The sequence below is a fragment of the Actinomyces gerencseriae DSM 6844 genome (genome assembly GCF_000429265.1).
Taxonomy (GTDB): domain Bacteria; phylum Actinomycetota; class Actinomycetes; order Actinomycetales; family Actinomycetaceae; genus Actinomyces; species Actinomyces gerencseriae.
Genome location: NZ_KE386872.1, coordinates 57,672 through 115,342, shown reverse-complemented (window position 1 = coordinate 115,342; position 57,671 = coordinate 57,672). Strand labels below are relative to the sequence as shown.

General features: G+C 71.2%; 44 protein-coding genes and 1 pseudogene (1 of these 45 only partly in view). 25 read left to right on the top strand and 20 right to left on the bottom strand.

Annotated features, from left to right (window positions below; translation table 11 throughout):
• The 10 genes from G448_RS0112145 to G448_RS0112095 all read left to right on the top strand — a co-directional run.
• Positions 1 to 752 carry the 3' portion of an aspartate/ornithine carbamoyltransferase family protein gene (locus G448_RS0112145; RefSeq protein ID WP_026408198.1) on the top strand. It extends 244 nt beyond the left edge of the window, so only the last 752 of its 996 coding nucleotides appear in the window; its start codon lies beyond the left edge, outside the window; it ends in the stop codon at positions 750 to 752.
• 98 nt (positions 753 to 850) lie between these two features.
• Positions 851 to 1,261 carry a DUF3830 family protein gene (locus G448_RS0112140; protein WP_026408197.1) on the top strand — a complete coding sequence of 137 codons (411 nt, stop codon included), beginning with the start codon at positions 851 to 853 and terminating at the stop codon, positions 1,259 to 1,261.
• A gap of 80 nt (positions 1,262 to 1,341) precedes the next feature.
• Positions 1,342 to 2,163 (top strand): transketolase, encoded by an 822-nt coding sequence (locus tag G448_RS0112135; protein ID WP_026408196.1) that lies wholly within the window; start codon positions 1,342 to 1,344, stop codon positions 2,161 to 2,163.
• Positions 2,160 to 3,107 (top strand): transketolase family protein, encoded by a 948-nt coding sequence (locus tag G448_RS0112130; protein WP_026408195.1) that lies wholly within the window; start codon positions 2,160 to 2,162, stop codon positions 3,105 to 3,107. The genes G448_RS0112135 and G448_RS0112130 overlap by 4 nt, the downstream gene beginning before the upstream one ends.
• A gap of 78 nt (positions 3,108 to 3,185) precedes the next feature.
• A complete protein-coding gene (locus tag G448_RS0112125) occupies positions 3,186 to 4,106 on the top strand; it encodes a sugar phosphate isomerase/epimerase family protein (RefSeq protein ID WP_026408194.1) in 921 nt (306 codons plus the stop codon).
• Positions 4,107 to 4,166: 60 nt separating this feature from the next.
• Positions 4,167 to 5,093: an NAD(P)-dependent oxidoreductase gene (locus G448_RS0112120; protein ID WP_026408193.1), complete on the top strand. Its 927-nt coding sequence runs from the start codon at positions 4,167 to 4,169 to the stop codon at positions 5,091 to 5,093.
• Positions 5,090 to 6,889, top strand: a complete 1,800-nt coding sequence (gcl, locus tag G448_RS0112115) for a glyoxylate carboligase (protein ID WP_026408192.1) — start codon at positions 5,090 to 5,092, stop codon at positions 6,887 to 6,889. Before G448_RS0112120 ends, gcl begins: the two co-directional genes overlap by 4 nt.
• 398 nt (positions 6,890 to 7,287) lie before the next feature.
• Positions 7,288 to 8,811 (top strand): NCS1 family nucleobase:cation symporter-1, encoded by a 1,524-nt coding sequence (locus G448_RS0112110; protein WP_026408191.1) that lies wholly within the window; start codon positions 7,288 to 7,290, stop codon positions 8,809 to 8,811.
• 228 nt (positions 8,812 to 9,039) lie between these two features.
• A complete protein-coding gene (locus G448_RS0112105; protein ID WP_245572324.1) occupies positions 9,040 to 9,867 on the top strand; it encodes a MerR family transcriptional regulator in 828 nt (275 codons plus the stop codon).
• 627 nt (positions 9,868 to 10,494) lie between these two features.
• The gene (locus tag G448_RS0112095) at positions 10,495 to 10,998 is read left to right on the top strand and encodes a hypothetical protein (protein ID WP_026408189.1); all 504 of its coding nucleotides are present in this window, start codon (positions 10,495 to 10,497) and stop codon (positions 10,996 to 10,998) included.
• Here G448_RS0112095 and G448_RS16540 read toward each other — a convergent pair.
• From G448_RS16540 to G448_RS0112080, 3 genes are all read right to left on the bottom strand, one after another.
• Complete coding sequence (locus G448_RS16540) at positions 10,995 to 12,365, bottom strand: C2 family cysteine protease (RefSeq protein WP_245572323.1); 1,371 nt, start codon at positions 12,363 to 12,365, stop codon at positions 10,995 to 10,997. The two genes, G448_RS0112095 and G448_RS16540, sit on opposite strands and share 4 nt — an antisense overlap.
• Entirely contained in the window at positions 12,362 to 12,697 is a 336-nt protein-coding gene (locus G448_RS0112085) for a hypothetical protein (protein ID WP_026408188.1), read from the bottom strand. Before G448_RS0112085 ends, G448_RS16540 begins: the two co-directional genes overlap by 4 nt.
• Before the next feature lie 253 nt (positions 12,698 to 12,950).
• Positions 12,951 to 16,502 (bottom strand): PPi-type phosphoenolpyruvate carboxykinase family protein, encoded by a 3,552-nt coding sequence (locus G448_RS0112080; protein WP_245572322.1) that lies wholly within the window; start codon positions 16,500 to 16,502, stop codon positions 12,951 to 12,953.
• Between the two features lie 421 nt (positions 16,503 to 16,923).
• On the opposite strand from G448_RS0112080, the gene G448_RS16535 reads away from it, so the two are divergent.
• The 5 genes from G448_RS16535 to rplI all read left to right on the top strand — a co-directional run bounded on the left by G448_RS16535 (position 16,924) and on the right by rplI (position 21,453).
• Positions 16,924 to 19,428 (top strand): transglycosylase domain-containing protein, encoded by a 2,505-nt coding sequence (locus tag G448_RS16535; protein ID WP_051269034.1) that lies wholly within the window; start codon positions 16,924 to 16,926, stop codon positions 19,426 to 19,428.
• A gap of 269 nt (positions 19,429 to 19,697) precedes the next feature.
• Entirely contained in the window at positions 19,698 to 19,985 is a 288-nt protein-coding gene (gene rpsF, locus G448_RS0112070; RefSeq protein WP_026408186.1) for a 30S ribosomal protein S6, read from the top strand.
• Between the two features lie 24 nt (positions 19,986 to 20,009).
• Positions 20,010 to 20,597: a single-stranded DNA-binding protein gene (locus G448_RS0112065; protein WP_026408185.1), complete on the top strand. Its 588-nt coding sequence runs from the start codon at positions 20,010 to 20,012 to the stop codon at positions 20,595 to 20,597.
• A gap of 149 nt (positions 20,598 to 20,746) precedes the next feature.
• Entirely contained in the window at positions 20,747 to 20,983 is a 237-nt protein-coding gene (gene rpsR / locus G448_RS0112060; RefSeq protein ID WP_026408184.1) for a 30S ribosomal protein S18, read from the top strand.
• A 14-nt stretch (positions 20,984 to 20,997) separates the two neighbouring features.
• A complete protein-coding gene (gene rplI, locus G448_RS0112055) occupies positions 20,998 to 21,453 on the top strand; it encodes a 50S ribosomal protein L9 (protein WP_026408183.1) in 456 nt (151 codons plus the stop codon).
• A gap of 199 nt (positions 21,454 to 21,652) precedes the next feature.
• On the opposite strand, the gene G448_RS0112050 is transcribed toward rplI, so the two are convergent.
• The 5 genes from G448_RS0112050 to G448_RS16515 form a co-directional block, all read right to left on the bottom strand.
• Positions 21,653 to 22,060, bottom strand: a complete 408-nt coding sequence (locus G448_RS0112050; RefSeq protein ID WP_026408182.1) for a hypothetical protein — start codon at positions 22,058 to 22,060, stop codon at positions 21,653 to 21,655.
• Positions 22,061 to 22,224: 164 nt separating this feature from the next.
• Positions 22,225 to 23,100: a hypothetical protein gene (locus G448_RS0112045; protein WP_026408181.1), complete on the bottom strand. Its 876-nt coding sequence runs from the start codon at positions 23,098 to 23,100 to the stop codon at positions 22,225 to 22,227.
• Complete coding sequence (locus G448_RS17165; protein ID WP_026408180.1) at positions 23,097 to 23,450, bottom strand: response regulator; 354 nt, start codon at positions 23,448 to 23,450, stop codon at positions 23,097 to 23,099. Before G448_RS17165 ends, G448_RS0112045 begins: the two co-directional genes overlap by 4 nt.
• Positions 23,451 to 23,582: 132 nt before the next feature.
• Positions 23,583 to 25,091 (bottom strand): MATE family efflux transporter, encoded by a 1,509-nt coding sequence (locus G448_RS16520; protein ID WP_051269032.1) that lies wholly within the window; start codon positions 25,089 to 25,091, stop codon positions 23,583 to 23,585.
• Positions 25,092 to 25,333: 242 nt separating this feature from the next.
• Positions 25,334 to 26,968: a glycoside hydrolase family 36 protein gene (locus G448_RS16515; RefSeq protein ID WP_051269030.1), complete on the bottom strand. Its 1,635-nt coding sequence runs from the start codon at positions 26,966 to 26,968 to the stop codon at positions 25,334 to 25,336.
• A gap of 463 nt (positions 26,969 to 27,431) precedes the next feature.
• Here G448_RS16515 and dnaB point away from each other — a divergent pair, with 463 nt between their 5' ends.
• Positions 27,432 to 28,901, top strand: coding sequence for a replicative DNA helicase (gene dnaB / locus G448_RS0112025; RefSeq protein WP_026408179.1), 1,470 nt, complete (start codon positions 27,432 to 27,434; stop codon positions 28,899 to 28,901).
• A gap of 210 nt (positions 28,902 to 29,111) precedes the next feature.
• Entirely contained in the window at positions 29,112 to 29,192 is an 81-nt protein-coding gene (locus G448_RS19290) for a Fic family protein (protein ID WP_211228020.1), read from the top strand.
• A 63-nt stretch (positions 29,193 to 29,255) separates the two neighbouring features.
• On the opposite strand, the pseudogene G448_RS19285 reads toward G448_RS19290, so the two are convergent.
• Both G448_RS19285 and G448_RS16505 read right to left on the bottom strand, forming a co-directional pair.
• Positions 29,256 to 29,576 (bottom strand): annotated as a pseudogene (locus G448_RS19285) (DUF5655 domain-containing protein); the annotation flags it as partial.
• A gap of 84 nt (positions 29,577 to 29,660) precedes the next feature.
• Entirely contained in the window at positions 29,661 to 31,220 is a 1,560-nt protein-coding gene (locus G448_RS16505) for an amino acid permease (protein ID WP_245572320.1), read from the bottom strand.
• A 175-nt stretch (positions 31,221 to 31,395) separates the two neighbouring features.
• Between G448_RS16505 and ddaH the strand changes: the two genes are divergently transcribed.
• Positions 31,396 to 32,220 (top strand): dimethylargininase, encoded by an 825-nt coding sequence (gene ddaH / locus G448_RS0112010; protein ID WP_051269028.1) that lies wholly within the window; start codon positions 31,396 to 31,398, stop codon positions 32,218 to 32,220.
• 121 nt (positions 32,221 to 32,341) lie between these two features.
• Here ddaH and G448_RS0112005 read toward each other — a convergent pair whose 3' ends face one another.
• The 4 genes from G448_RS0112005 to G448_RS16495 all read right to left on the bottom strand — a co-directional run bounded on the left by G448_RS0112005 (position 32,342) and on the right by G448_RS16495 (position 34,911).
• Entirely contained in the window at positions 32,342 to 33,106 is a 765-nt protein-coding gene (locus G448_RS0112005; RefSeq protein ID WP_245572319.1) for an ABC transporter permease, read from the bottom strand.
• Positions 33,103 to 34,029, bottom strand: coding sequence for an ATP-binding cassette domain-containing protein (locus G448_RS16500; RefSeq protein WP_051269026.1), 927 nt, complete (start codon positions 34,027 to 34,029; stop codon positions 33,103 to 33,105). Before G448_RS16500 ends, G448_RS0112005 begins: the two co-directional genes overlap by 4 nt.
• A complete protein-coding gene (locus tag G448_RS0111995) occupies positions 34,026 to 34,391 on the bottom strand; it encodes a PadR family transcriptional regulator (protein ID WP_026408176.1) in 366 nt (121 codons plus the stop codon). The genes G448_RS16500 and G448_RS0111995 overlap by 4 nt, the downstream gene beginning before the upstream one ends.
• Positions 34,392 to 34,713: 322 nt before the next feature.
• Positions 34,714 to 34,911 carry a hypothetical protein gene (locus G448_RS16495; protein WP_034495248.1) on the bottom strand — a complete coding sequence of 66 codons (198 nt, stop codon included), beginning with the start codon at positions 34,909 to 34,911 and terminating at the stop codon, positions 34,714 to 34,716.
• Between the two features lie 586 nt (positions 34,912 to 35,497).
• Here G448_RS16495 and G448_RS0111990 point away from each other — a divergent pair.
• The 7 genes from G448_RS0111990 (at position 35,498) to G448_RS0111960 (ending at position 49,274) form a co-directional block, all read left to right on the top strand.
• Complete coding sequence (locus G448_RS0111990) at positions 35,498 to 36,973, top strand: DUF3375 domain-containing protein (protein WP_026408175.1); 1,476 nt, start codon at positions 35,498 to 35,500, stop codon at positions 36,971 to 36,973.
• Positions 36,970 to 37,713 carry a DUF4194 domain-containing protein gene (locus G448_RS16490; RefSeq protein ID WP_084436730.1) on the top strand — a complete coding sequence of 248 codons (744 nt, stop codon included), beginning with the start codon at positions 36,970 to 36,972 and terminating at the stop codon, positions 37,711 to 37,713. The genes G448_RS0111990 and G448_RS16490 overlap by 4 nt, the downstream gene beginning before the upstream one ends.
• 16 nt (positions 37,714 to 37,729) lie before the next feature.
• Positions 37,730 to 41,422: an ATP-binding protein gene (locus G448_RS16485; RefSeq protein ID WP_084436728.1), complete on the top strand. Its 3,693-nt coding sequence runs from the start codon at positions 37,730 to 37,732 to the stop codon at positions 41,420 to 41,422.
• 310 nt (positions 41,423 to 41,732) lie between these two features.
• Positions 41,733 to 43,799 carry an alpha-amylase family protein gene (locus G448_RS0111975; RefSeq protein WP_026408174.1) on the top strand — a complete coding sequence of 689 codons (2,067 nt, stop codon included), beginning with the start codon at positions 41,733 to 41,735 and terminating at the stop codon, positions 43,797 to 43,799.
• A gap of 385 nt (positions 43,800 to 44,184) precedes the next feature.
• Positions 44,185 to 45,876, top strand: a complete 1,692-nt coding sequence (locus G448_RS0111970) for an L-serine ammonia-lyase (RefSeq protein WP_084436726.1) — start codon at positions 44,185 to 44,187, stop codon at positions 45,874 to 45,876.
• Positions 45,877 to 45,947: 71 nt separating this feature from the next.
• Complete coding sequence (locus G448_RS19050) at positions 45,948 to 47,171, top strand: type II toxin-antitoxin system HipA family toxin (RefSeq protein WP_026408172.1); 1,224 nt, start codon at positions 45,948 to 45,950, stop codon at positions 47,169 to 47,171.
• Between the two features lie 270 nt (positions 47,172 to 47,441).
• A complete protein-coding gene (locus tag G448_RS0111960; RefSeq protein ID WP_051269023.1) occupies positions 47,442 to 49,274 on the top strand; it encodes a glycoside hydrolase family 13 protein in 1,833 nt (610 codons plus the stop codon).
• Positions 49,275 to 50,091: 817 nt separating this feature from the next.
• On the opposite strand, the gene G448_RS16480 is transcribed toward G448_RS0111960, so the two are convergent.
• The 6 genes from G448_RS16480 to G448_RS0111930 form a co-directional block, all read right to left on the bottom strand.
• Entirely contained in the window at positions 50,092 to 51,915 is a 1,824-nt protein-coding gene (locus G448_RS16480) for a carbohydrate-binding domain-containing protein (RefSeq protein ID WP_051269021.1), read from the bottom strand.
• A 180-nt stretch (positions 51,916 to 52,095) separates the two neighbouring features.
• Positions 52,096 to 52,977, bottom strand: a complete 882-nt coding sequence (locus G448_RS0111950) for a polyphosphate polymerase domain-containing protein (RefSeq protein ID WP_026408170.1) — start codon at positions 52,975 to 52,977, stop codon at positions 52,096 to 52,098.
• 187 nt (positions 52,978 to 53,164) lie between these two features.
• Complete coding sequence (locus G448_RS0111945; protein WP_026408169.1) at positions 53,165 to 53,905, bottom strand: DUF4956 domain-containing protein; 741 nt, start codon at positions 53,903 to 53,905, stop codon at positions 53,165 to 53,167.
• A 274-nt stretch (positions 53,906 to 54,179) separates the two neighbouring features.
• Positions 54,180 to 54,998, bottom strand: coding sequence for a polyphosphate polymerase domain-containing protein (locus G448_RS0111940; RefSeq protein WP_026408168.1), 819 nt, complete (start codon positions 54,996 to 54,998; stop codon positions 54,180 to 54,182).
• Positions 54,999 to 55,188: 190 nt separating this feature from the next.
• Positions 55,189 to 56,190: a DUF4956 domain-containing protein gene (locus G448_RS16475; RefSeq protein WP_084436724.1), complete on the bottom strand. Its 1,002-nt coding sequence runs from the start codon at positions 56,188 to 56,190 to the stop codon at positions 55,189 to 55,191.
• A gap of 250 nt (positions 56,191 to 56,440) precedes the next feature.
• Positions 56,441 to 57,553 carry a PTS sugar transporter subunit IIC gene (locus G448_RS0111930; RefSeq protein WP_245572318.1) on the bottom strand — a complete coding sequence of 371 codons (1,113 nt, stop codon included), beginning with the start codon at positions 57,551 to 57,553 and terminating at the stop codon, positions 56,441 to 56,443.
• Positions 57,554 to 57,671 lie beyond the last annotated feature (118 nt).

The window sequence follows — 57,671 nt, the reverse complement described above, 5'->3', positions numbered from 1 at the left end:
GCGGCCACGTCATCGTCGAGGCCAACCCCAAGGTCACCTCCTCGGTGGCCAAGGAGGAGAGCATCGAGGACACCATGCGCTGCGTCTCGCAGTACGCCAACCTCCTCGTCATCCGCCACTACGACGCCGACGAGGCCCGGCGGGGGGCCGGGGCCGCCGAGTGCCCGGTCATCAACGGCGGCTGGGGCCACTGGGAGCACCCGACCCAGGCCCTGCTCGACCTGTACACCATGTGGCGCCGCTTCGGGCGCATCGAGGGACTCAACGTCGCCGTCGTCTCGCCGGACATGATCGAGGCCCGCACGGGGCACTCCATGGCCGCGGGCCTGGCCCGCTTCGGCGCCAACGTCACCATCTGCTCCGACTCCGACCGCCGCACCCCCGCCGAGGTCAGGGAGCGGATCCTCTCCTACGGCGATGTCGATCTCAAGGAGGAGTTCGACTTCGAGCAGGACACCTTCAACGAGTTCATCCGCACCCAGGACCTCATCTACCTGCCCGGCTGCTCCGCCCCCGCTGGCGCCAAGGCCGAGGAGTTCAAGACCCTCATGGACCGCTATCTGGTGCGCTACGAGACGCTCCAGGAGGAGGCGGACAAGGGGCACCCGATCTACGTGACGCACACCCTGCCGCGCCGCGCGGGCGAGATGGACCTGCGGATCGACAACACTCCGCACCAGCTCTACTTCCGGGCGATCCTCCAGTCCGTCTCGATCCGCATGGCCCTGGTCACCGCGATCCTCGGCCTGTGAGCCGCCGCCGGCGTCCTCCCGCGACCCGCGCATCGACCCGTCAACCCCATCGAACCGAGAAACCGACACGAGAACCGACACGAGAAAGGACTCGCATCATGCTTGAGATCAAGGCCGGCGGCTTCACCTTCCTGGCCCGCTACGAGGAGGAGGCGGCCCCCGCCACCGTCGCGGCCTTCCGCGACAAGCTCCTCCCGCTCGACTCCAAGATCATCCACGTCCGCTGGTCCGGCCAGGCCGGCTGGATCCCCATGGGCGACCTCGACCTGGGCATCGAGTCCGAGAACGGCACCTGCTACCCGCACCCCGGCGAACTCGTCATCTACCCCGGCGGCGTCTCCGAGACCGAGCTGCTCCTGGCCTACGGCTACGTCAACTTCGCCTCGAAGGCGGGCCAGCTCGCGGGGAACCACTTTGCCACCGTCGTCGAGGGCGCCGAGAACCTCCCCGCCCTCGGGGAGAAGTTCCTGTGGGACGGCGCCCAGGAGATCGCGTTCCGCGAGGTCTGAATCACGACACGTCACCACCATCCGCAGCGTCCCGCCCGACGGGCCGCCCCCTCGGGCGGGACGCGGCCAAGGAGGAAACCATGCTCAATGACTCCGAGCTCGCCGAGCTCGAGGACGTCGCGCGCCGGTGCCGGCGCGACATCGTCCGGATGACTCACAAGGCCGGCAGCGGTCACCCGGGGGGCTCGCTCTCCGCCATCGACGCGCTCGTCGTCCTCTACCTGCGGCACATGCGCGTGCGACCCGAGGACCCGCTGTGGCACGAGCGCGACATGTTCTTCCTGTCCAAGGGGCACTGCACGCCCGCCTACTACGCGGCCATGGCCGCGCGCGGCTACGTCCCGCACGAGGAGCTGCTGACCTTCAGGGCCATGGGCAGCCGCCTTCAGGGCCACCCGTCCAACACCCACCTGCCCGGCGTCGACTCCTCGTCCGGATCGCTCGGACAGGGGCTCTCGCTCGCCAACGGGGCCGCGCTCGCGGCCCGGTACGAGGGCCTGGGGGCGCGCTACTACGTCATGATCGGCGACGGCGAGAGCCAGGAGGGCCAGATCTGGGAGGCGGCCATGACGTCGGCCGCCCGGGGCCTGGACAACGTCTGCGCCATCGTCGACGTCAACGGCATCCAGCTCGACGGGCCCGTCGAGTCCGTCAAGTCCCTGGGGGACCTGCCGGCCAAGTGGCGCGCCTTCGGCTGGAACGTCATCGACATCGACGGGCACGACCTGCGCGCCATCGACGACGCGCTCACCGAGGCCGCCCGCACCAGGGGCGTCCCCACCACGATCATCTCCCGCACCGTCAAGGGCAAGGGCGTGTCCTTCATGGAGAACACCGCCAAGTACCACGGGCTCGCCCCCACGGACGAGGAGCTCACCACCGCTCTGGAGGAACTGCGATGACCCGGCTTCAAGAGCCCCGCGCGGGCTACATCGAGGGGCTGCTGGACATCGGCGCCGAGCACGACGACGTCTTCGTGCTCGACGGCGACTGCGCCAAGGCCAACTACACCGACCGCTTCGGCGAGAGGTTCCCGGACCGGTTCTTCGACCTCGGCATCGCCGAGTGCGACATCATCGGCACCGCGGCCGGCATGGCGGCGATGGGGCGGGTGCCCTTCGCCAACGCGTACGGCAACTTCCTGACCGGTCGCGGCTTCGACCAGGTGCGCGTCTCGGTGGCCTACTCCGGGCGCAACGTCAAGATCGTCGGGCACAACGCCGGCACCTCCGCCGCCCAGGAGGGGGCGACCCACCTGCCGCTGGAGGACGTCGGCATTATGCGCGCCATCCCCGAGATGACCGTCGTCGTGCCGTGCGACGCCGTCGAGATGCGCAAGGCGGTCCACGCCGTTCACGCCCTGGACGGGCCCGTGTACCTGCGCGTCGGCAAGCTGCCCGTCCCCGTGGTCACGGACGAGAGCACGCCCTTCGAGATCGGCAGGGCGGTCGGGCTGCGCGAGGGCGGGGACGTCACCCTGCTCACCACGGGCTGCATGGCCTCCGAGACGCTCCGCGCGGCCGAGCTGCTCGCGGCCGAGGGCCTCGAGGCGGACGTCCTCCACCTGCACACGATCAAGCCCCTCGACGTCGAGGCGGTCATCGCCTCGGCGACCAGGACCGGCTGCGTCGTCACCGCCGAGGAGCACTCCGTGCTGAACGGCCTGGGATCCGCCGTCGCCGAGGCCCTGGGGGAGCGCTTGCCCGTTCCCCTGGAGCGGGTCGGCACCAAGGACGTCTTCGGGGTCTCCGGAACCATGGACGAGCTCTTCGACCACTTCGGTCTGCGCGCCGCCGACATCGCCCGGGCCGCCCGCAGGGCCCTGGGCCGCCGTGACCGCGGCTGACCCGGGCCCATCGCGCTCCCGCGCCCCGCCACCCGCACAACCCACCAGGAACACACCAGGAATCTCAGGAGAGACAGTATGAAAGAGTCACTGCACGACTACATGAAGGTCGGCATCGTCCACTTCATGGCCTACCCCTTCGCCGCCAGCGGGGAGGAGCCGGTCGCGGACGCCGTCGCCGAGATCGTCGAGGACGAGTTCTTCGACGCCATCGAGGTCACCCGCATCAACGACGAGGCCGAGCGCCGGCGCGTGGCCGGCATCCTGAGCACCGCCGGCGTGGCCGTGGGCTTCGGAGGCCAGCCCTACGTCCTCAAGGGCGGGCTCAACCTCAACTCGTCGAACGAGGAGGAGCGCGCGCACGCCATCGACGTCCTCAAGAAGGGCATCGACCAGGCCTACGAGCTCGGCGCCGGCAAGTTCGGCTTCCTGTCCGGCCCCAGGCCGCCGGCGGACGAGCGGGACCGGGCCCTGGAGCTGCTGGTCGACTCCATCGTCCAGCTCGGCCGCTACGCCCGCTCCAAGGGGGACCTCGTCCTGTCCCTGGAGACCTTCGACGACTCCACCGACAAGAAGGCCCTCGTCGGCACCAACCGCATGGCCTGCGAGGTCGCCTACGAGGTGCGCAAGGCCATCCCGGACTTCGGCCTCATGGTCGACCTGTCCCACCTGCCCATGCAGGGCGAGACCCCGCGCCAGGCGCTGAGCGCCACGCGGGACTTCATCAACCACGCCCACATCGGCAACTGCGTCATCGGCGACCCGGGCCACCCCGACTACGGCGACCTCCACCCGTACTTCGGCCACCCCGACGGCGAGAACAACGTCCCCGAGGTGCGCGAGTTCCTCCGGGGCCTGCTGGACATCGGTTATCTGCGCGAGGACGCCCCCGACCGCGGCATCGTCGCCTTCGAGGTGCAGCCGCGGAACGGCCAGCGCACCGGCGCGGTCGTCGCGGACGCCAAGCGCGTGCTGCGGGAGGCCTGGCGGACGCTGTGAGTCCGCTGACGGGCGCACCGCAGGGCCGCGGAAGAGGTTGATGGAGAGGACGGAGCTGATATGAGCACTACTGAGGACGCGCGGAGCCTTCGGATCGCCCTGGTCGGGCTCGGCGCCATGGGACTGCCCATGGCGCTGAACCTCCTGGCCGCCGGCCACCGGGTGACGAGCCGGTCCCGCGATGCGGGCAGGACGGCCCGATTCGCGCGGGCCGGAGGGGTGGTGGGCGACTCCTGGGCGGAGGCCCTCGACGGCGCCGACGTCGTCATCACCGTCCTGCCCGATGGCGGCGTCGTCCGCGACCTGATCGAGCGTCCCGACGGCGTGGCCCGGTGCGTCGGGCCCGGCGCCCTCATGATCGACATGAGCACCACCTCCCCGGCCGACGCCCGGAGCGCCGGGGCCCGGTGCGCCCAGCTGGGGATCGACTTCATCGACGCCCCCGTCTCCGGCGGGGTCGCCGGGGCCGAGGCGGGGACGTTGTCGATCATGGTCGGGGGCCGGGACGCGGACCTGGAACGGGCGCGGCCGGTGCTGGAGGCCGTGGGCCGCTCGATCACGCACGTCGGGCCGCTCGGCTCCGGGCAGGTCGCCAAGGCGGCCAACCAGCTCCTGGTCGGCGCCACCCTGACCGCCCTGGGCGAGGCCGTCCTGCTCCTGGAGCGCTCGGGGGTGGACCCCGCCGTCGCCCTCGGGGCGCTCACCGGCGGCCTGGCCGGATCGCGGATCCTGGACGCCAAGGGCCCCCAGGTCGTCGCGCGTGAGCTCTCACCGACCTTCACCGCACGACTCCACGCCAAGGACATGGCCATTGTCCGGGACGCCTCCCGGGACGCCGGATGCGTCCTGCCGGTGGCCGACCGGGTCGAGGAAGTATTCGCCATCGCCGTCGCCAACAGCCTGGGCGACCTGGACCACTGCGCCGTGGTCCGCGTCGCGGAGCTGCTCAGCGGCACACATCCCACCGATTGGAGCAAGGAACCATGACACTCATGAGAGCAGTGGACGCCATCGTCCTCATTCTGGAGAAGGAAGGCGCAACCCAGGCCTTCGGTGTTCCGGGGGCCGCCATCAATCCCCTGTACTCCGCGATGAAGAACCACGGGGGGATCGGACACGTGCTCGCACGGCACGTCGAGGGCGCCTCCCACATGGCGGAGGGGTACAGCCGGGCCGGCGCCGGGAACATCGGCGTGTGCATCGGCACGTCGGGCCCCGGCGGGACCGACATGATCACCGGCATGTACTCCGCCTCGGCGGACTCCGTCCCGATCCTGTGCATCACCGGCCAGGCGACCGTGCCCATGCTCAGCAAGGAGGAGTTCCAGGGCGTCGACATCGCCTCCGTGGCTGCGCCCGTGACGAAGATGGCCGTGACCGTCCTCGAGGCCGCCCAGATCCCCGGCACCTTCGCCAAGGCCTTCCAGCTCATGCGATCCGGGCGCCGCGGCCCGGTCCTCATCGACCTGCCCTTCGACGTCCAGGTCGCGCGGATCGACTTCGACATCGACTGCTACGAGCCGCTCCCGGTCGCGGTCCCCACCATGTCCCGCGCCCAGGCCGACCGTGTCCTGGACATGCTCGACGCCGCGGAGCGCCCGCTGCTCATCGCCGGTGGCGGCGTCATCAACGCCGACGCCGCCGATGATCTCGTCGCCCTGGCCGAGTACCTGGACGTGCCGGTCGTCTCCACCCTCATGGGCTGGGGCGCCATCCCCGACGACCACCGGCTCGCCCAGGGGATGGTCGGCATCCAGACCTCGCAGCGCTACGCCAACGCCACCTTCCTGGAATCCGACCTGGTCATCGGTCTCGGCAACCGCTGGGCCGCCCGGCACACCGGGAACCTGGACGTCTACCGCGAGGGGCGCCGATTCGTCCACGTCGACATCGAGCCCACCCAGATCGGACGCGTCCTCGCCCCCGACCTGTGGTCCGTCTCCGACGCCGGAGCCGCCCTGCGAGTCCTGCTCCGGGCGGCCGAGGAGCGCTACTCCGGTCCCCTGGAGCGCTACGGCTCCTGGGTGGAGGCGTGCAACGAGCGCAAGCGCACCCTCCTGCGCAAGACCCACTTCGACGACGTGCCGCTCAAGCCGCAGCGCGTCTACGAGGAGATGTGCCGGGCCTTCGGACCGGAGACCCGCTACGTCACCACCATCGGCCTGTCCCAGATCGCGGCGGCGCAGATGCTGCACGTCTTCCGGCCTCGCCACTGGGTCAACGCCGGACAGGCCGGCCCGCTCGGGTGGACGATCCCCGCCGCGATCGGCGCGTGCGTCGCCGATCCGGGCACCCCCGTGGTGGCGCTGTCCGGCGACTACGACTTCCAGTTCCTCATCGAGGAGCTGGCGGTGGCCGCGCACTTCCGGATCCCCTACGTCCACGTCGTCGTCAACAACGCCTACCTGGGGCTGATCCGCCAGTCCCAGCGCAATTTCGACATGGACTACCAGGTCCAGCTCTCCTACGACAACATCAACGCCCCCGAGACCGACGGCTACGGCGTCGATCATGTCGGCGTCGTCAAGGGCCTGGGGTGCCACGCCATCCGCGCGCGCACTCCCGACGAGCTCGGCGCCGCGCTGGCGCGGGCGCGGGAGCTCGCCGAACGGGACCGCGTACCGGTTGTCGTCGAGGCCATCCTGGAGCGCGTGACGAACATCTCCATGGGTGTCGCGATTGATGCCGTCACCGAGTTCGAGGAGGTCGCCGAGGACCCGGTCGCCGACGCCCCGACCGCGGTCGGGCTGAGCGCCCGGGCTCCCGTCGCGGCGACCCGCTAGCGGCTCGCCGGTACCCGACGGCAGCACCGGCGTCGCCGCCCCGGGGAGGGCCCGGCCCTCCCGCTCGGGCGCGGGGTCCGGGGCCGCGACGGCCATGACGCGCCCCGGCTCCCCGTCTCGACCGCCCGATGCGGGAGCCCGGCCTCCCCGCTCCGGCCGCTCGTGAGGGGACGGCGGCGTCGGGACCGTTACTGCGCTCGCGGTCCCGCCGCCGGGGTCGCGAGGGCGGGGACGCCCGCCTGCCGCCGGTGAGGCGGCACGTCGCCGATCGCGCCTCGATGAAGAGGCGCCCGTCGTCGTCACGTTACGGGCCGGTGACGACAGCCGACCACCGCGACGGCGGTGAACGCGCCTTCCGCAGAGCCCGTGCCACCTGACAACGGTGTGAGGAGAGAAGAATGAAAGCACTGGACGTCGACCACGACGAACTGCGCCGTGGAGACACCGAGGGGCGCCTGTTCAACGATGACCTGGCCCCGGCGAGCGCGGGCGACCGCAGCTGGAACAGCTATTCGCTGTTCTCCCTGTGGATGAATGACGCGCACAACGCCTCGAACTACACATTCGCCGCCGCCCTGTTCATCGGGACGGGGGCACTCATGGGGATGACGCCGCTCGCGATCGTCATCGGCGTGCTCATCGCCACGGTGATCATCTTCGTGGCGTGCTGCGTATCGGGGCAGATGGGCTACGAGACCGGCGCGCCCTACCCCGTCATCAGCAGGGTGACGTGGGGGATCTGGGGGGCGAACTTCCCGGCGATCGTCCGCGGCATCGTCGCCATCGCCTGGTACGGCATTCAGACGTACCTCGCCTCCATCTCCCTGGAGCTGCTCCTCATGCGGGTGTTCCCCGTCGTGCAGGGATGGGACGCCTCGTTCGTCGGGCTGAGGATGTCGGGATGGCTGGCCTTCCTGATCCTGTCGATCATCCAGCTGATCATCGTGTGGCGCGGGATGGAGGCGGTCCGGCACTTCCAGGGAGCCGCGGGTCCCACCATCTGGGTCATCATGATCGGCCTGGGCCTGTGGATGCTCTCCCAGGCCGACTGGCAGTTCCACTGGACGGTCAATGCCGACGGCGCGGCGCCGCCTCTCGGCACGCAGGTGCACCAGGTGCTGGTCGCCGTGGGCCTGACGGTCGGCACGCTGGCGACCCTCATGCTCAACTTCTCCGACTTCGCCCGCTACGCGCCGAGCTCGCGCTCGATGGTCATGGGCAACCTGCTCGGCCTGCCGCTGAACTGGACCGCCTTCGCCATGACGTCGGTCCTGTGCTCGGCGGCCGCCATCGAGGCCTACGGCGTCGCCATCCACGATCCGGGCGAGCTGCTGTCCCTGGTCGACAACGACATCGTCTTCTACGTGGTGAGCCTCGGGTTCATCGTGGCCACCATCGGGGTGAATATCGTCGCCAACTTCGTCTCGGCGGCCTTCGACCTGTCCAATGTCAATCCCAAGCGGATCTCCTTCCGGGTGGGCGGGATCGTCGCCGTCGTCGCCTCGATCGTGGTGACGCCGTGGAACCTCTACGGGAGTCCGGCCGCCATCACCTACTTCCTGGGCTCCCTGGGCGCGCTTCTGGGTCCCTTCTTCGGAATCCTCGTCATCGACTACTTCTACTTCAAGCGCGCGCGCATCGACCTGCGGGACCTGTACTCGCCGGGGCGCGACGGACGGTACTACTACCAGCACGGGATCAACATGAATGCGCTCATCGCCTTCATCCCGGCGGCGATCATCGCCCTGTGCATCGCGCTCGTGCCGGTGCCGCTGCTGCAGACGCTGGCCCCGTTCTCCTGGTTCATCGCGGCACCGCTCGGGTCGCTGTGCTACTGGACGGTCATGCGCGTGCGCGGGGTCGAGGAGCGGCTGGTGCCCGAGCCCGTCGACGGCGGACAGGACGAGGCCGAGGCCGCGTAGATCGGGCGGGTCCGGCTCGCGGCTCGTGGCGGTGGTCCGCGGCCCGCGGCAACTGTTCGCGCCGTCGGGTGCGCGTGCCGCCGTCGGCGCGGACCGTTCCCTGGACCGATCTCGAGCCGGAACCGGACCGATCTCGGTGCGGAACTCGACCGATCTCGGCGAGGGGGCGCGCTTGACCCTCACGCGGCGTGAGACGTCAGGGTGGCGCGCGTGAGGGATGCTGTGCTCATGGAGCGAACGCGGAATGGGTCATGGGGCGGGGCCGAGGAGCCCTGCGAGCTGACGGTCGGGCGGACCGCCGCGCTCGTCGGCGTCAGCGTGCGCACTCTGCACCACTGGGACGAGATCGGGCTGGTCGTCCCCTCGGCCCGCTCCTGGGCCGGCTACCGGCTCTACGGGCCCGACGACGTCGCCCGGATCCACCGGGTCCTCGTCTACCGGGAGACCGGGATGACGCTGGCCGAGGTGGCCCGGGTCCTGGATGACCCGGGCGCGGACGCCGAGGCGCACCTGGTCCGCCAGCGCGAGCTGCTCCGGGCCCGCATCGCTCACCTGACCCGGATGCTCCGGGCGGTCGACACGATGATGGAGAGGAACAGCATGGGCGAGCACCTGACCCCGCAGCAGCAGGCAGAGATCCTGGGCGTCGGATGGAATCCCGCCTGGCAGGAGGAGGCGGAGGAGCGCTGGGGCGGCACCGACGAGTGGGCGCAGTCGGCCGCTCGCAAGGACGCGATGACCCGTGAGGACTGGGCGCGGGTCGCGAAGGAGGCGAGTGACCTCGAGGCCGATCTGGCGGCCGCCATGCGCGAGGGCGTCGAGCCCGGCGATGAGCGGGCCAATGCCCTGGCCGAGCGGCACCGCGCCAGCATCGACCAGTGGTTCGACACGACCTACTCCAAGCAGGTCCTCATCGCTCGCGGGTACGTCGCCGACCCGCGCTTCACCGCTCACTACGACAGGCTCGAGGTCGGCCTGGCGGCCTGGCTCAAGGGGATCATCGACGCCAACGCGGCCGCGCACGGAGTGGACCCGGGCGCCGCCGTCTGGCGCTGAAACCGGTGGGAGTTCCTCGCGTTCGGACCACCCGAGCCCGTCGGCGCCGCCTCACCACCACCGGCTGGGATGTCAGCGCCGGTCGTCGAGATCGGTCGAGTTCCGGCTCGAGATCGGTCCGGTTCCGCGTCGAGATCGGTCCGACGGCGGCGCGCTCGATCGTCGGGACCGCGAGTCGGACATTTCTGCACGAGGCTGACATTCCTGCGCGAGTCCGACGACGGCGTCGTCCGACTCGCGCAGGAAAGCCCGATTCGACGTGCTGCTTGAATGCGATCAGGGGTAGTCGTCATTGAGCTGCGGAAATTCTGGGAACAAATCGCCTGTAGGGTTTCGTGTCGGCGTGCCGGTGGGGTTGTCTCGGTTTTTCGTTCTGCGGTGGAGCGGGTGGGTTAGGATGTGGTTGTTCCTGGTTCCCGGGCGAGTGCGGAGTGGGCGATGATGGTGCGTCGAGGTGCTGGCGGTGGTCGTGGTGGTGAGGCCGGTCGGGCGGCTGGGGCTGGTGGAGCTGCCGTGGCGGTCGGGTCTGCGGTTGAGGGGTCCGAGGCTGCTGCGGATGTGATCGGTGGCAGGGGCGGTGGTGCGGGGTGTCGGCGGGGGCGTCGTGCGGTGCGGACATTCGGGGCGGTGCTGGGCGTGGTCGTCATGGCGTTGTCGAATGCGGCCATGGGATTGGTGGGGTGGCTCCTGTGGACGTACCCGCTGCCCTTCTCCGTGTCGTTGCCCGAAGGTGTCGAGAAGGGCGAGATCCTGACGCTGAATGCAACGACCGATGCGGTCTGGGTCTCTCAGTACTCGCTGGACGCGGGAATCAGCATAGGATTCAAGGATCTGCGGCTGGAGAATCGCCAGTGGGTGGGTGAGATATCCCGGGCCCGGGAGGAAGGCGGCTCCCAGGCTATCGCCTTCCATCTGGGGCAGAGCATCTACGTGGACGGTCTGGGGACCCTCACGCTGGTCGGTGTTGATCCGATTGTGGTGCCGCCCTGGCAAAGACCGCTGCCCGGAAGCGGCCCGCGGATCACCTTCAATCTCAACCCCGACCCGGGCGTGACCACCGGCCCCCGCCCCCATCACGGCACCGGAAGTCCCACCCCCGGCACTGAACCGGATCAGGAGGAAGCCGGCTAGGGCGTCTTCTGGGCGATATCCGTTTCGGGGAAGTACTTCTCATACTCCTCGCGCGTGATCCTGATCCGACCCCCGTCACCGACGTGGGTGCCGTCGGAAGTTTCGTTGTTGGCCCACGGATTGATCAGGGTGACGTATTCGTCGTCGATTTTCTCGACCGTATACGTGTGATGCTCGACGATCTTGTAATCGCCACCCTGGTCGCGGTCATCGAAGACTCCGTCATTATTCGTGTCGGCATCGATGTGATCATCGCTGACCGTGCCGCCGCCGCTCGTCGAGGCCGTGACCGGTCGCTCGTCGTTGACGGCGCCCTCGATCTGCGTCCACTCCGAGCCAGTGTACTTGTGATCGTCCCACCACGGCCAGCCGAGCCATCCCGAGCCACCATGGGTATCGATGTGCTCACCCTCCTGATTGGAGATGGTCTTCATCGCGTCCTTCGAACGCCCGCCGTCGTTCAGGTCCTTGTTACCGAAGTGCTGGCCGTAAGCGCGCTCGTAGATATTGATGATAGTCGGACCGCTCTGGTTGCCCTTGGCGTAGTAGTCGGTGACCGGGACCACGACCTCCTTGCCGTTGTCGTAGAGGGTGACCATGAAGGCGTGCTTCTCCTCATCCCACTCGATCTGGTCGCGCAGGTACTGCCGGCCCGACTCGCTCTGCGAGTAGGCCTGGAGGGTCGCCAGCAGGTAGCAGTCACCAATTTTGAACTGGTCCACGGAGCCCCAGCCGTCAGTCCCATCGGCCTGCCTCCTGATCCGTTCGATGTCCTCCTCGCTCAACTCGGTCTTCTCGCGGGTGGGGTCCTCTTTGCCCATGAGGAAGTCCCAGAACCCCCGCCCATCGGAGGCCCGCTGACCTGTCTGACCTGCCTGGGCCCCATCGTCGGAGCCTGCGTCCATGAGCGCGGCTGCGGCCTCGCGGGCGGCGAGGCCGACTGCGGCCCGGATATTCGTCGCGGCCCCGGCGATCCCGGCCAGGGCTCCCACCGCCCCGGCGACCGCCGCCGGGTCGCCCAGCGCCCCCAGCACCACGCTCGCAGCCCGACGACGCAGGTCCTCAAGGGCCGCCTGAGCCTTCTCCAGGACGTCGGCGTACGTCTCCAGCACGCCGGCGCCGGCCAGGAGACGGCTCGACATGCTCTCCAGGTCGCGCACCAGGCTCCGTGAGGCCTCCCGGCACGCGTCGGCGCTCCGCCCCTGACTCGATGAGACGGCCGCGCGCGCACCGTACGCCAGGTCGGCGCTCCAGGTCGCCGTGCGCGCGGCCGACCTCCATGAGTCCGCCAGGGCGCGCACTCCCCCGGGCGAGCCCGGCACCTCGCCGATGACCGGCCCCGCCAGGGCCTCTGCGCTCACGCTCACCGCCACGCTCCCATTCCTCCGGGGGCGCCCGTCGTCATCGACGTGACGGATCCGCCCAGGGCGCGCGCGCCGTCGGCGGCCCTCTCATCGGCACCGGTCAGCAGGGCCAGCGCCTCGCGCGCGCCGTCGGCCACCTGCCCGGCCCGGGCCGCGGCCCGCGCCGCCTCATCTGTGCGTGCCGACGCGAAGGCGGCCGTGGCCGCGGCCAGCACGGGCGAGCCCAGAACACCCGCCCCCTCCCCGTCCGCATGGGCGGAGGCGGCCTCCTGACCGCAGTCGGCGGCCAGCGCGGCCGCCTGCACGAACTCCTCGGGGATCACTTCCAGAGCCATCAGGGCAACCTCCTGCGGACGCCGCCCGGAGGGGTGGCCGGATCGGCATCGTCGTGACTGGCAGAGACAAAGGTCACATTAGCCCATCTGTGACCGGCCCGACCAGTGGCCGAACAGCACATCCACAGGGGTCCGATCGGGCGCCGCACCTCGTGGGGGAGGCAGGAACCCGCATCCTGCCTCCCCTACGTGTCGTCGCACGGCCCCGCCGTACCGGGGCGTCGTACTACCGGCCCGTCGCCGCCGGAGGATGTCAGGCGCCGTCGATCGGCGCGCCCTCCGCCAGGGTCGGCTGGAGACCGAGGGTGCCGACCAGGTGCTCGCGATAGGCCGGGGAGGCGACCTCGTCGAGTCGGGCCCGCGCCGAGGCCAGGCGGCCCTCGATGTCCAGACGTGCGCTGACCTCCTCGTTGCCCTCGGTCGTGGCGAAGCGGGTCAGGGCCACGATCGAGGCCTCGGCCTGCTTGCGGTCGCGCTCGACCTTGGCGTCGACGCGCGCCGCGTACCAGTCGGAGGCCAGGATGTTCTCGCGCTCGAAGAGGGCTCGGAACTCCGGGCTCGTCAGGTCCCAGCCCTCGCGGGAGGTGCCGTCGATCATGATCTCCAGCAGGGCCCGCAGCGGCGGCACGGCCCACTCGATGGAGCCATCGGCGCGGTAGTGCTCGGCCACGACCTTGTGCGTGGTGACGATGATGTCCACCGAGTCGGCGAAGACCGCCTCATCCTGCAGCTCGGGGCGCAGCATCTCCTCGGTGAAGACGACGTCGGGGTGCAGGAAGATCCGCCCGAAGAAGGCCGAGGCGAAGGACTGGTTCATGCGGTAGCCCAAGCGGGAGGCGTGAACGATGCGGCCCTCGTGCTCGAAGTCCTCGATGCGCTCCAGGAACCCGCCCTCGATGAGGTTGCGGGCGTCGCGCTCCTCGGAGCTCATGCGGGAGAAGACCTCCGGGATGAGCAGCGAGATGTCGTGCGCCACCTGGACCCTCGGGCCGATGTAGCCGGCCGAGGACAGCCAGCCGTCGTAGCCGCCGAGGGCGTAGGACAGCAGGGCCGCGTTGAGATCGTAGATGGCCGGCAGCGCGTTGAACGGCGCCTTGGTGAGCGCGCCCTCGCTGCCGGCGCCCGTCGTCGAGGGCGACTTGCCGGTCATGGAGGAGATGAACTCCATGAAGAGCTCGGGCAGCTCCATGTAGTGCAGCGGGTTGTAGGCGCACAGCGGCGGGACCCCGTCCTCGGGCGGGTTGTTGCGGCGCCCGGCGGCGACGACGTCGACGCTGTGGCGCAGCGGCTCGTCCAGGGGCGCGTCGCGGAAGAGATGATTGGTGAGGTCCGCCAGCGCCACGTCCTTCGGGTTGGCGATGTCGGGGCGCACCTGGAGGTAGCGGGGGTTCTTGGTGGGAGTCCCGTTCACCAGCCGCGGGTTCGCCGTCGAGACCCAGTAGGTCTCCTCCGCGGGATCCTCGGCCTCGGGCAGGGCGGCCGCCCGGTTCACGAGGTCCTGCATGGGCCGGGTGAAGCGGGACAGGCCGGGGGCGTCGGCGGCCATCGCCCGGGCGTCGTCGGGCGTGAGCGGCTGGAAGTTGGAGATGAACAGGTCCGCGTCCGGGTCCGACATGTCCGACTCGGTCTGCTTGTCGTAGCCGCGCACGATCGCGTCGTCGGGCCGCTGGAAGAGCAGGGACTCGCAGTTGGTGACGAACTTGCGCGACAGCTGCGAGTCCGGGGTGGAGACCAGGCCGCCGGGGGCCACGATCGAGGCGGTGATGTCGTCCTCGGTCTGGACCTTGGCGGCCGGGGAGAAGTCCGGGCGCAGGGACAGCAGGCGCCAGGCGCCGTCGTCCTCGAAGCCCACGCGCAGCATGTTGATCTTGATGACCTCGCCGTCCAGACGCAGGGAGTTTCCCTTGCGGCCATTGATGATGCCCACCGAGAAGTGGCTGCGCCAGTCCTCGCCCCAGCTGGGCTGGTAGTAGCGCTTGACGGTGAAGATGAGCTCCTTGATATGGGCCGGGATCGACTCCAGGAAGGCGTTGTACTCCTCGGTGTACATGGGCGACGGCGTCAGCAGCTTGATGACGCTCCCCAGCGAGCGGCGCTCGGAGAGGATCGAGCGGTGGTTGGCGCTCTTGTTGGCCGGGTCGACGAAGCGGTCGGCGTAGTTGCCGTCGAGGATCCTCTGGACGGTGTCGAAGTCCTCGTCGACGTCGCCGACGTAGGCCTCGCCGAAGACGAAGGCGTCCAGGAGGGACTTGGAGATCTCCGACTTGCCGCCGCCGGAGACGGTGGCCGGCTTGTGGGCCTGCGTGGACCAGGGGGCGGTGCCCACCAGGTGCCACTGGGTGGCGTCGCCCTCGCGGTGCTTGGCGTGGACCCGGTAGCCGCCTGGGGCCACGTAGGTGGTGCCCACCAGCAGGGGGATCGAGGCCTCCTGACCGTCGGGGCGGGTCCAGGTGATCGTCTGGCTGCGCATCGAGTAGTGGGCGCCGGCGGGCACCAGCACCACGGTCGGGTCGGCCACGGCGACGGCGGAGCCGTCCTCGCGCACCTCGAAGCGGCCGGGGTTGCGCTCGACGACGTGCTCGAGTGTCGCGCCCGCGGGCGTGTGGGCGTCGGTGTACTCCTGGCCGAGGTTGTAGCGCGGGTAGGCGATGGCGCCGCCGGAGTGCTCCTCCTCCACGCAGCCGAAGAGGTTGGCCGAGTACCCGATCTGGGTCTTGACCTCCTTCTTGCAGTAGCCGTAGTAGTTGTCCGCGATGACGGTGACGATGACGCCGCGCTCGTCGCGGGCGACCAGCTTGAAGGCCTTCCCGTCGTTGTAGGGCTCGGTCTCATCGCGCCAGCACATGCCGTCGCGGCGCTGGCGCTCGGTGGCGTCCTCCCAGGCCGGCAGCCCCAGCTCCCTCTTGGTCAGGGTGGTCAGGTGCGGGGCGAGGATGACGCAGCCGGTGTGGCCGGTCCACGACTCCGGCGCCAGGGAGGCGTCGTTCTCCGGCAGGTAGGGGTCCCCGCCATTGCCGAAGATCCCCTCGACGAAGTCCAGGTTGGACACCAGGCCGCCGGGGGCGATGAAGCGGATCTCCATGGAGCGCTCGGCGGAGAAGCCGGGGACCTCGGGCACGACGACGGGGCGCAGCAGCAGGGAGACGAAGCAGCGCGCCGGCTCGGCCTGGTTGGAGGCCCACGGCAGGGTCATGAGGTCATCGGGGGCGTCGACGGCGGCCGCCAGGATGCGGGCGAAGACGTCGCGGGGCACGGCCTTCTTGTCGTCCGGGATGGGCAGGCCCCCCTCGGCGACGTGGAAGACGCCGGCGGTGGTGCGGCGGTCGTTGCGCGGGTTGTGCAGGACGCCGGTGAGCACCTTGCGGCTCTCGACGTAGTCGGAGGTGAAGCTGGTGGCGTTCACCGGCAGGGACAGGGCGCGGGCCAGGCCCGGCTGGTCCAGCACGAAGGTCGAGGCCGGGAGCCTGGGCCGGGTGGCCGCGCCGTCGAGATAGGAGTCCAGGAAGGCCTGAATGCGGCGGTCCGCGGCGCACGGCCGGTTGGCCAGGCGTCGGGTCAGCTCGCGTTGACGGGCCAGGATCGGCGCCACGAGGCGGTCGGTCTCGCGATCGAAGTCGGAGCGGGCGGCATGATCCGGGACGGGGACGCCGAGCAGCTCCAGGCGCAGCGCGATCGCCGAGTTCGCCGAATTCGTTGAATTCGCTGAGCTCAGTGAACTCGCCGGGCCTGCGGGGCCTGCAGGGTTCGCCGAGGTGTCCGGGGTACTGGTCGGGGCGGCGGGAGAGAGTGCAGGAGAGAGTTCCATGCCGCGAAGCCTATCCGCGGGGTGCGACACGCGCTGTTCTCATCGACGGCGGGGAGTGTCGGTGAGTGTCGGTCACAAGCACGTGCTGTATACCACGGAAGAGGCGGTCGAGGTTGTTTCGGTCACTAGTCGGACGCCGGGCGCTCATGGGACGGCGGCGGCCCGCGGTACCGGCGGGCCGGTCGCCCGGGGCCCGGGTCTGACCGGAATCACGCTGTTCTGCGCGACGGCCGTTCGCCGAGGGCGCGGTCGGCCGTAGGGGCGGCGCTCGCCCGGAGGCCGGCGGTGCCGGCGTGGATCATGGCCGTCGTTCGGGTGTCTCGCAGGTTCCTCCTGCTGTTCATGGCCCGCCGAAGCCGCCATACTTGGCGACAGTCCGTGACGGCAACCTCGCCGTCGTCCGCACAGAAATGAGGACCGCGTGGCAGACTTCGCTAACAAGGGCAAGCGGCCGAGCGGCAAGAAGCTGGCTCAGGCCGCTGGTCGCTACCCCGGCCCGGGGGGCGCCCAACCGGCCATGGCCGTCGCCTCCGGCGGTGCCGTCCGCGGGGATGCCGGCGGGCGCCCCGCCGCGAAGGGCGGGGGCAGACGCCGGAACTGGATCAACTACCCGCGTGCGGGCAAGGGCCCGGTCCTCCGCTGGATCCCCGGCTGGCGCTTTTTCCTGGGCAGCTTCCTCCTGCTCATCATCGTCGCCGTGGGCGCCTTCGCCGTCGCCTACGCGATGGTCAAGGTTCCCGAGCCCAGCGAGTTCGCCCAGGCTCAGACGACCACCGTCTACTACGCCGACGGCACCACCAAGATGGGCGAGTTCGCCGACGTGGATCGCACCATCGTGGACACGAGCACCCTGCCCGACTACGTCGGCAACGCCGTCGTCGCCAGCGAGGACCGGACCTTCTACTCCAACAACGGTGTTGACCCCAAGGGGATTGCCCGCGCCTTCGTCAACAATATGCGCGGCGGGGATCGCCAGGGGGCGTCCACTCTCACCCAGCAGTACGTCAAGAACTACTACGTGGACACGACCTCCTCCTATTCCGGCAAGTTCAAGCAGGCCATTATGGCCATCAAGATCGACCGGGAGATGAACAAGAAGAAGATCCTGGGCTCCTACCTCAACACGGTCTACTTCGGCCGCGGCGCCTACGGCGTCGAGGCCGCCTCCCAGGCGTTCTTCGGGCATCCGGCCTCCGAGATGACCGTCTCCGAGGCGGCGCTGGTGGCCGGCATCCTGCCCGCGCCGAGCTCCTGGGACCCCGCCATCAGCCCCGACCAGGCCAAGGACAGGTGGCAGCGCGTGCTCGACTACATGCTCGAGGACGGCTACATCACCCAGGATCAGTACGACTCCGCGACGTACCCTCAGACCGTCGCCTCGGAGAACACTGAAACCTACGCGGGCCCCACCGGCTACCTCCTCCAGATGGTGCGCGCCGAGCTCCAGCAGGACGCCGAGTTCACCGATCAGCAGATCGACACCGGTGGTTTGAACGTCGTCACGACCATCAAGAAGGACGACCAGGACGCCGCCGTCGCCGCCGTCGACAATCTTCCCGAGGGGCACTCGGACAACCTGCGCACGGGACTGGTGTCCATCGATGCCACGAACGGAGGCGTCGTCGCTCTGTACGGCGGTCCGGACTACCTGACCAATCAGGTCAACTCCTCGACCCAGGCCGTCGCCCAGGCGGGGAGCACCTATAAGCCCTTCGCGCTCATCGCCGGCCTGGAGGGTGGGCTGACCCTGTCCAATGGCTACGAGGCCTATTCGCCGATGCAGGTGGAGGGGACCACCTTCAACAACTTTCAGAACGCGCAGTACTCCTGGATCAACCTGATCAGGGCCACGACGGACTCGGTCAACACCGCCTACGTCCAGCTCAACCGCGACGTCGGCCCCGATGCCACCAACGAGGTCGCGAAGCGGGCGGGCTATCCCGAGGAGACCGTCGGCATGGACGACTCCCTCCAGAACGTGCTCGGATCGGCGTCCCCGCACACCCTGGACATCGCCTCCGCCTACGCCACCTTCGCCTCCCAGGGGAGGAAGCGCGATACGCACATCGTCTCCTCGGTGACCAACAACGCCGGCTCGGTGTCCTACTCGCCCTCCACCGAGGGGGAGCAGGCCTTCTCCGAGGACGTCATGGCCGACGCCACCTATGCCATGCAGCAGGTGGTCAACGCCGGCTCGGGGAAGACCGCCCTCTCCCTGGGGCGCCCCGTGGCGGCCAAGACCGGTTCCTCCAGTGACAACAAGTCCGCCCAGTTCGTCGGCTACACCCCGCAGATCGCCACTGCGGTCACCCTCTACCAGACCGGCGACGACGGATCGGAGGAGTCGATCACGCCCTGGGGGGAGTACGACGAGATCACCGGATCCACCTATCCGGCCGACATCTTCACCGAGTACATGTCCACCGCTCTCAAGGATCTCCCGGTGGAGGACTTCCCGGATCGCACGAACGGCTCCTACCAGCGGGGCTCCCTCCATGGGACGGCGATGCCGGTCGAGGAGGACTACAGCACTCCCGAGCCGCGGCAGCAGGTCCCTCCGCCTGCCACGACTGTCCCGGAGCAGCCCACGACGGCGCCCGATCAGCAGGACCCGGGCCGGACCGAGCCCTCCAGCGCGCCCAGCGGACAGGGCGACCAGGGCGGTAACGGCGGCGGCAATGGCGGCGGCGATAACGGCAGCACCCCCGGCGGCGGTAACGGTGGCGGCAATGGCGGCGGCGGTAACGGTGGCGGCAATGGCGGCGGCGGCAACGGCGGCGGCGGCAACGGCGGCGGCAATGGCGGCGGCGGTAACGGTGGCGGCAATGGCGGCGGCGGTAACGGTGGCGGCGGTAACGGTGGCGGCAATGGCGGCGGCGGTGGCGGCGGTGTCGTCCCCGGCGGTCAGCAGCAGCTGCCGCGATGATGAGACGACGCGAAGGCCGTGATGACGTGAGAGAGCGGCCGGGCGGACCTCGCGGCGGCCTCTCCGCGCGGCGACTCCTGCGAGCCCCGGCCGTGGCGCACCGCACGCCGCGCCCTCGGCCCCCCGCCTTCCGGGCGGCGCGCCGTCTCCGGTAGTGTGCTGAGCCAGCCCGGCCGTCGGGCATCCGACCGACGGCTCGGCAGCACGCATCACCCTCCTGTCACGGAAAGACCGTGACCGCTTGAGTCCAGAGGAGGTGGGTACGAAGTATGCGTCATTACGAGATCATGATCATTCTCGAGCCCGAGACGGATGAGCGCACCGTCGCCCCGTCGCTCGAGAAACTGCTGCAGGTCGTCCCCAGCAGCGGGGGCGCGGTCGATAAGATCGATATCTGGGGCAAGCGTCGTCTCGCCTACGACATCAAGAAGAAGTCCGAGGGCTTCTACGTCGTCGTCGACATGACCACCACGCCCGAGATCGCCCAGGAGCTCGAACGGCAGCTCGGCCTCAACGAGTCCGTCCTGCGCACCAAGCTTCTGCGCCCCGACGCCTGAGTCCGACCGGGAACGGAGAGAAGCATGGCCGGCGAGACCACCATCACCGTCATTGGAAACCTCACCGCGGATCCCGAGCTGCGGTACACCAGCAGCGGCATTCCCGTCTGCTCGTTCAGAGTGGCCTCGACCCCGCGCGTCCGCAACCGTCAGACGGGCGAGTGGTCCGACGGCGACCCGCTCTTCCTGGGGTGCGAGGTGTGGCGCGATGCGGCCGAGAACGCGGGGGAGTCCCTCAAGAAGGGCATGCGCGTCATCGTGCAGGGCAACCTGGCCCAGCGCTCCTACCAGACCCAGGCCGGCGAGCAGCGCACCGTCTACGAGCTCAAGAACTGCGAGGTCGGGCCGTCGCTGTTCCGCGCCCGCGCCCAGGTCACGCGCAATGAGCGCGGCGGCGGTTACGGCGGAGGTCAGCAGGGCGGCTACCAGGGCGGCGCCGGCTACCAGGGCGGTGGTGCCGGCGGCTACGGCAATGGCGGCGGGCAGGGGGGCTACGCCGGCGGTGCCGGCGGCGGTCAGCAGCCCACGTACAATGCTCCGGCCGGCGGCGCCCCGGACGACCCGTGGGCCACGGGCGGGACGACCAGCTTCGGCGACGAGCCCCCGTTCTGATCCGCCGGGATTTCACCGGAATCCACGTCAGGGGCGAGACGGGGGCCATGAGGCTCCCGATCCCCGATCGCGCGGCGCGCCATCCGGGCGCCGCGCACGACATCAATCTCGTATGAGCGCCCCAGGCGCTCGAAGCAAGGAGTACCACTATGGCGAAGCCCCAGCTTCGTAAGCCGAAGAAGAAGGTCAGCCCCGTCAAGACCATCAAGGTCGGCGCTATCGACTACAAGGACACCGCCACCCTGCGGAAGTTCATCTCCGACCGCGGCAAGATCCGCGCCCGGCGCGTCACCGGCGTCTCCGTCCAGGACCAGCGCAAGATCGCCAAGGCCGTCAAGAACGCCCGTGAGATGGCGCTGCTGCCCTACTCGAGCTCGGCTCGCTGACGGGAGGAGGAACGATGACTACCAGGATCATTCTCACGCACGACGTGGCCCACCTCGGTGAGGCCGGTGACGTCGTCGAGGTCAAGGACGGCTACGCCCGCAACTACCTCGTTCCTCGCAAGCTCGCGACGCCGTGGACCAAGGGCGCCCAGCGTCAGATCGACCAGATGGCCGAGGCTCGTCGCAAGCGCGCCATCGCCTCCCTCGACCAGGCTCAGGCCGCCCGCGCCTGGCTGGTCGAGAACGTCATCACGGTCGTCGCCGCCGCCGGCGCCAACGGCCGCCTCTTCGGCGCCATCACCACCGCCGAGCTCGTCGAGACCGTCAAGAGCGCCGGTGGCCCCGCGCTGGACCGCCGTAAGATCGAGGTCGTCCCCCCGATCAAGTCGACCGGTCGCCACACCGCCTCCGTGCGCCTGCACGCCGATGTCGTGGCCCCGCTTGAGGTCAACGTCGTCGCCGATCGCTGATCGGAGTCGCCAGAGCCGCCGATGCGGGCGCGGCGGCGTCATGCCGTCGTGCCCCCTCCGTCCGCGGTCGAGCCCTGCCATGCCCTGCTGCGTCCTCTCAGCGCGGTCGTGTCTCGGGCTCCGCGGCCGTCGCGTGAGGCGACGGCCGCGGCCGACGGCGCTGCCGCGCGCCGTCGGGTGCGCCCCGCGCAGCTCGGGTTCAGGGCGGGGTGATGGGCTCGCCGTCGGGACCGAGAAGGCAGGTGTCCTCCTGGGTGACGATGGACATCAGGTTCGGTCGCTGCCGGCGGGGGAGCAGCCGAATCACTGCGCACCCCTCGGGAGCGCCGTCGAGCGCTTGGACGGCGCGGCTGACGGCGCGGCGCCGAACGTGCTCGGACATTTCCTCGGCACCGCCCCGGTCGTCCAGGAGGATGACCTCCAGGCCGCGGGTGCGGGTCCTCCGCGCGGCCCTCACGACGGCGGTGCCGGTGAAGAATCGCGCCCGGCGGTCGTCGCGCAGCTCGGCCTCGAGCATCCGCGCCGCGGTGCGCGTGACGGTCCCGCGACGCGGCGGGGGCGCGGCGTGCGCCAGCGAGTTCCGCACCGCCTCCGCCGTGGCGTCCACGACAGCTCGCGCGACATCGCGGGGTATGAGCAGGTCCCGTTCGATCGAGCCCGATGCGACGACGTCGTCCCCGATCCCCCGGAGCCGCGTCGTCAGAGTGCCGAGCAGCTCCGAGGCGGGGCATGCTGGTGCCCGCTGCGGTCCCGGGACCCCGCTCAGAGACGTCAGCGCCTCGTGGGCGCTCCGGCGCAGCCGGGGCGAGCCGTCGGCGCGGTGGGGACCGACTTCAGGACGGGCAGGACGTGGTCGTGGATGAAGTCGTCGCCCGCCCGCCGCGCTCTCGAACGGGACTCGTCGGTCCGGAGCCGGATGACGAGGTCCCGCCGTCGGGCGTCGGCCTCGTCCAGGATGCTGGTCTGGTGCAGCAACCAGGTGAGCACCCCCATGTTGCCCAGGTCGGAGGTCAGATAGATCAGAACCTCCTCGACCGGGATGCGTGACGAATACCCGGCATCGACGGGGTACGTTCCCGCGAGGGGGATGGCGAGCGCCGTCACGTGGGCGAACCGGACGCGATCCGGGAGAACGGCGGTGGCCGCCACCGCGATGGTGAGGAAGTAGTTGGTCAGCGGATTGGGCAGAGGGGCGACGTCGGAGGACTCGACGGGAGGGAGGAGCGGGAACCGGGCGGCCAGGAGCACCAGGATCGCATAGCCGACGACGAGGGCGAGGAGGCTCGTTCGCCATACCCGGTCCGCCGTCCCGGAGACCGCGGACCGCGCGCAGGGCGGTGGTGCCGTTCCGCGGGCGTTGTCCGGCCCCGATCGCCGTGGCGGGTCGACCGTTCCAATCGCCGCCGCGCATCCGGCGACCAGCGGCGGGAGCAGGAGGAAGAGCAGCATCGCCCAGAGCTCCGGCCGATCGGCCGTGCGGACCGCGGCTCGGACGGTCGGCGTGATGAAGACCCCCGCCACGAGCGCCGTCACCGCCGTCACCAGTGCGATGAGCCTGTGCAGCCGCAGGGAGTGGGGCCCGGGCGCGGGCGACGTCGGCGCCGGATCGGCCGGAACGCCCTCCGGGCGAGCCTCGACGTCGGTCATTCGTAGTAGCTGATCAGACCGTCGCGAGCGGCTTCCTTGAACAGGGCGATGCGCGAGCCGTCGTCCAGGCGGCCGGCCGCGCGGATGAGATCGGGCGCCTCCCCGGAGGTGTAGACGACGACGGGAACGGGGCGGTCCGTCAGATCGCGTATGACCTGTGCGGGGCGCGTGCCGTCGTTGAGGCGGAGGTCGAGGATCACGAGGGTGCGGCCCTCGGGCCACTGGACCTCGCTCAGGCTCCTGGACCAGCTGACTCTCCAGGGGAGTCCGGCCCTGGCGAACTCGCTCTGACAGCCCTCCGCGATGAGCCGGTGGTCGTCGATGACGACGATGGAGCACGTCGCATCCATGCTGATGGGACAAGGATTCCAAGAAACTGACTCTCCTATCGTCCCAGGACGATACTCTGCAATTCTCCTGCATCGCCTCGAAGACCGACTAGAGTCATCGCAGGCCATCGCGATCCCATCCCGATTGCGTGCTCATCCCCGCCAGGTGTCACCGCGGGCGCGCAGCCCCGTCGTCAGAGCCCGCGCTCCCATGAACACCCATGCGAACGCGCCCCACAGCCACACGAGGCCCTCCGCGCCCTCGGAGGGCCACCCCTGCGCCACGGCCACCGCGAGAGGCAGGTAGGGGACCAGCGTGACCAGCCCGGCGCCTGCCAGGTACCGGCCGTCGCCCGCGCCCATGAGGACGCCGTCGAAGAGGTAGACGGCGCCGGCCAGCGGCATCGCCGAGGCGGCCACGACCAGAGCCGGCGTCGCGGTCGCCACCACTTCGGTCTGCGAGCTGAACATGCGCGGCAGCCATGGGCTCGCCGTCGCCAGAACGATGCCGATGACGGCGCCCACCGCGACGCCCCACATCAGGCAACGGCGCAGCACCGCGTTCAGGGCGGGCCGTGCGTCGTCGCGGCGAGCGCCGACGCCCCCGTCGGGCCCCGCGCCGTCGGCCTGGTGGCGGATGATGGCGCCCCCGGCCGAGTCGGCGCCGCCCGCCGCGTCGTCGGAGCGATCGGGTGCGCCGACGACGTCGTCCGCCGCCCGGCTCGCGTCCGCCCGGCCCAGGGCGTTGCCGACCAGCGCCTGTGCCGCGATGGCCAGCGCATCCAGTGCGAAGGCGGCGAAGGTCCACAGCGAGGCGACGACCTGATGGGCCGCGAGCGCCACCTCTCCAATCGCCGTCGCCGACCACACGGTGGTCAGGATCGCCGCCCGCAGCGACAGGGTGCGCACCAGCAGTGGTGCTCCTGCGCCCAGGGAGGTCCGCAGGCCGCGGCACCGCGGGCGCAGCCCGACACCGGCCCCGCGGGCGGCCCGTACCACGGGGGTCATGAGCACCGCCGCCATGGTGCTCTGAGTGATGGCGGTCCCCAGCCCGGATCCGGCGATCCCCATGCCGATGCCGTACAGGAGCACGGCGTTGAGACCCGCATTGAGGACCGCCCCGACGCCGGCCACGACGAAGGGGGTGCGGGTGTCCAGCAGGCCCCGCAGCGTTCCGGTGGCGGCGTAGACGATGAGCATCCCGGGGATCCCGGGGGCCGAGGCCCGCAGGTAGGCGCGTGCCGCCGCGGCGACCTCGCCGCTCGCGCCCATGGCCGCGACCACCTGCGGCGCTCCCGCCGCCAGCGCCGCGGCCGCCCCGAGACCGAGGAGCGCCGCCAGCCAGGCGCCGTCGATGCCTGCGCGCAGGCCGCCGCGCCGGTCGCCGGCGCCGAAGAGACGGGCCGTGGTCGCCGTCGTGGCGTAGGCGAGGAAGACGAACAGGCCCACGATCGTCGTCAGCACCGTCGAGGCGAGCGACAGGCCCGCCAGGCTCGTGGCGCCGAGGTGGCCGACCATGGCGGAGTCGATGAGGACGAATAGGGGCTCGGCGACCAGGGCGCCGAGAGCGGGCACGGCCAGGGACAGGATCTGCCGGTTGAGACCGGGATCGTCCGCATGGGCGACTGGACGACCGGAGAGCGGGGCGGCGGAACGGGTCACGGCTTTCTGAGGTCCTCCTCGGGCTGCGGTCGGGCCAGTCTCTCACGCCGGTCCGCCGGCGCGGACCGGCGGGCCGCGGGCCAACGGGCTCACGGGCGGCGCACTGAAGCGGCGTGCTGGCGCGGGCGGGCCGCCGGGCTGCTCTTGTTCCCGGCGTCCGGGTCGATAAACGCCGGGACGCCGCGTCCTCCACTAAACGCCGGGACGCCGCGTCCTCCACTCGCCTCGACGCGCGCCCGCCGCTACTTGGCCAGGAGGCGGTCGCTGATCCGTCCGCGCGGGCTGATCCACGGCCCGAAGTCCACCCTCCTGCCGTCCACGCGGAAGACGCTGCGGCCGAGCTGCTCGGCCTCGGGGCGCCGGCCGTCGAACTCGGCGCACAGGGACGCCACGATCGACGCCTCCTCCGCGGTGAGCCAGGAGGCCGGATCCGAGCAGCCGAGCACCCCCATGACGCGCGCCAGGTCCTGGGTGACGGCGTTGGCCTCCGGACTCAGCAGGGATCCTCGGGTGCGCGCGTAGGCGACATCCGGGTCGGCGTCCACCAGGGTGCGCAACCAGGCCCGGGCGATCGAGTTGCGCAGCGCGTTGCGGACCCCGCAGCCCGAGGGATCCCGGTGCCGCTCCGCGTTGTCCCAGTAGGGGGCGGTGTCCGGACCGACCCGGATCCCGTCGACGACCCCGAGCGAGGGAGCCGGTATCCCGCCGGACGCCATGAGGTAGGCCTCCGGCGCGGCGCGCCTGGCCGCGAGCAGACCGGCGCGATAGGCCTCCTCCCGGGAGGCCCCGCCGTGCCGGCGCCCGACGACGGCGGCCGCGTTGAGGAAGTCGAGCTTGAGGTACCCGAATCCCCAGGACACGGCGCGCGACACCTGCTCGTGTATCCAGTCCAGTGCCTCGGGACTGGTGCAGTCCAGGGCCCGGTAGCACTGTCCCCAGTTGAATCCGGCCTCGACGAGGCCGCCCTCGTCGTCGTGGATGAAGAGCTCGGGGCGATCGCGCACGACCGGCGATCCGTCCACGGCGATGAGGGGGGCGAGCCACAGGCCGGGCACGAGGCCGGCGGCGCGGATCTCCTCGGCGACGGCGGCCATCCCCTCGGGGAAGTCGTCGTTCGCCTCCCAGTGGCCGACGGCCCGCTCCCATCCGTCGTCGATCTGGAGAACCGAGTAGCCGCACCGGGCGGCGGCCGGGATCTCCTCGCGGATGATCGCGGAGGTGATCTCCTCGTACCAGGAGTACCAGGACGACCACACCGGCCCGACGCCCTCCGCGGGGGCCGGGCGGCGGCCGCCCACCGACTCCCCGAGGGCGGCGGCCCAGGCGCGCATGACCTCGGTCTCGGGGCCCGCGCCCACCCACCAGGCGGTGCTGGGGACCAGGTGCGTCGGGGCCTTCGGCGCGGTCACGGCGTCGAGGTGACGGGCGCGAATCACTCGGCCGTCGACGTCGAGGACGCCCGTGCTCCCCCCGAGGGTCCCGACGAGCAGGATGTCGGGGTCCTCGGGGGCGCCGCCGTCGCCGGGGTCGAGTCCCGGGCCGTCGCCGGGGCGATCGCCGGGGCCGCCGTCGAGGACGACGGCGGTGAGCAGGTAGGAGCGGTGCGCGGCGGCCGTGTCCGTGGCCGTGTCCTCGGCGGTCGCGGTGCGGGACGGCCTGTCCCATACGCGCCAGGGGTCGCGGTCGATGCGCCACCACGCGGTCGGCGCCCAGGAGCTCCAGCCGTGCCGGTAGTACTCGGCGCGCCCGCCGGCTCCATGGGCCACGGTGAGGGCGGGGCAGGTCAGTCGCAGGCCGGCGGATCCGATTCGCCATCGCTCTCCCGCCGGCCCGGTGAGCGTCCATCGGCCGGCGTCGTCGATCAGCTCGAGCTCCATTCGTGGTCCTCCTGCGGGGCCTCGGCGCTCACTCGGCCAGGATCCTGTTGATCATGTCGATGGGGCCGGGCGGCGCAGTCGCGGGGTCGACGCTACCGCGCTCGACTCCGGGCGGCCCTCTCGCCACTCACAGACCTCAGGGTGAGGTAGAGGTTCATCCACAGGTTTACCCACTTGTCCACAGATTCCTCCGGGACGCCCAGGTTTTGTGCTGTGAATCGTGATCGCGTGTGAAGAGTCGCGCCGTTGCAGCGTTTTCTCGATGTCCCTGGAGCGCGCTCTCCGCGGACTGGTACGTCTGTGCACAAGCGGAGCGGCGCGTCGTCCACAATCGCGGAGGAGTTGTCCACAGGGAGACGCGGATTGTCCACATGTGGCAAGTGGATACCCGCTTGCGAGCGGTTGGGCGGCCCGCTAGGGTCGCGCGGGCACCCGGCCACGGGTGCACGGCAGGGAGGCGCGCATGACCGACATCGACCCCGGCTTCGACGCCGGCCGGGCGGAGGGCCCCGGCGGCGGTGGGGCCGGCGCTACCGATGGCGGCCCGGTGCGCTACGACGGCGCCTTCGATCGCGTCCCGCCCCAGGACCTCGAGGCTGAGATGGCCACGCTCGGCGGGATGCTCCTGAGCAAGGAGGCCATAGCAGACGTCATCGAGGTGCTGCGCGGCACCGAGTTCTACAAGCCGGCCCACGAATCGATCTACGACGCCATCGTCGAGGTCTACAACCGCTCCGAGCCGGCCGACCCGCTCATCGTGGCCGACGAGCTGGCCAAGCGCGGCGAGATCGACCGCGTCGGCGGCGCCCCCTACCTCGCCTCCCTCATGGCGACCGTGCCCACGGCGGCCAACGCCGCCTACTACGCGCGCATCGTGCGCGAGAAGGCCCTCATGCGGGGGCTCGTCCAGGCGGGTACGCGCATCACCCAGCTCGGCTACTCCACCGACGCGGGCGATATCGCCGAGCTCGTCACGCTCGCCGAGGCCGAGGTCTACTCCGTGGCGCACACCGAGGGGGAGAAGGAGGACTACGTCCCCGTCGGCGAGCTGCTCAACGAGGCCAACCTCGAGATCGAGGCCGGGCAGGCGCGTGAGAACGGCCAGATGACGGGCGTGCCCACGGGCTTCGTCGAGCTCGACGAGCTGACCGGCGGCCTGCACCCCGGGCAGATGATCATCGTCGCCGCGCGTCCCGCCATGGGCAAGTCGACCCTCGCCGTCGACTTCTGCCGCTCGGCCTCCATGCACTCCCGCCGCGCGGACGGCTCCTTCATCCCCAGCTGCTACTTCTCCCTCGAGATGGGCCGCATGGAGCTCATGATGCGCATCCTGGCCGCCGAGTCCGGGGTGGACATGAACAAGCTGCGCGGCGGGCGGCAGATGAGCGAGCGCGACTGGGAGGACGTGGCGCGCGCCTACAACCCGGTCAGCGAGGCGCCGCTGTTCATCGACGACTCCCCGAACCTCACCATGCCGGAGATCCGCTCCAAGGCGCTGCGCCTCAGGCAGCACAGCGACCTGGGGCTCATGGTCATCGACTACCTGCAGCTGATGACCTCGGGCAAGCGCGTGGAGTCCCGTCAGCAGGAGGTCTCCGAGTTCTCCCGGTCGCTCAAGCTGTTGGCCAAGGAGCTGGAGATCCCGGTCGTCGCCGTCGCTCAGCTCAACCGCGGCCCCGAGCAGCGCACCGGCAACAAGCCGCAGATGTCCGACCTGCGCGAGTCCGGCTCCCTGGAGCAGGACGCCGACATCATCATGCTGCTGCACCGCCCCGAGTACTACAACCAGGACGAGCGGGCCGGTGAGGCCGACATCATCGTGGCCAAGCACCGCAACGGCCAGACCCGGACGATCCCCGTCGCCTTCCAGGGGCATCTGTCGCGCTTCGCCAATATGGCGCGCGACGTCAGCGTCGAGCCGTCCTACGAATGAGCGAGCGATTGGGCGGCTCACCGGGGACCGGGAGGAGCGGACCCGCTATATCCACGAGACCCGCACCATCACGGGGGAGAATGTCGCGGTCGACGACGTGGTGGAGGCGGTCGACGGCTTCGAGCTGTTCGACGAGATGATCGACCGCCTCGGTGAGCCGATCACCGCTGAGATGATGAAGGACTATCACCGGATCCTCAAACAGACGATATTGCCGACTTCCACCACCGGTTCGAGAGCATCCACCCGTTCCAGGACGGCAACGGCGGAGTGGGGCGGAATTGCGGCTGACAGGTCCTGAGGGTGCTGTCCCGGCACCGGCGAGACGAACTCATCGAGCGGCGACTCGTATCCGGCGCGGATGAGGTCTCTGAGCCACTCGCTCTCCGCGGTTTCCAAGGTCTTGGCTACCACGTGGTGGTTCCATCTGTTCGCACTGACCTGGCTGACACGATGGAATCTCGGGTTCTCCAGGGGGTGGTCGAGCCTCACGTTCAGGAACAGGATGCCGTCGGCCGTCCTCTCATAGGCCCACGCCCACAGGAACTTCCGGTTGACGGAGAAGCTCACCTGGGCCGTGAGGTGCTTCGTGGCAGCGCCAAGAGACGTGACATAGGACTCGATCGCGGTGTACATGGCGACCGTTGCGGGTTTGCCACTGAAGTCGCCGGTCATCTTGTTCGAGGTGGTTGGCATGGAGTACTCCTCGGCTACGGCTCGGAGAGCCTCTCGCGGTGCGCGGGGCTCGCAGGCCCCGGCTCAGCGGACGTCGTCGGCGGACAGGTCGATCTCGCCGGGCGGGACCGGGCGCGAGCCGCGCACCAGCCTGTATCCGAGCCACAGCGCCACCGCGATCGGCAGGCCGATGTAGGCCACGAGCAGGCCGTACCAGGTGAAGCCCGAGATGGCCAGGGCGACGCCCTGCCCGATGATCACCCCCACGAAGACGATGAGCGCGAACCACGTCCCCACCGGGAAGAGCCTGGCCCGGTAGGGCAGCTCCCCCTCATCGCGCCCCTGGGCCTTCCACGCGGCCCGGAACCGCAGGTGGGCCAGGCACACGCCCGTCCACACGATGAGGCCGGTCAGGCCGGTCGCGTTGTAGAACCAGGTGTAGGCCACCGAGTCCCCCACGAGGGAGGACAGGAAGCCGAGCATGGAGATGGTGACCGTGGCCAGCACCCCCCACACGGGCACGCCGTGGGAGGAGGTCCGGGCGAAGAGCCGCGGGGCGCGCCCGACCCCGGCCATCGAGTACAGCAGGCGGGAGCCGACGTAGAGCGTGGAGTTCCCGGCGGAGAGCACGGAGGTCAGCACGACGGCGTTCATGAAGGCGGCGGCGATGGCCAGACCGGCCCGCTCGAAGACGATCGTGAAGGGACTGGCCGCGATGTTCTCCTCCGAGGCGCTCAGGAGGCTGGGGTCGGTGTAGACCACGAGGGTGGCGACGACGATGATCGCCCCGATGTAGAAGAGCATGATCCGCACGAACACCGAGTTGATGGCGCGCGGCATCGTCCTGCGGGGGTTCTCCGCCTCACCGGCGGCCACCGCCGCGGACTCCACGCCGACGAAGGAGAACCCGGCGACCATGAGCACCGAGAACGTGCCCGACCATCCGCCGACGAAGGGGGCCTCGCCGGTCGTCCAGTTCGACAGGCCCACCTCGTGGCCTCCGATGATGCCCGCGATCATCGCCACGCCCAGGATGAGGAAGACGATGATGGTGATGACCTTGATCCCCGCGAACCAGAACTCGGACTCCCCGAAGGCGCGGGCGGAGAAGAGGTTGAGGGCGAGGATCGTCCCGAGGAACAGGACGCTCCACAGCAGGGAGGGGGAGTCGGGGAACCAGTACTTCATGATGATGGAGGAGGCGACCAGCTCGACGGCGATGGTCATCGCGCACGAGTACCAGTACATCCACCCCACGGTGAAGCCCAGTGCCGGCTCGACGTACTCGCCGGTGTACGTCTCGAAGGCGCCCGCCACGGGACGGTGGGTGACCATCTCGCCCAGCGCCGTCATCATGAAGTAGATCGCGATGCCGATGACCCCGTAGGACACGACGGCGCCGCCGGGCCCGGCGGCCGAGATCGAGGCGCCCGTGCCCACGAACAGCCCCGTGCCGATCGCCCCGCCGATGGCGATGAGATTGATGTGCCGCGCCTTGAGGTTGCGCTGGAGGCCGCCGCCGTCGGCGTCGTCGGGGCCGGCGGATCCGCCGGCATCCGCGCCGGGGGGAGCCTGCGCCTCGGCCGGCGCCCCGGTGAGTGTCACCGTGCGGGAATCATGATCGCCGTCGGAGTGTCCGTCCATGTGTGCCCTGTTCGTCGTGCCGGTCGGGGGTGCCCCGCTGGGGAGCGCCGATCGGGTGCGGGTGGCCCGCACCGACTGGGGCCCCACTATAACGTCGCGTATAACGTCGGGGTGAAGCATTAGGGTAGGCGCATTCGAATCAGTCGAGCCCCATCCCAGGAATCGGAGCCGCCGTATGAAGACCGCAGAGGCCGCAAGGAGCACGAGGACCCCAGAGATCGCCGAGGAGGTCGCCAAGGCGCTCGTCCGCAGGCCCGGCCCCCGGCTCGCGGAGGGGCTGGTGACCCACATCGAGCGCAGCACGATCGACCTGGACCTCGCCCGCCGTCAGTGGCAGGGCTACGTCGATGCCCTTCACTCCCAGGGCTGGGAGACGATCGAGGTGGACCCCGCGCCCGACTGCCCCGACTCGGTCTTCATCGAGGACGCCGTCGTCGTCTACGGGCGCACCGCCGTCGTCACGCGCCCCGGCGCCGATGAGCGCAAGCCCGAGACCGAGGCGGCCGAGCGGGCCGTGACGGCGCTCGGCTACGACGTCAAGCGCATCGAGGCGCCCGGCACGCTCGACGGCGGCGACGTGCTGAAGTACGGCGGAAGAGTCTGGGTGGGGCAGGGCGGCCGGACCAACGAGGAGGGATTGCGCCAGCTGCGCGAGCACCTGGCCCCCGAGGGCGCCGAGACGATCGGCGTGCCCCTGACCAAGGTGCTCCACCTCAAGTCCGCCGTGACCGCCCTGCCGGACGGCACCGTCATCGGCTACGAGCCGCTGGTGGACGACCCGTCGGTGTGGGACTCCTTCCTCGCGGTGCCCGAGGAGAGCGGGGCGCACGTCGTCCTCCTGGGCGGCGATCGGCTTCTCATGGCCGCCGACGCCCCGCGCTCGGCCGAGCTGTTCCGGTCGCGCGGCTACGAGGTCACCGAGGTCGATATCTCCGAGTACGAGAAGCTCGAGGGCTGCGTGACCTGCCTGTCGGTGCGGCTGCGCGGTTGCCCGGCCTGAGTCGCGAGGGGAGGGCGCCGGCGCCCTCCCCTCGCGACTGGCTCCCGCCGGCCGCCCCTGCTGGCGGCGACGGAGGCGCCGCGCCGCTCCCGGCCGCGCACCCGGAGGGCGCCGTTGGGCGTCAGCGCGGTTCGGGCACGCGGCGCACCCGTAGGCGCCATGCGCCGAGCAGCCAGGTCAGTGCCGTCAGCCCGAGGATGAAACCGGCCCCATGGGTCAGCCCCTGCCGCAGATGATCGCCGGTCCCCGTTCTCAGATTCTCGACGACGTAGCTGGACAGCTCGCGCGTCGACCACAGGGGCAATGCCCGCGTCCAGTCCTCGGCCGGGTCCACGAGGAGCTGGAGCGCCATGACGGCCAGGAGCAGGAGCGCGCCCTCCAGATCCCTTGGGAGGACGGCGGCGACCACCGACCCGAGGGGAGCCGCCACCGTCACGGTCGTGAGCAGCATGGGCGCCACGGCGCCGGGGCGGGCCAGGTCGTCACCGATGGTGAGGTGGACGAGGACGGCGTACAGCGCGGCGATCGTCCAGCCGAGGACGGTGACCGCGGCGAGTCTGCCCAGGACGAGCGCCGTCGGCGATGCCCCGCTCGCGGCGAGCCGGCGGTCCACCGAGTGCGAGGAGACCGTCGTGAACAGGCCGAGGGTCGCGGCCGCCCAGCCCAGGCCGATCGACAGCAGGCGCAGAGCCGCCCAGTGCGTGTCGATCTGCGCCAGGTAGAAGGTGAGCGGCAGAAGGAGGGCGAGGGCGATCGCTCCGCGCCGTCGGAAGAGCTCGCGCAGGGTGACCAGGGCGACCAGCCCCGCGGTGCGCAACGGGGGCCGGCGGTGGCGCGGGGCGGCGGGAGCGCCGCCGACCGGCGGCGTCGTGGTGACGGCGTTCATGCGGCGCCCTCCTCGATCGAGGACTCGGGGGCGGGCAGCTCGACGACGCGGTCGACGAAGTCGATGTCCCGCAGCAGGTGGGTGACGAGGAGGACTCCGGCCCCGGAGTCCCGCCAGGCCGCGATGAGCGTCCACAGGTCCTCGTAGGCCAGGGCGTCCAGGCCCTGATAGGGCTCGTCGAGGAGGAGCAGATCGGGGGAGGCGAGCTGGGCCAGGGCGAGGTTGAGCTTCTGCCGCGTTCCCCCGGACAGCGCCCCCGCCACCCGGTTTCCATCGGGGCTCCAGCCCAGGCGCTGGAGGATCCGATGGCCCGTGGGCACCGAGCGCTCCCGGCCCGCGCCCTCGAGCATCCCGAACAGGCGCAGGTGCTCATCGACGGTGAGCAGCGGGGCGAGGGCGTCGAGCTGGGGCGCGTAGCCGAACCGGGCCGTGCGCTCAACGGTGCCGGAACCGGCTCCCAGCAGTCCGGCGCAGACCTGGAGAAGAGTGGACTTGCCCGCCCCGTTGGCGCCGACGACGGCGACCACCTCGCCCCGTCGCACTGTGAGATCGAGGTCGGTGAGGACGGCGCGGCGGCCGCGGCGGGCGCTCACGCCGCGCAGGCGCAGGACGATCGGGCCGTACGCCGGTGTCGGGGCCCGACGGGCGGCGCCGTCCTCCTTCAGGGCCGAGGCGAGCTCGCGGGCGTACAGGACGGCGGGGCCGAACAGGTCCGCCGGGGCGGTGCCGTCGGAGGCGGCCTCGGCACGGGTGCCGGCGACGGTGCGATCGACCTCCTGGCGGTCCAGGCCCCGGGCGCTCAGCTCGGCGGCGAGGCTGCGGTACCAGGCGGTCTCGGTCAGGCCCGATCTGGTCGGTCCGGTATCGGACTGGCTGTATTCGGAGTGGCGCGGGGCGCGGGGCTCGGGGGCGACGGGACTCATGAGTGCGCCTCGGCTGTCGTCCGCGCTTCCGGCGCCGTCGCGCCCTCCAGGACGGTGGAGAAGGCGGTGCGGAAGGCGCGCCACTCCGCTCGACGGACTGAGAGCTCGGCGTGTCCCGCGTCGGTGAGCTCGTAGTACCTGCGGGCCGGGCCGGAGGCGGAGGGACGGGTGGAGGAGGTCACGAGGCCGCGGCGCTCCAGACGGGTCAGGGCGGGGTAGAGGCTGCCGCCGGGAACCTCTTCCAGGCCGGCTCCGCTCAGGCGGTGGGCCAGTGATAGACCGTAATCGGCGCCGTTCTCAAGTAGGGCGAGGAGGCAGGGTTCGAGGAGGCCGCGCAGGAGGCGGGCGGTGGTATCGGTCATGTTGGCAGATTACCTAGTTACTAGGCAATCTGCCAAGTGGAGGGCCGCTGCTCCTTGGCTCCGACGCGGGAGCTCCGTGCGGTCGTACCCGGCGTCGCGTGGTCGTACCTTAGGCCCTCCCTAAGGTACGACCTGGCGCAGGAGGGTACGACCGCACGGAGTTGCGTACGACCGCGGGCTGCGACGTACGACCGCGCGGAGTCGGGCGACGGCGAACACGGTTTCAGCCGAGAGACCTCTCGGTGCACGGCTCACATGAGCCCCGGCCGCATCTCAGGGCTTGGAGAGCCGGCATGTCTCCGGGATCCTGCGGAGTGCCGAGTCAGGGCGCCGCTAGTCGCCGCGGGTCGTGAGGCTGCGGTCGTCGGGTGAGGGGGCGGCGCTCGGGCCGATCCACGATGATGCCCGCTGGTGACGGCGGGGCAGCCAGGGCCCGTCGCTCCTCGAAGGTCTCCACGTACAGGATGGGGAAGCGCGCCTTCGCCAGAATGGATAGGGAGTTCGTGAACGAGGAGGCCATTCGCGGGACCTTTCTGAAGACCTTTCGGATGAGGACGGGCGGTTGGTCTCCAGCCGCGTCCCCGGCCTTGATACCAGCCCCGATCAACGCGGGTGAAGGGGGAGGGCGCCCCGCACGCTGACGAAGGTGGACGCCGTCTGGATGAACTCGGCGTGGGCGGCGGCGGGCGCCCCGCACGCCGCCGAAGGCGGAGACAACCCGTCATGAGGGCCTCGACGCGCCTGAGGGCGCCCCGCTCGCCGACGGAGGCGGAGGCCGATCGAGGGCGAGCCGCGACCGGGATGAGAGTCGTGAGAATAGTGAGATCGGTCGCAGACGGACGAGGCGGCCGAGGCGACTGGCGCGGCCGGGTCCGAAGCCCCGGTGCGGCGGCGTCGCCGCCTCGACCCGGGCCACGGACGACCGGACGGCGCCGGGGCCCCGGTGCGGCGGCGTGGCCCCGACGTGGTGCCGCGAGCGGGAGCGAGGTGACGGGTCGTCGTGCAAGACTCTCCCCTATGCCGGTGGTAGTCGCTACGCTCGTACCGGTCCGGTGGACGAATGACGTTCCCGGGCCGGTCGGATGCAGGCACGAGGGAGGTGAGCGATGGGAACCCACGGCGTTGTCGCGGACGCGCTCAGGCTCACGCGATTAGCGCGGGAGGATCCGGGACTGGCTCTCCTGCGCGCCGATCTGGGCCCGATGGCCGCTGCGATCCTCGCCGAGCATCTGGGAGGGCAGGTGCGCCGCCTGCCGGTCGCCGAGCTCCACGAGCTGGTCGATGAGGATCTGGTGGCCCTGCGTCAGGCGGGCATGGAGGCGTCGCGCACGGCTCGGGCGTACTGCGACCAGTGGAGGAGGGCCGGTGTGCTCGTGCGCTCCACGGCCTCCGACGGCGGGGCGGAGACCTATGAGCTGTCCGCCCCCGCCGAGGCCGCTATCCGCTTCCTGGTCCGCATCGAGCACCCCCGCGCCGTCGTCACCCGGTCGCGCCTGGCGACCATCTCCGCGCAGGCTGGCCGCCTCGCCCGCGACTCCGACCCCAGCGCCTCGGGGCGCCTGAGTGCTCTGCGCGCCGAGCGCGACGCCCTCGACGCGGAGATCGCGCGCGCCGAGGCCGGCGACTTCATCCCACTCGATGGTCCGGAGGCCGCCGAGCGCCTGGCCGAGATCATCGCCCTGGCCGAGCAGGTCCCCGGGGACTTCGCCCGGGTCCGCGACGAGATCGCGGTGCTCAACCGCTCCCTGCGCGAGCGCGTCGTCTCCTTGGACTCCTCGCGCGGCGAGGTTCTCGACGACGTCTTCCGCGGGGTGGACCGCATCGAGGGCTCGGAGGTCGGCCGCTCCTTCCTCGGCTTCCACGAGCTGCTCACGAGCCCCGAGTTCTCGGCCCGTCTCGACGAGGACCTGGAGACCGTCCTCGGCCGCGACTTCGCCACCCGGTTGACGGACACCGATCTGCGCTTCCTGCGTCGCTGGCGCTCCGCCCTCGCCCAGGAGTCGACCTCGGTGCGCAGCACCGTGGCCGACCTGTCCCGCTCCCTCAGCCGCTTCGTGAGATCGCGCGCCTTCGAGGGGCACCGCCGCCTGGGCGCCGAGCTCGCCGAGGCCCAGCGCCTCGCCGCCCGCCTGGCGGCTCACACGGCGCCGCAGACGCAGCTGGACCTCGACCTCGCCCTCACCGGCGTCCACATGGCCTCCATCGGCTCCTGGCGCATGCGCAACCCCGCCGACGCGGTCGTCACCGAGGAGATCCGCAGTCACAAGGCCGCCGAGCTCGACCTGGAGGAGGTGCGCCGCGTTGTGCGCGCCAGCGAGATCGATCTGACCGAGCTCATCGACGCCGTCGGGGATGTACTGGCCCGACGAGGGGCCGCCACCGTCGGTGAGGTCCTGGCCGAGCACCCCGCCACCCAGGGGCTGGCCAGTGTCGTGGGCCTGCTTCTCCTGGCCCGTCGCCACGGCCAGGAGGTCCCCGGGGACGAGACCGTCGCCTGGACGACCTCCAGCGGGACCGAGCGCTCGGCCCGTGTCCCCAGATTCCTGTTCACCGACCGCACCGAGAAGTCAGGAGATGCATGAGCTCCCATGCCGCACCGGTTCAGGACGGACCGGCTCGAACCGCGGGCGCGAACCCCGGCGCGCTGTGGGACGGCGATCCGGGCTCGCTGCCCCGGGACACCCGGCGCACCCTCGTGCGCCTCCTCCAGGGTCCCTACCTCACCGCCGAGCTCCACCCCGACCTGTGGAACGCCCTGCTGACGGACGAGGCCGCCATACGCCGCAGGCTGGGCGACCTCTTCCTCGAGCTCGTCGTGGATCGTGAGGCCGGCCTGGCCTTCACCCGCAACGCCCAGGACCCCACCGGCGCCTCCCCCTCCGTCATGCGCACCATGCCGCTGACCCTCGTCGACACGGTCCTCCTGCTCCATCTGCGCACCCTGCTGCTGCGCACGACGACGCCGGGCGAGCGGGTCTTCATCGACCGCGGCGAGCTCGATGACCACCTCGCCGTCTACCGCCCGCACGCCTCCACGGACCATGCCGGCTTCCTGCGCCGCGTGAACTCCTCGGTCGACAAGCTCAGACGGGCCTCCCTCCTGCGCGAGACCGAGGTGCCCGATCGCTACGAGGTCTCCCCGGTCCTCGCCCTGGTCTTCTCCGCCGACGAGGTCGCCGCCGTCTCGGCCGAGTACCGCCGTCTGCTCGGCGGGAGCGGTGAGGCCGACGCGGCCGGGCTCCTCGACGACGGCGCGGCGCGGACGGCCTCACCGGAGCCGGCCGGTGGCCCGGTGGATGACGACGCACTGAAGAAGCACTGAAGAAGAGGGACGAGTCATGACCAGCTCGGCGACCGCGCCGCAGACCGCCTCGCAGCACCGCCTGGCCCGTATCCAGGTCTACAACTGGGGCACCTTCTCCGGCCATCACGACCTTCCGGTCCCGCGCGGCGGGCTCCTGCTCACCGGCCCCTCGGGCTCGGGGAAGTCCTCGTTGCTGGACGCGCTGTCCGCCGTCCTCGTGCCGGCCGAGAACCTGCGCTTCAACGCGGCCGCTCAGGACTCCTCGACGGCCGATCGCTCCCGCTCCGTCCTGAGCTACGTCCGCGGCGCCTACCGGCGCAGCGCCGATGAGATCACCGGCGAGGTCGTCACCGACTACCTGCGCCCGCGCGCCACCCGCAGCGGCATCGCCCTGACGTTCACGCGACTGCGCCCCGAGGAGACGATCACTCTCGTCAAGCTCTACCACGCCAGGCAGGGCACGGTCTCGACCGACTCCGTCACCCAGACCCAGCTGCTCGTCGAGGGGGACATCGCCCTGACCGAGCTCATGGAGTACCTGTCCAACGGCATCGACAAGCGCGGCCTCAGCCGTGATTTGAAGGGGCGCGCCACCCGCTTCGAGCGCTACGAGGCCTTCGCGGCCCGCTTCCGCCGGCGCCTGGGCCTGTCCGGCGAGGTCGCGCAGCGCCTGCTCCACAGGACCCAGTCCGCCAAGAACCTCACCAGCCTCGACACCCTCCTGCGCGACTTCATGCTCGACGAGCCGGACACCTTCGCCATGGCGGCGGCCGCCGTCGAGCAGTTCGCCGAGCTGCGCGAGGCCCACGCCTCCGTCGTCGAGGCCCGCAACCAGGAGGCCCTGCTGTCCCCGCTGCGCCGTCTCGAGGAGCGCATCGCCGAGGCGCGTCGCGATCAGGAGCGCACCGAGCAGTTGCGCGCGGCCATCGACCCCTACCTGGAGCAGCTCAAGACGACCCTGCACGAGCAGACCGCGGACACGGCGCGCCGCGCGCTGGACCGCCTGGCCGATGAGCTCGCCGCCGCCCGCCGTGTCGAGGAGGACGCCCGCCGGGAGCGGGAGGCCGCCCGCCTCGCCCTGGCCGGTGGCCTCGGGGAGAACCTGCCCGCTCTCGACGCCCGCCTGGACGCGGCCCGTCAGGCCACCGAGCGCGTCGCGCGGGCCCGGGGCTTCCTCGACGCCCAGCTGAACGTCCTGGGCGCCGCCGCACCGAGCGAGGGAGCCGCCTTCGCCGAGCTCCAGCGCACCGCGGCGCAGGAGATCGAGCGCGCCGAGCGCGCCGAGGGGGAGCAGGACGAGGCTCGCAGCGCCCTGCGCGCCGAGCAGCTCGCTCTGGTGGAGCAGCGTCGCGAGCTGCGCGAGCGCGCCGAGCAGATCACCGCCTCGCGCTCGGCCATGAGCGCGGACCTGCTGCGCGCCCGGGACACCATCGCCCACGCCGTCGGGCAGGCCCCCGCCGCCCTGCCCTTCGCCGGGGAGGTCCTCGAGCTCGTTCCCGGGCAGGAGGAGTGGCGCGTCGCCGTCGAGACCGTCGTCGCCCCCTTCGCCCGCACCATGCTCGTTCCGGAGCACCTCTACCGCAAGGTGGCGGCCGCCGTCGACGCCCGGCGCCTGCGCGCCCGCCTCGCCTACGAGCGCATGACGCCCGCGCGGCACTCCGCCCCTCCCGTGACCGCCGACGCCCTGGCTCGCCGGATCCGACCCCGGCCCGGCTCCGAGCACGCCGGGTGGCTCGATGCCGAGATCATGCGCCGATTCGACCACTCCTGCGTCGAGGACTCGCGCGACCTGGTCGGTCTGGACCGGGGGGTCACCCGCGCCGGGCAGGTCAAGTCCTCGCGCACCAGTCACCTCAAGGACGACCGCCGGGACCTGACCGACTCGCGCAACTGGACGGTCGGCGTCGATCCCGCCGAGCGCCTCGAGCAGGTGATCTCCGAGGGTCGGCAGGTGTCCGACCGGCTGGAGGCCATCGACGAGGAGCTCGGCTCGCTCAGTCGCGCGCGCACCACCGCCCGGGAGCGCCGCGACGCGTGCCTGCGCATCCTGGAGACCACCTGGGAGGAGGTCGACGTCGACGGCGCCAGGTCGCGCGAGGCCGAGCTGGTCGCGCAGCGCGGGCGCGCGGCGGAGGCGCTGCCGGGTCTGGCCGAGCTCGAGTCGCGCGCCGCGGCCGCCGGTCTGGCCGAGGACAAGGCCAGGGAGGCGGTGCTCCGGCTCGCCGGGGAGGAGCAGGTCCAGCGCTCGCGGCTCGACGACGCCGAGGCCGCGCTGGCCGGAATCGCCCGCCGGCGCCAGGAGCGGGACGAGGACCGGGCGCGCTCCGAGGGCGCGGGCGGCTCCGAGGAGGCCGCTTCCGGTGATGCCCGCGCGGCCGAGGCCGGCTCCCGTTGGCGCTCCCTGGACGAGGCCGAGAGGAAGACCCTCTTCGCCGAGCTGGAGCAGCGGTTCCGCGCGAGGCGCCGTCACGCGGGGCTGGCGGAGGTGGACATCGCCGCCCGCGAGGTCGAGCAGCAGATCGCCTACGACAATCAGCGCGCCTCTCAGGAGGAGAGCCGCGGTCTGGGCGAGGCCCGCGCCATCATGGTGCGCTTCTCCGAGCGCTGGCCCGTTCCGGGCAGCGAGGTGAGGCCGGAGGCGGCCTTCCTCGGCGACTACCTCGACCTGCTGGACCGCCTTCAGACCGATGGCCTGCCCCGTTTCGAGCGCCGCTTCGCCGAGCTCCTCCACAACCAGTCCCGTCAGAACGTCGGCCAGCTCGCCGGAGAGGTGCGGCGCGCCGTCAGCCAGGTCAGGAGCCGCATCGGCCCCGTCAACGACGCCCTGCGCGCCACCGAGTACTCGCCGGGCCATCACCTCCACATCGAGGTGGCGGAGCGGCGACTGCCGGTCGTTCACGACTTCCTGGCGGATCTGGCCACGATCGCCGCCGGCAGCCTCGATCTGGCCGACGAGACGACCGAGGAGGCCGAGGCCCGCTTCGCCGTTCTCAACTCCGTCATGACGCGCCTGGGCTCCACCGATCCCCACGACGAGTCGTGGAAGCGGCAGTGCCTGGACACCCGCCTGCACGTCTCCTTCACCGCCGTCGAGCGCGACGCCTCGGGCGTGGCCGTCGACTACTACGAGGGGGCCGCGGGCCTGTCGGGCGGGCAGCGCCAGAAGCTCGTCGTCTTCTGCCTGGCGGCCGCGCTGCGCTACCAGCTCACCGAGCCCGGGCAGGCGGTTCCCGGGTACGCGCTGGTGGTCCTCGACGAGGCCTTCGACAAGACCGACGCCGAGTTCACCCGGGCCGGCCTGGACGTCTTCCGCGGATTCGGCTTCCAGCTCCTCCTGGCCACGCCCATGAAGATGCTCCAGACCCTGGAGGAGCACGTCGGGGGCGCCGCGATGGTCACCAACTCCCCGGCGGGCGACGACTCCCGGCTGGCCACCGTTGTGTTCGACGGGACCATGCGAGAGGCCGATATGCGCCCGGCGGGACCGGTCACCCGGGCCACGCGGGTCGCCCGGGCCCGGCATGCTGCCGAGGGGACGCCCGACGGCGAGGGCGGTGCCCCCGCCTCCCGCGTCTCCCGTGCCTCTCGCGCGACTCGCGCTTCCCGTGCGGCACGCGCCTCCTCCGATGCCCCCGGTGGCGCTGGAGCCCCCGGTGGCGTGGGCGCTGCCGGAGTCCCCGGTGGTACTGGAGCCCCCGGTGGTGCGGGCGCCCCACCCGGTCAGTGACCTCCGATCTCCTCGGATCTCATCGACGTCCCGCCGGGGGCGCTCGAAGGCGCTGCGGGACCCGCGCCCCCGACGCGATGCGGCGCGCGTCTCGTCCGCGTGCCGGCCTCGTCATGGACGGGGCGGGGCGGCCCTGCGGTGGCGTCCGATCGTCCTGCTACCGATCCCGATCGGTCCCGGTTGATCTCGATCGGTCTCGACTACTGATCGATGCCGGTTCCGGGCCGTCTCCTACGGTCACCATGAACGACGACCAAGTCGGGGCCCCGAAGACCTGCCAAACGATGAGCACCTCGGCCACTATAGGACCATGAGCGCCTCCAAGCCCGTCCCTACCGCACCTGACTCCACCTGGTCCACCGGCCGCGACACCGCTGCCGAGATCCCTGCGGAGGTCCGCGACGCCGTCGATGTCGTCCTGGACGCCTCCGACCTCACCCGCCCCGAGCGCGAGATCCTCACCACTCGGATCGAGCGCTGGTACCCCGACGTCGGCGACGGCCTGGCGACGCTCTACGGCGAGCCCATCGCCACGCGCACCGCCGCCGTCCTGCTCGCCGAGGCCGCCCGCGCCTACGTGGAGCGCGATCCGGAGCTGCGCCACCTCGATCTCGCCCGTACGCTCGACCCCACCTGGATCCAGGATCCCTCGCGCATCGGTTACGCCGGCTACACCGAGCGCTTCGCCGGCGACCTGCGCGGCGTCATACGGCGCATCCCCTACCTGCGTGAGCTGGGCGTGTCCTACCTCCACCTCATGCCCCTGCTCACCCCGCGCCCCGGGGACTCCGACGGCGGCTACGCCGTGGCCGACTACCGCTCCGTGCGTCCCGACCTGGGCGACATGGACGACCTCGCCGACCTGACCGCGGAACTGCGCCGGGACGGCATCAGCCTGGTGATCGACCTCGTCCTCAACCACGTCGCCGCCGAGCACGAGTGGGCCGAGCGCGCCCGGGCGGGCGAGCAGCGCTACCGCGACTACTTCTTCGTCTACCCCGACCGCACCGAGCCCGACGAGTACGAGAAGACCCTCCCCGAGATCTTCCCCGACTTCGCCCCCGGCAACTTCACCTGGAACGACGAGATGGGCGGGTGGGTCTGGACGACCTTCAACTCCTTCCAGTGGGACCTCAACTGGCGCAACCCCCGCATCATGGAGGAGTTCGTCTCCATCATCATGAACCTGGCCAACCGGGGCGTGGAGGTGCTGCGCCTGGACGCCATCGCCTTCACCATCAAGCGCAAGGGCACCGACTGCCAGGGCCAGCCCGAGGTCCACGCCATCACCGAGGTGCTGCGCGCCATCACCCGCATCGCGACCCCCGCGGTCGATCTCAAGGCCGAGGCGATCGTCGCCCCCACCGAGCTCCTCCAGTACCTCGGCCAGGGCAGGTACACGGGCAAGGTCTCCGACCTCGCCTACCACAACTCCCTCATGGTCCAGATCTGGTCCATGCTCGCCACCCGCAACGTCACGCTCGCCGCACACGCCCTGGACGCGCTGCCCGTCGAGCCGCCCACCGCCACCTGGATCACCTACATCCGCTGCCACGACGACATCGGCTGGGCCATCGGCGACACCGACGCCGAGGAGGTCGGGCTCAACGGCTACTGGCACCGCGTCTTCCTGGCCGACTGGTACCGCGGGACCTACCCCATGAGCGACGCCCGCGGCCTGGTCTTCCAGTACAACCCGGTCACCAACGACCGTCGCATCGCCGGTACCGCCGCGAGCCTCATCGGCATCGAGAGCGCCGCCGAGGCGGTCGAGGGCATCGACGAGTCGACGCCGCAGTGGCGGGAGGAGGAGCTGCGCACGTGGCTCGAGGAGCGCTTCAACGCCCTGCGACTGGCCAACGCCATCATCTACGGATGGGGCGGCGTGCCGGTCATCTGGAGCGGTGACGAGCTCGGCCAGTTCAACGACCCGAACTGGGACACCGAACCGGGCCATGAGTCGGACTCGCGATGGGCGGGGCGCCCCGCTCTGGACGAGTCCCGCATGGAGAACAGGCACGACCGCTCCACCGTCGAGGGACGCGTCTTCTCCGATCTGGCCCACCTGGGGAAGGTACGGGCGGGCCTGCCGCAGCTGAGCGCCGACGTGCGCACGGTGGTGGCCCCGGTCGACGATGAGGGCGTGCTGGTCACGTACCGCGACCATCCGCGCGGCTCCTTCGTGGGCGTGTACAACGTGACTCCCGACTGGAGGAGCGTTCCGGCCTGGCGACTCGCCGAGTACGGGGTGCTGGGCGCCGTCGACGTGCTCACCGGCACGGTTCCCTCCGACTCGACCACGCTCGAGGGCTCCGGCGACGGACAGGTGCCCGTGCCGCCCTACGCCGCCTGGTGGCTGGTGCGCTCGACCGACTGACGGCGGCCCCTCGCCGAGATCGGTTCGGTTCCGCGCCGAGATCGGTTCGGTTCCGCGCCGAGATCGGTCGTGGTGGCGACGCGCTGGCGAGGCCATCCTCATGCGAGCATCGAGCCGGGCTCCGCGCAGGGCCCGCCATACGTCGCCCTCGCGGTCGTACCTGTTGCCTCGCGGTCGTACCCGGCGCCGCGCGGTCGTATGTTAGCGGGGCTCTAAGGTACGACCGCGCGGAGAAGGGTACGACCTCACGAGTCCCACGCGCCTCTGGACGGTGATCTTCACGCGCCGCCTGCGAGCCGTAGGGCACGACCGCGCGGTGGCGTCGCGGCGGCGGGAGGGCGCGGGACGTGATCGGGACTTGGGGCCCGGGCGCCGGGCGTGCATCATGGAGGACGTGACCAGCCGTGGCCTTCCTCCCTCGACGAGCGCCTCCGCGAACGCCTCGGCGGACCTCCTGACCGAGGGCCCCATCAGCTCCACCGACCCCGTCGCGCCCGGCCCGTCCGCCGTCGCCCCGGAGACCGCCCTCGTCTCCACGGCACTGGACTCGGCCACGCCGGCGTCCCTCCTCGCCGGGGCGATCGACGTCGAGCAGGCACCCCGTCCGCTGAGCGTCTTCGACCTCATGCGCATCGGGATCGGCCCCTCCTCCTCGCACACCGTGGGCCCCATGCGGGCCGCCCGGGCCTTCAGCCGCGCACTGGCCGCGGAGGCGGGCTCCTCCCAGCCGGGCGCCCTCGAGCGCGCCCGCGGCTCCGACGTGCCCGACGGCCCCTGGCCCACCCGCCTGACGGTCGAGCTCTACGGCTCGCTCGGCGCCACCGGTCGCGGGCACGCCACCGACCGCGCCGTCGTCATGGGACTGGCCGGGTACGAGCCCGAGACCGTCCCCGCCGTCGTGTGCGAGTCGCTCATGGAGGAGGTCGGGGCCGCCGGGGGGCTGGTCGTCGACGGCATCGGGCCCGTGCCCTTCAGCCCCGGTACCGACATCCACTTCCTGCCCGGCCGGGTCCTGCCCTACCACGTCAACGGGATGGCCCTGACCGCCTACTGCGCCGCCGGCTCCGAGATCCTGCGCCGCACCTACTACTCGGTGGGCGGAGGCTTCGTCATGGAGGACGTCGGCGCCCCCGGCTCTCCGTCGATCCAGGCCCTGGCGACCGCCTCCGCCACCGAGGCCCACGCCACCCCCGCTCCCTTCCCCTTCACCACCTCGGCCGCGATGCTTCAGATCTGCGAGCGCGAGGCGCTGAGCGTGTCCGGCGTCGTCCTGGCCAACGAGGTCTCCGCGCGACCCCGCGAGGAGGTGCTCGCCTACCTGGACCGCCTGCGCGACACCATGCGCGCCTGCATCGAGGCCGGCATGAGAACCGAGGGCGTCCTGCCCGGCGGCCTCGGGGTGCGTCGTCGGGCCAGGGCGCTCCACGAGCGGCTGCGCGCCCAGGAGAAGGGCCCGGCGGCCGCCTTCGCCATGGCCGATCCACTGCGCGGCATGGACTGGGTGGACCTGTTCGCGCTCGCGGTCAACGAGGAGAACGCCGCCGGACGGCGCGTCGTCACGGCCCCGACCAATGGCGCCGCGGGGATCGTGCCCGCCGTCCTGGCCTACTACGAGCGCTTCATCCCCGGGGCCGACGACGACGGGGCCCGCCGCTTCCTGCTCGCCGCGACCGCCGTGGGCGGGCTCATCAAGACCAACGCCTCCATCGCCGGAGCGGAGGTGGGCTGCCAGGGGGAGGTGGGGTCGGCGTCCTCCATGGCGGCCGCCGGCCTGGCGGAGGCGCTCGGCGGGACGCCCGAGCAGGTGGAGAACGCCGCGGAGATCGCCATGGAGCACAACCTGGGGCTGACCTGCGATCCGGTGGGCGGGCTCGTCCAGATCCCCTGCATCGAGCGCAACGCGGTGGCCGCGGTCAAGGCGATCAACGCCGCCCGCATGGCGCTGTGGGGCGAGGGGCGTCACGCCGTCAGCCTCGACACCGTGGTCGAGACCATGCGCCAGACCGGCGAGGACATGCTCGCCAAGTACAAGGAGACCTCCCGCGGGGGCCTTGCCGTCAACGTCGTGGAGTGCTGAGAGTGCTGAGGGGCATGTGCCGGGACCCGGGTCCGGGGGAGGTGCACGACTGCGGCTGATTATGATCGGGCATGATCGAGTCGGTCTATGCGGTTCTCCTTCATGGTGACCACGTCGGTGTTATCCGACGCCGGGATTCCTTCACCGCCTTCGTCTTCGACCGCGACTATTGGGATCGCTCCGACCGTGAAGTTCTCGGCAGGTGGTTCGAGAGCCATCCGCGCCGACGGCCGCATGCTGTGAATCGGGTGCCCGCCTGGTTCTCGAACCTTCTGCCCGAGGGGCGTCTGCGTGACCTGGTCATTGAGAAACCGGGTGGGAGGACTCGTCGCGAGATCGACTTGCTGGTCTGGGCCGGCCGGGACCTTCCCGGTGCCGTGGAGGTCGTGGCCGACGAGACTGCGGACCGTCCCGGTGGGCCTGTCGGCGGGCCATGCGCGGATGCTCGGTCGGCGGGGCGATCGGCTTCGTTCGAGCGGCGGGGGTTCGCCCTCGCGGGCATGACGATGAAGTTGTCCATGAGTCGTCAGGGCGACCGCCTCGTCGTCCCGGCCCATGGGCAGGACGGGGACTGGATCCTCAAGACTCCCGACCGAGAGTACCCGGGGCTGCCCACCAACGAGTTCGCCATCATGCGGCTCGCGAAGGCGATCGGGATCGACGTGCCCGAGGTGGAGCTCTGGCCCCGGGATGATATCGACGACCTCGGCCCCGGGGTCTGGACGTCGGGGGAGCCCCTCGCCTACGTCGTGCGCCGCTTCGACCGCTCGCCCGGCGGGCGCATCCACATCGAGGACTTCGCCCAGGTGCTCGGACGCTTCGGTGCCGGCGAGGGGAAGTACCGATCCACGGTCGAGACCGTCGCCGCCATCGCCTATCGCGGGCGGGATCGTGCCTCGCTGCGGGAGATGGTGCGTCGGTCGGTTTTCAATCTGCTCGTCGGCAACGGGGACGCCCACCTCAAGAACTGGTCGCTCATCTACCCGGATCGGAGGGTCGCGCGGCTCTCCCCCGCCTACGACCTCGTGTGCACGGCCGCCTACCCCAACCACGCCGATCTGGGGCTGCCCTTCTTCGGTGCGACGCGGCTGTCGGAGATCTCCCGCGGCCACTTCGCACGGCTCCAGGCGGCTCTGAAGGTCGAGGGCGATGATGTCCTTGACGTCGTTGATGAGACGATCGAACGGTTCTCCGAGACCTGGGCGGCTGGTGCCGCCGAACGACTGCCAGCGTCGGTGGCCACCTGGATCGAGGAGCACCTTGAGCGGATTCGTCGGCAGCTTGCGCAGGAGTAGACGAGTGCGCGATCGGCTCCGGAACCGTCCAGCTGCCGACCTGATGCGGTGACCAGTCGATGCGGTGGACGAGGCGGTGCTCCTCGGTGATGCGGCGGGATCAGTATCCGGCGAGTCGGCCCGTGCCCGGCGCCTTCGGCGGGCCCGGCGGGTCGACGCCCTCAAGATCCGTGTCCTCGGCGTCCTGACGCTCCCGATGCCCGGGGCGCGAGCATCGCCACCGCCTCCCGCGCGTTCCGCGTCCCGCCCGCTTCCTGGCAGGATGCGCCCGTGACCGTGAACCCGCAGCCCGTCCCGCCTCCGACCGGGACCGCGCCTCCTCCCGCCCGACAGTGGTGGAAGGACGCCGTCGTCTACCAGGTCTACCCGCGCTCCTTCGCCGACTCCGACGGCAACGGCATCGGCGACCTCGCCGGCGTCACCAGCCGCGTCCCCTACCTGGCGGCCCTCGGCGTCGACGCCGTCTGGCTCTCCCCCTTCTACCCCTCCGCCCTGGCCGACGGCGGTTACGACGTCGACGACCACCGCGAGGTCGCCCCCGAGATCGGCACCCTGGAGGACTTCGACCGCATGGTCGCCGCTCTCCACGCCGTCGGCATCAGGGTGATGGTGGACATCGTCCCCAACCACACCTCCGACCGCCATCGGTGGTTCCGCGCCGCCCTGGCCGGTGGCCCGGACGCCCCCGAGCGCGCTCTGTACCACATCCGCCCCGGCGCGGGCCCCGGGGGGAGCGAACCGCCCAACGACTGGCGCTCCATGTTCGGCGGCTCCGCCTGGGAGCGCATCGACGACGTCGGCCCGGACGGCGCGCCCCTGACCGGTCCCGGCACGCCCCGGCCCTGGCAGTGGTACCTCCACATTTTCGCCCCCGAGCAGCCCGACCTCAACTGGGACCACCCGGCCGTGCGCGAGGACTTCCTGGACATCCTGCGCTTCTGGTGCGACCGCGGTGTGGACGGGTTCCGCGTCGATGCCGCCCCCGGTATGGCCAAGGACCTGTCCGAACCCTACCGCCCGGTGGCGGAGATCCCCTGGTGGCCGCTGCCCGACGACGGCTCCCATCCCCTGTTCGACCGCGACGAGGTCCACGACATCTACCGTCAGTGGCGCACCATGCTCGACTCCTGCAGCCCGCCGCGCTTCGCCGTCGCGGAGGCCGGCGTCGTCGCCTCCCGCCGCCCCGCCTACGCCGCGAGCCTGGGGCAGGCCTTCAACTTCCAGATGCAGGATGCCGACTGGACCGCCCGCTCCGTCGGCTGGGCCATCGACGCCGGGGTCGCGGACGAGGCGGCCTGCGGCTCGACCACCTGGGTCCTCGGCTGCCACGACACCCCTCGCGTGACCAGCCGTTACGGCTTCGACCTCGCCGACGACGTCCCGCCGGGCGATCCCGACCCCGCCTACCCCGCGGGCATCGCTCAGCGGATGGCGCGCCGCTGGATCAGCGCCGACGGCGCCGTCCCCGTGAGCGACCCGATTCGCGGCGAGCGCCGGGCGCGCGCCGCCGCCATGATCGTCATGGCCCTGCCGGGGGCCATGTACCTGTATCAGGGCGATGAGCTCGGTCTGCCCGAGGTCCCCGACATCCCCGAGGACCGCCTCCAGGACCCGATCGCCCATCGCATGCGCGAGGAGGAGAAGGGGCGCGACGGCTGCCGCGTGCCGCTGCCGTGGACGGCGGCCGGCAGCTCCTTCGGCTTCGGGCCCGACGACGGCGCCGAGCCCCACCTGCCTCAGCCGGCGGGCTGGGGGGAGCACGCCGTCGAGGTCGAGGAGGCGGACCCGGACTCGATACTGCACGTGTACCGCGAGGGCCTGCGGCTGCGTCGCGAGGTCTGGGGCGCGGCGGGCTCGGCGGAGGCGGAGCGGCTGCAGTGGGTGCGCCGCGATGAGCGCGTCCTGGCCTTCTCCCGCGGCGGCGTGCAGTGCTGGACGGCCTTCGGCGCCGACGCCCGGCTGCCGGCCGGCGAGGTGCTGCTGGCCTCCGCCCCGCTCGCCGTCGTCGAGCCCGACGGCGACGAGGAGGGGCTCGGCGGCGCCGCCGGTGCTGTGAACGTCCTGCCGGCCGACGCCACCGCCTGGATACGCGTCCCCGACTGACTGACGGTCCCATCTTTCGCCGAGATCGGTCGAGTTCCGCATCGAGATCGGTCCGGTTCCGTGCCGAGATCGGTCCGGTTCCGTGCCGAGATCGGTCCGACGGCGCCGCGCCCGGTCGCTAGAACCACGAATCGGGCATTTCTACACGAAACGGGTATTTCGGGATGAGTCGGACGCCGCCCAACTCGCACAGGAATGCCCGCCTCGACGAGCAGGCGGGCAACCCGGGTCCAGTACCCGGCAGGACTCCGAACCACCGGAGCCCCACGTGGTCGTACTCTTCCTCGCGCGGTTTTACGTGAGTCCGCATGGTCGTATTCTGAGTAGGCCCTAAGGCACGACACCGCGGTGAGAAAAGAGGCACGACCCGCCCGCGGTATGGAGCATCGGATGCGCGCTCTGGCACTGTCTCCGGGCCTGGTGCTCGTCGTGCGAGTTGCGGTGCATGAGTGGGCAATGCGGTGCGGGCCGGGGCTGTTCCGGAGGCGCGTTTTGACGAGTCCGTGGACGCCGAACTGCTCCCGCAGGCGGAGTGTTGCCATGGTTGCTCGCCACGAGTCGGAGCGCGGGCGACGCCGCGTCCCGTAAACGTGCAGTGCCGTCATGCTTCTCGGCCGCCCCTGTGCGGGCACCCACCGAGATGGTCCAGGAGATCCAGATGGTCCTCAAGAACGCCGACGTGGCAACGGCGGAGTCTCCGTCTACGACCGCCGCAGTGGAATGGCTCGTACTGGAGCGCGGCGACCGATCTCGATGCGGAACTGAACCGATCTCGGCACGGAATACGACCGATCTCGGCGAAAGGGGCCCGGACCGCTCAGCCGTCGGCGCCACCGGGGCCTCCTCGGCCCGGACCCCCCTGTCCGCCCGGACCCCCCTGTCCGCCCTGGCCCCCGGGGCCGCCTTCCGGACCTCCGGGGCCACCGCCCATGCCGGCGCTCAGGGCCGAGGCCGTCGCGGTCGTCGAGCCGCCGGACGTTGTCGAGACCGTGTAGTCGGCGCCCTCGCTCAGCCCCAGCACCGTCACCGCGTCGGCGGAGAGCGTGCTGGTGAGCGTCCAGGTCGTGCCGTCCGCGCCCGTGACGGTGATCGTGTCGCCCTTGGCCACCGCCAGCGGGACGGACACGCCCACCAGCGTCGTCTCGCCGTTGGCGTCCACCGATCCGTCCATCGATCTCGCCGCGCCGCCCACGACGACCTCGCCGCCGGTGACATGGGCCGATCCGTTGGAGTCGATCCCGTCCGAGTTCGCGTAATCGATCTGCACCCGGCCACCCGAGATCGTGATCGCCGAGCCGTCATCGGACTCGGAGTCGGCGTTCTCGTAGCCCTCGATCGTGTGATCGCCGTTGGAGGCGTTGATGCCGTCGTCGCCTGATGAGACGTCGAGGCTCCCCCCGTTCACGTTGACGAAGGCGGCCTGCAGCCCCTCGTCGGCGGCGTCGATGGTGACGCCGCCCGAGTCCTGGGAGTAGGCCACACCGGCGTTGACCCCCTTGGGGGAGGGGGCGGTGTCCTCGGACTGGGTCTCGGCAGACTGGCCTGACCGGTCCTGCTCCGGCGCCGCCCGGCCGGGGCCGGCCTGCGCGCCCTGGCCGCCCGGACCCTGCTCCGAGACGGTGGCGTTGGCCTGCCCGCCGCCGGCGGTGACCGACAGCGTCGTGCCGTCCACCGTGACGTCGGTGGTCGCGGACACGCCGTCGTCCCCGGAGGTGAGGGTCACCGCGGCGGCCCCGAGCGCGACGAAGCCCTTGGTCTCGTCATCGTCCTCGGAGGACTTCAGCCCGTCTCCGCCCGCGGTCACCGTCAGTCTCCCCGAGGAGACGAGCAGGTAGTCCTTGCCGCGCACGCCGTCGTCGGCGGCGTTGACCGTGATCGTCGGGTTCCCCGTGATGACGAGGCCGTTCTTCGAGGAGATGCCGTCGTCGTACGAGCCGGTCACGTCCAGGGAGCCGGTGCCCGTGATGGTGAGCGTGTCCGAGGAGTACAGGGCGGCGGTGGCGGCGTCCTCGCCGGTGTCGGCGTAGGTCGAGCCGTCGGCCAGCGTGTTCGTCGTGCCCTCCGCCAGGACCAGCACGGCGCTCCCGACGTCCTGGATGTCGATCGCGGGGCCGTCGGCATTGGTGATCGACGTGCCGGCCAGAACGAGGCGCACCTCGGCGTCGCCGGCCGCCACGACCACCCGGCCGTCGTCGAGGGCGCCGGTGACGACAAAGGTGCCGGACCCCGTGATGGTGACGGTCGTTCCGTTGACGCCGACGTTGCCGGCGTCGGTCCCCGAGACCTCGACGGACCCGCCCGAGGCCGTGATGGTCGTGGCTGCGGAGGCGTCGTAGGCGCCGGCGTTGTCGGTGCTGGTGGCGGCCGAGGCGGCTTCGGAGGTGTCCGCGTTCGCGGCCAGGATGTCGGCCGCGGACGCCCCGGTGGACGCCTTCCTGGTGCTCGCGCTGATCGTCGTCCCGGAACCGGAGGATGAGTCCGGTCCGGTCGTCGTCGAGATGGTCCCGCAGGCCGTGACGAGCGCGATCGCGGCCAGGGCGGCGAGCGCGCCGCCGGTGCGATGCGTCCGGCGGCCGCGCGGGAGCGCGTTCGCGCGACGCCCGGCGCGGCGGGCGGGGAGGTGCTTCAGTGGGTTCAGCATGCGTGTCTCCTGGTGCCGGTCATCCGGCGGCCGGCGCTCGGCCGTCCCGGAATCGGTCGTGATGGGTTGTGAGGTCGGTGGTGACCCGTGCGAGCGGGCCCGGCCCGCGCGAGTGGCGCTCGGCTCCGGCTCGGGCTCGACGTGCGCCTGCGGTCGCGGGGCGGCTCCTGCGGGGCGGTCTCAGGCCGCGCGGGCGGCGCCGGCCAGGTCGCGGGTGAGGAGCCGGTGCCACTTGTTGGCGGGCAGCTCCGGGTGGAGCGCCGCCATTCCGGTGGCGTACTTCGAGATCCGCGAGGGCCGGTGGCCGGCGGCCCACAGGTATCGGTCCGTGGGCGAGTGCCGGGCCGGATTCTTCGTCTCGACGACGGCGAGCGGTCCGGCGGCCCGCGATGCGCCGCGCCCGACGGCGGTCGGGCGGGTCCTGCCCGCGCCGGTCGTCGAGGAGGGGCCGCTCGATGCGCCCGAACGGGGTGCGAGCGCGGTCCACGCCAGGTCGGTGTCGATGGTGGCGCGGGCGTCGTCGTCGGGCAGGTGCAGCGTGGTGCGGCGGTAGGTCGTCGCCATGACCGGTCGGAGGCTCTGCGCGGTGCGGCGCGCCTCCTGCGCGGATCCGGTCAGCGGCGCAAGGCACTCGACGACGAAGTCGATGCCCTCCTCCGTCAGACGATCGGCGTCCGCGGCCCGGTAGTCCAGGCGCTGCTTGATCGTGGCGCCTCGCGGTCCCCGGGTCTTGACCTCCAGGAGGGTCAGCCCCGAATCGAGGTAGGAGCGGGTGCGGATCTTGAAACGGTGTCGGCGCTTCCGGGCGGCCTGGAGGTAGGAGTCGAGTCCGGGGGTGTCGAAATAGGTCGAGGCGTAGGAGAAGGAGCGGCGGCCGTCGATGTCGAGGACGAGCGCGCGTCCGGTCAGCGCATCGACGACGTTCTGCGCGGCGCTGGACGCGACGAGGTACTTGCGGTCGACTCGCGTGAGCAGACTGGCTGCGCTGTTGAGATCCTCCAGGGTCGTGGGGGAGAGACGGCCGGTGTCGAGAGGGCGAGTCGTCGATGCGGCGGTGAGCACGGGATGCTCCTGTTCTGTCGGTTCCTGTCGGTGGCGGGTGGGACGATGCGGTCGGCCCGCGGTGGAGGAGGCCTTCCGACGTCGAGCCGGCGCGGGGCCGGACGGGACGCGGGCGGTCGAGGGCGTGCTGCGCGGCGTCGGGTCGAGCCGGCGCGGGGCCGGGCAGGACCGATGCAGGACCGACGCGTCAGCGGATCGCCATGGGTGCCGCGGCGGCGCTCCGGGGCTCGCGCTGCGGGCGGTAGGAGGGCGGCTCCTGCATGATCGGGTTCCAGGCGTCCGCGGGGGAGGGGGCCGCCGGCAGCTCCGCTGCGCCGTCAGGGCTCTCCGGGCTCCGCGCGCTCGTGAGGGCGGGCGCGTCGGTCTCCTCCTGGGGCAGGGGGCGGTGGAGCCGGTAGCGGACGTCGACGAGGGTGGTGTCGTTGACCAGGTCGAGGCGCTGGACGTCGATGGAGCTGATCCGGGCGCCGAGCAGACGGGCGAGGTGCTCGGTCAGGGCGGTCTCATCGACGATCGCGTGGTCGACCATGATCACCTGGTGCCGGTTGCGGCGCAGCAGGGAGGGGTGGTCGCCGATCCACAGGGAGGTGACGACGAGGGCCATGAGCAGCGCCGTCGTCGCGGGGGAGGCGCCGATCCCGCCGAGCAGGCCGAGGGCGAGGGCTGCGAAGAAGTAGGCGACCTCGTGCTGGGCGAGTTCGGTGGAGCGCAGGCGGATGATCGACAGGACGCCGAACAGCCCCAGTCCCAGCCCGGCCCCGACGTTGGAGGTCGCCAGGAGGAGGGTCACCGCCAGCACGCCCACATTGACGCCGACATAGGCGGCCAGGAGGTCCTTGCGGCTGTGGCGCCGGACGTACAGCCCGCCGACGAGCGTCGTCAGGGCGATCAGGTCGGCGCCGATGGAGGCCAGTGGGGCGAGGGTCATGGTGAGGCTCCTTGGATCCGGTGTCCTGGGCCGGTCGCGAGTCGAGCCGGTTCATGTCGACCCGTGCCGGGACCGGCCCGTCGTCGGTACAGAGTCAAGAGGCGGAGTCAGTGAGCCCCCTGTGAATGGAGCATGAATGAGGCATGACGTGCGCGCCGACCCGGCCCGAGTCCCCCGAGCCTCTTCCGGCTCTCCAGCGGCCCGGAGCGCCGGGACCGCGGGGCCGGCTCCCACCGCATCGACGGGGCGGGGGCCGGCCCCGGCCGCGCCCGTCTCAGACGTCCCGTCGTGTCGAGCAGTCGTGCCGGTACGCGTCGAGCTTCCGAGTGATCGTGCGGTGCCACTTGTTGGTGGGCAGGTTCTCGTGGAGCACGGCCATCCCGGTGGCGTACTTGGACAGACTGGTCGGACGGTGGCCCCGAGTCCACAGGAGTCGGTCCGTGGGGGACGCCGTGAAGGGATTCTTCGTCTCCACCACCACTCGCTTGTTGACGAGCACTCGACGGTCCGTCCGGAGGCCGTCGGAGCCGAACAGCTCCCAAGTCAGCGCGGTGTCGAAGGTGGCGCGGGCGCTGTCGGCCGGCAGGTGGAGCGTGGTGCGCCGGTAGGTGGTGTCCATGACGGGCACCAGGGCGTCGGCCACCCTGCGAGCATCCTCCCGCGCACAGGTCTCGGACTCCACCAGGCGCTCGACGACGAAGTCGCGGCCCTCGGGAGTGAGGCGGTCGGCGTCGTCGGGGCGGTACCTCAGACGGTCCTTGACCGTGGCCTCCCGTGAGCCGTTGGTCTTGACCTCCAGGAAGCACAGGTCCGAGTCCATGTAGGTGCGGGTGCGAACCTTGTAGCGCCGACGACGCTTGCGGGCGGCCAGGAAGAAAGCGTCCAGGGCGGGCGTGTCGAAGTAGGTGGAGGCGTAGCGGAAGTCGCGGAGCCCGTCGATCTGCAGGACCCGGGCCCGTGGGGCGAGGGCGTCGATGACCTCCTGGGCGTCATCGGGCGGTACCAGGTACTTGCGGTCCATGCGGGTGAGCAGACCCGCTTCGGCGTTGAGCTCGTCGAGGGTGATGGTGCTGAAGTTCTCGGTGCGCGGCATGCCGCTCCCCTTTCGATGCGATGAGCGATGAGGTCCCGCGTCGAGCAGTCGGTCCAGCAGGTGGCGGCGCCGCGGAATCGTCATGGAACCACCACCGAGCCACCACCGAACCGCCGCGGAACCGCCACCGGACCACCGCGGAATCATGACGGAGTCGTGCGGGCACGTGCTGAGACGCGGAACAGCGGAGTCAGATGCGCCGGTAGGACGGCGAGCTCCGCCGGGAGCGCTGGTCCTGCGGCTGGCTCTGCGGCTGGTCCTGGAGGTGACTCGTCGAGCTCGTTGACTCCGCCGGGGGCTGGGGGGAGTGGGTCGGCGGCGGGGGCGCGCCCGAGGACTCGGTCCGCAGGGCCTGCGTCCGCGTCGCGGGCCGGTTCTGCTGCGTCGTGGCGGGCGGCGGGCTCTGATGCCCCGGTCCCTGCCGGTGCCGGGGGTTCTGATATCCGGGGTGCTCGGTCCGCCCTGACTGCTCGGAGGGCCGGGAGGGCTGCGGAGGCTGGGGAATCACCGCCGTTGTCGCGGCTTCCCGGGACGTACCGGGCCGGTGCTCCCCGGAGGGCGCGGCGACCGGGTCCTCCGCCGGGGGCGGGGCCGATGCCGGGAGCCGGCTCTGCCGGGGCTGCTGCGGGATCTCGGCGGCCCGGGGGCGGTGGAGTCGGTAGCGGACGTCGACGAGGGTGGTGTCGTTGACCAGGTCGAGGCGCTGGATGTCGAGGGTGAGCACCTTGGCGTCCAGGAGGTTCTCAAGACGATCGGCGAGCTCGCCCTCATCGGAGATGGCGCGATCGAACGTGACCACCTGGTTGCGGTTGCGGCGCATGAGCGCGGGGTGGTCGCCCACGAACAGGGCGACGAGCACGAGCGTCATGAGAATGGCGACGGCGCCGATCGGGGCCTCGATGCCGCCGAGCAGGCCGAGGGCCAGGGCCGCGAAGAAGTAGGCGACCTCGCCCTGGGCCAGGGCGGTGGATCGCAGGCGGATGATCGACAGGACGCCGAACAGGCCCAGGCCCAGGCCCTCGGCGACCGTTGCGCTGGACAGCAGGAGGGTGACCGCCAGGACGCCGACGTTGACGCCGATATAGGCGGCCACGAGGTCTCGGCGGCCGTGGCGGGGTACGTAGAGGGCTCCCACCAGTATGGACAGGGCCACTATGTCGAGACCTATGTAGGCGAGTGCGGAGAGGCTCATCTCGGGACTCCCTTCTCAGTGATTCGTCATGGCCGGACCGGGCGGAGCGAGCGCTCTGCCCGGACCGGGACATGTCAGTCCAACGCGCATCACTGTGAGGACCCTGCAAGCAGCCGCAAATAGTCGTGAGTGACGGGCTGGGGAGCCTCTTCTCCTCCTGCTGGCGGCGCCCGCGCCTCCCGCCGGGGTCCCGGGCACCAGCGCGGCGCTCTGCGAGGTGGCCGCCCCTGTCGGCCTCCCGATCCCGCGATCAGGCCTTGGCGAGGGCCATGTCGCCGGGGCCGATCCAGTTCTTGCGGCGCATGATCTCGCTGATGCCGAGCGTGAGCAGGGCCGGGGCGATGAAGTGGAGGCCGACGATGGAGGCGAGCGTCCGTCCGCCTCCCCACACGGGCTCCATGACCTGCCACGTCATGATCTGGCCGACGAGTCCGGAGGTGCCCATGCCGGAGCCGACGGCGTTGGACTCGATGCGGAGCGCGACGGTGGCGATCGGGCCCAGGATCGCCGAGGCGAGCGTCGGCGGCACCCAGATGAGGGGGTGCCGCACGATATTGGGCACCTGGAGCATGGACGTGCCCACGCCCTGGGCCAGGAGCCCGGACCAGCGGTTCTCCCGGAAGGAGGCGACGGCGAAGCCCACCATCTGCGTGGCGCAGCCGACCGTCGCGGCCCCGGCGGCGATGCCCGACAGGTCCAGGATGATGCCCAGGGCCGCCGAGGAGATCGGCAGTGTGAGGATCATGCCCATGATGACGGCGACGATGACGCCCATGAGGAGGGGCTGGCGCTCGGTGCCCCAGTTGACGAGCCCGCCCAGGGCCACCATGGCCGAGGAGATCGGCGGTCCCAGGACGAGGCCGACGGCGCCGCCGGTGACGATGGTGGTCAGAGGGGTGACGAGGATGTCGACGGGGGTGCGCCCGGAGACGAGTCGGCCCGCCTCGATGGCGGCGTAGGCGGCGAGGAAGGCGCCGAGGGGCTCGCCGGGTCCGCGGAGCATGAGGCCGGTGCCGATCGTGTCGGTGACGATCGCCGAGCCCGACAGGAGGCCGCTCGCCTGGGCGCCGAGCTGGCCGGCCACGGCGGCGGAGATGACGACGAAGGTGTCCACCTTGAGCCTGTGGGCCACGCCCAGCCCGATTCCGGCGCCCGTGATGGCTGAGGCGACGCGGCCCAGGATGACGACGACCCCGCCTGCGGTACCGGGCAGGAAGGCGCCCGCCTGGCTGAGGATCGTACCGACGATGAGGGTGGCGAACAGGCCGTGGGCCATGCCGGTGAGACCCTCGATGAAGAAGCGGTGGGACAGGTCGCGCAGCGCCGTCGTCGGACGGGGCGCGCGGGGGGTGGTGGGTGACACGGGAACTCCAAGACTGGGAGACGGACGGGCGACGAGGGAGTCGGACCCCTGGGTGTCATGACACTTGGAGGATAGTGCGTCGGCGTCGGGCTCGGTGTTGATCTTGATCACGCCGGGG

Bases quoted from the DNA above. Each gene is read 5' to 3' on its own strand.
- G448_RS0112130 (WP_026408195.1), top strand. From the start codon at position 2,160: ATGACCCGGCTTCAAGAGCCCCGCGCGGGCTACATCGAGGGGCTGCTG.
- G448_RS0112110 (WP_026408191.1), top strand. From the start codon at position 7,288: ATGAAAGCACTGGACGTCGACCACGACGAACTGCGCCGTGGAGACACC.
- G448_RS0112080 (WP_245572322.1), bottom strand. From the start codon at position 16,502: ATGGAACTCTCTCCTGCACTCTCTCCCGCCGCCCCGACCAGTACCCCG.
- G448_RS16495 (WP_034495248.1), bottom strand. From the start codon at position 34,911: ATGGCCTCCTCGTTCACGAACTCCCTATCCATTCTGGCGAAGGCGCGC.
- G448_RS0112045 (WP_026408181.1), bottom strand. From the start codon at position 23,100: ATGACCGACGTCGAGGCTCGCCCGGAGGGCGTTCCGGCCGATCCGGCG.
- G448_RS0112120 (WP_026408193.1), top strand. From the start codon at position 4,167: ATGAGCACTACTGAGGACGCGCGGAGCCTTCGGATCGCCCTGGTCGGG.
- gcl (WP_026408192.1), top strand. From the start codon at position 5,090: ATGACACTCATGAGAGCAGTGGACGCCATCGTCCTCATTCTGGAGAAG.
- G448_RS16505 (WP_245572320.1), bottom strand. From the start codon at position 31,220: ATGGACGGACACTCCGACGGCGATCATGATTCCCGCACGGTGACACTC.
- G448_RS0112005 (WP_245572319.1), bottom strand. From the start codon at position 33,106: ATGAACGCCGTCACCACGACGCCGCCGGTCGGCGGCGCTCCCGCCGCC.
- G448_RS16490 (WP_084436730.1), top strand. From the start codon at position 36,970: ATGAGCTCCCATGCCGCACCGGTTCAGGACGGACCGGCTCGAACCGCG.
- G448_RS17165 (WP_026408180.1), bottom strand. From the start codon at position 23,450: ATGGATGCGACGTGCTCCATCGTCGTCATCGACGACCACCGGCTCATC.
- ddaH (WP_051269028.1), top strand. From the start codon at position 31,396: ATGAAGACCGCAGAGGCCGCAAGGAGCACGAGGACCCCAGAGATCGCC.
- G448_RS0111995 (WP_026408176.1), bottom strand. From the start codon at position 34,391: ATGACCGATACCACCGCCCGCCTCCTGCGCGGCCTCCTCGAACCCTGC.
- G448_RS16500 (WP_051269026.1), bottom strand. From the start codon at position 34,029: ATGAGTCCCGTCGCCCCCGAGCCCCGCGCCCCGCGCCACTCCGAATAC.
- G448_RS16515 (WP_051269030.1), bottom strand. From the start codon at position 26,968: ATGGAGCTCGAGCTGATCGACGACGCCGGCCGATGGACGCTCACCGGG.
- G448_RS0112065 (WP_026408185.1), top strand. From the start codon at position 20,010: ATGGCCGGCGAGACCACCATCACCGTCATTGGAAACCTCACCGCGGAT.
- G448_RS16475 (WP_084436724.1), bottom strand. From the start codon at position 56,190: ATGAGCCTCTCCGCACTCGCCTACATAGGTCTCGACATAGTGGCCCTG.
- dnaB (WP_026408179.1), top strand. From the start codon at position 27,432: ATGACCGACATCGACCCCGGCTTCGACGCCGGCCGGGCGGAGGGCCCC.
- G448_RS0112140 (WP_026408197.1), top strand. From the start codon at position 851: ATGCTTGAGATCAAGGCCGGCGGCTTCACCTTCCTGGCCCGCTACGAG.
- rplI (WP_026408183.1), top strand. From the start codon at position 20,998: ATGACTACCAGGATCATTCTCACGCACGACGTGGCCCACCTCGGTGAG.
- G448_RS0111990 (WP_026408175.1), top strand. From the start codon at position 35,498: ATGGGAACCCACGGCGTTGTCGCGGACGCGCTCAGGCTCACGCGATTA.
- G448_RS0111975 (WP_026408174.1), top strand. From the start codon at position 41,733: ATGAGCGCCTCCAAGCCCGTCCCTACCGCACCTGACTCCACCTGGTCC.
- G448_RS0111940 (WP_026408168.1), bottom strand. From the start codon at position 54,998: ATGCCGCGCACCGAGAACTTCAGCACCATCACCCTCGACGAGCTCAAC.
- G448_RS0112135 (WP_026408196.1), top strand. From the start codon at position 1,342: ATGCTCAATGACTCCGAGCTCGCCGAGCTCGAGGACGTCGCGCGCCGG.
- G448_RS16485 (WP_084436728.1), top strand. From the start codon at position 37,730: ATGACCAGCTCGGCGACCGCGCCGCAGACCGCCTCGCAGCACCGCCTG.
- G448_RS19050 (WP_026408172.1), top strand. From the start codon at position 45,948: ATGATCGAGTCGGTCTATGCGGTTCTCCTTCATGGTGACCACGTCGGT.
- G448_RS16480 (WP_051269021.1), bottom strand. From the start codon at position 51,915: ATGCTGAACCCACTGAAGCACCTCCCCGCCCGCCGCGCCGGGCGTCGC.
- G448_RS0111970 (WP_084436726.1), top strand. From the start codon at position 44,185: ATGGAGGACGTGACCAGCCGTGGCCTTCCTCCCTCGACGAGCGCCTCC.
- rpsF (WP_026408186.1), top strand. From the start codon at position 19,698: ATGCGTCATTACGAGATCATGATCATTCTCGAGCCCGAGACGGATGAG.
- G448_RS0111945 (WP_026408169.1), bottom strand. From the start codon at position 53,905: ATGACCCTCGCCCCACTGGCCTCCATCGGCGCCGACCTGATCGCCCTG.
- G448_RS0112125 (WP_026408194.1), top strand. From the start codon at position 3,186: ATGAAAGAGTCACTGCACGACTACATGAAGGTCGGCATCGTCCACTTC.
- G448_RS0112105 (WP_245572324.1), top strand. From the start codon at position 9,040: ATGGAGCGAACGCGGAATGGGTCATGGGGCGGGGCCGAGGAGCCCTGC.
- G448_RS0112085 (WP_026408188.1), bottom strand. From the start codon at position 12,697: ATGGCTCTGGAAGTGATCCCCGAGGAGTTCGTGCAGGCGGCCGCGCTG.
- rpsR (WP_026408184.1), top strand. From the start codon at position 20,747: ATGGCGAAGCCCCAGCTTCGTAAGCCGAAGAAGAAGGTCAGCCCCGTC.